Source organism: uncultured Cohaesibacter sp. (assembly GCF_963556055.3).
GTDB lineage: Bacteria > Pseudomonadota > Alphaproteobacteria > Rhizobiales > Cohaesibacteraceae > Cohaesibacter.
Genome location: NZ_CAUVYE020000007.1, coordinates 1 through 57,244, shown reverse-complemented (window position 1 = coordinate 57,244; position 57,244 = coordinate 1). Strand labels below are relative to the sequence as shown.

Annotated in this window: 52 protein-coding genes, 2 pseudogenes and 1 other annotated feature (1 of these 55 cut by a window edge); of the genes and pseudogenes, 22 read left to right on the top strand and 32 right to left on the bottom strand. The window is 53.3% G+C overall.

What is annotated here, in order from left to right; translation table 11 throughout:
- The 6 genes from ACHZB8_RS01755 to ACHZB8_RS01730 form a co-directional block, all read right to left on the bottom strand.
- Nucleotides 1–2,692 carry the 5' portion of a transglutaminase family protein gene (locus ACHZB8_RS01755; protein ID WP_316858304.1) on the bottom strand. It extends 689 nt beyond the left edge of the window, so 2,692 of the gene's 3,381 nt are visible here — the first part of the coding sequence; its start codon is at nt 2,690–2,692; its stop codon lies off the left edge, out of view.
- Between the two features lie 87 nt (nt 2,693–2,779).
- Nucleotides 2,780–3,790: an alpha-E domain-containing protein gene (locus ACHZB8_RS01750; protein WP_316858303.1), complete on the bottom strand. Its 1,011-nt coding sequence runs from the start codon at nt 3,788–3,790 to the stop codon at nt 2,780–2,782.
- Nucleotides 3,787–5,208, bottom strand: coding sequence for a circularly permuted type 2 ATP-grasp protein (locus ACHZB8_RS01745; protein ID WP_316858302.1), 1,422 nt, complete (start codon nt 5,206–5,208; stop codon nt 3,787–3,789). Before ACHZB8_RS01745 ends, ACHZB8_RS01750 begins: the two co-directional genes overlap by 4 nt.
- Nucleotides 5,209–5,675: 467 nt before the next feature.
- The gene (gtfA, locus tag ACHZB8_RS01740) at nt 5,676–7,139 is read right to left on the bottom strand and encodes a sucrose phosphorylase (protein WP_316858300.1); all 1,464 of its coding nucleotides are present in this window, start codon (nt 7,137–7,139) and stop codon (nt 5,676–5,678) included.
- Nucleotides 7,140–7,378: 239 nt separating this feature from the next.
- Nucleotides 7,379–8,194 (bottom strand): response regulator, encoded by an 816-nt coding sequence (locus ACHZB8_RS01735; protein ID WP_316858299.1) that lies wholly within the window; start codon nt 8,192–8,194, stop codon nt 7,379–7,381.
- A gap of 14 nt (nt 8,195–8,208) precedes the next feature.
- Nucleotides 8,209–9,813 (bottom strand): PAS-domain containing protein, encoded by a 1,605-nt coding sequence (locus ACHZB8_RS01730; protein ID WP_316858297.1) that lies wholly within the window; start codon nt 9,811–9,813, stop codon nt 8,209–8,211.
- A 365-nt stretch (nt 9,814–10,178) separates the two neighbouring features.
- Between ACHZB8_RS01730 and ACHZB8_RS01725 the strand changes: the two genes are divergently transcribed.
- Nucleotides 10,179–10,664, top strand: a complete 486-nt coding sequence (locus ACHZB8_RS01725) for a low molecular weight protein-tyrosine-phosphatase (protein ID WP_316858295.1) — start codon at nt 10,179–10,181, stop codon at nt 10,662–10,664.
- 89 nt (nt 10,665–10,753) lie between these two features.
- Nucleotides 10,754–11,467, top strand: coding sequence for a hypothetical protein (locus ACHZB8_RS01720; RefSeq protein ID WP_316858294.1), 714 nt, complete (start codon nt 10,754–10,756; stop codon nt 11,465–11,467).
- A gap of 58 nt (nt 11,468–11,525) precedes the next feature.
- On the opposite strand, the gene thpR is transcribed toward ACHZB8_RS01720, so the two are convergent.
- From thpR to ACHZB8_RS01705, 3 genes are all read right to left on the bottom strand, one after another.
- Nucleotides 11,526–12,062, bottom strand: coding sequence for an RNA 2',3'-cyclic phosphodiesterase (thpR, locus tag ACHZB8_RS01715; protein WP_316858293.1), 537 nt, complete (start codon nt 12,060–12,062; stop codon nt 11,526–11,528).
- 334 nt (nt 12,063–12,396) lie between these two features.
- Nucleotides 12,397–13,452 carry an aldo/keto reductase gene (locus tag ACHZB8_RS01710; RefSeq protein WP_316858292.1) on the bottom strand — a complete coding sequence of 352 codons (1,056 nt, stop codon included), beginning with the start codon at nt 13,450–13,452 and terminating at the stop codon, nt 12,397–12,399.
- Between the two features lie 91 nt (nt 13,453–13,543).
- Complete coding sequence (locus ACHZB8_RS01705) at nt 13,544–14,119, bottom strand: arylesterase (protein WP_316858290.1); 576 nt, start codon at nt 14,117–14,119, stop codon at nt 13,544–13,546.
- Nucleotides 14,120–14,463: 344 nt separating this feature from the next.
- Between ACHZB8_RS01705 and ACHZB8_RS01700 the strand changes: the two genes are divergently transcribed.
- The 4 genes from ACHZB8_RS01700 (at nt 14,464) to ACHZB8_RS01685 (ending at nt 19,379) form a co-directional block, all read left to right on the top strand.
- Entirely contained in the window at nt 14,464–15,168 is a 705-nt protein-coding gene (locus ACHZB8_RS01700) for an ABC transporter ATP-binding protein (RefSeq protein ID WP_316858429.1), read from the top strand.
- 11 nt (nt 15,169–15,179) lie between these two features.
- A complete protein-coding gene (locus ACHZB8_RS01695) occupies nt 15,180–17,786 on the top strand; it encodes an FtsX-like permease family protein (RefSeq protein WP_316858289.1) in 2,607 nt (868 codons plus the stop codon).
- A 253-nt stretch (nt 17,787–18,039) separates the two neighbouring features.
- Complete coding sequence (locus ACHZB8_RS01690) at nt 18,040–18,765, top strand: Bax inhibitor-1/YccA family protein (protein WP_316858428.1); 726 nt, start codon at nt 18,040–18,042, stop codon at nt 18,763–18,765.
- 197 nt (nt 18,766–18,962) lie between these two features.
- Entirely contained in the window at nt 18,963–19,379 is a 417-nt protein-coding gene (locus ACHZB8_RS01685; RefSeq protein ID WP_316858288.1) for a hypothetical protein, read from the top strand.
- A 94-nt stretch (nt 19,380–19,473) separates the two neighbouring features.
- Here ACHZB8_RS01685 and ACHZB8_RS01680 read toward each other — a convergent pair whose 3' ends face one another.
- Both ACHZB8_RS01680 and ACHZB8_RS01675 read right to left on the bottom strand, forming a co-directional pair.
- Nucleotides 19,474–19,812 carry a DUF2794 domain-containing protein gene (locus ACHZB8_RS01680; protein ID WP_316858427.1) on the bottom strand — a complete coding sequence of 113 codons (339 nt, stop codon included), beginning with the start codon at nt 19,810–19,812 and terminating at the stop codon, nt 19,474–19,476.
- A 230-nt stretch (nt 19,813–20,042) separates the two neighbouring features.
- Nucleotides 20,043–20,348: a hypothetical protein gene (locus tag ACHZB8_RS01675; protein ID WP_316858287.1), complete on the bottom strand. Its 306-nt coding sequence runs from the start codon at nt 20,346–20,348 to the stop codon at nt 20,043–20,045.
- A 786-nt stretch (nt 20,349–21,134) separates the two neighbouring features.
- On the opposite strand from ACHZB8_RS01675, the gene htpG reads away from it, so the two are divergent.
- The 5 genes from htpG to ACHZB8_RS01650 all read left to right on the top strand — a co-directional run bounded on the left by htpG (nt 21,135) and on the right by ACHZB8_RS01650 (nt 27,505).
- Entirely contained in the window at nt 21,135–23,063 is a 1,929-nt protein-coding gene (htpG, locus tag ACHZB8_RS01670) for a molecular chaperone HtpG (RefSeq protein WP_316858286.1), read from the top strand.
- A 223-nt stretch (nt 23,064–23,286) separates the two neighbouring features.
- Nucleotides 23,287–24,165 (top strand): diaminopimelate epimerase, encoded by an 879-nt coding sequence (dapF, locus tag ACHZB8_RS01665; RefSeq protein WP_316858284.1) that lies wholly within the window; start codon nt 23,287–23,289, stop codon nt 24,163–24,165.
- A gap of 5 nt (nt 24,166–24,170) precedes the next feature.
- Nucleotides 24,171–25,427: a tRNA (N(6)-L-threonylcarbamoyladenosine(37)-C(2))-methylthiotransferase MtaB gene (mtaB, locus tag ACHZB8_RS01660; protein ID WP_316858282.1), complete on the top strand. Its 1,257-nt coding sequence runs from the start codon at nt 24,171–24,173 to the stop codon at nt 25,425–25,427.
- Between the two features lie 81 nt (nt 25,428–25,508).
- Nucleotides 25,509–26,813, top strand: a complete 1,305-nt coding sequence (gene ftsY / locus ACHZB8_RS01655; RefSeq protein WP_394706067.1) for a signal recognition particle-docking protein FtsY — start codon at nt 25,509–25,511, stop codon at nt 26,811–26,813.
- Between the two features lie 47 nt (nt 26,814–26,860).
- On the top strand, nt 26,861–27,505 hold the full coding sequence (locus ACHZB8_RS01650; RefSeq protein WP_316858425.1) for a septation protein A: 645 nt from the start codon (nt 26,861–26,863) through the stop codon (nt 27,503–27,505).
- Nucleotides 27,506–27,559: 54 nt separating this feature from the next.
- On the opposite strand, the gene ACHZB8_RS01645 is transcribed toward ACHZB8_RS01650, so the two are convergent.
- The 5 genes from ACHZB8_RS01645 to ccmA all read right to left on the bottom strand — a co-directional run bounded on the left by ACHZB8_RS01645 (nt 27,560) and on the right by ccmA (nt 30,761).
- Nucleotides 27,560–28,165, bottom strand: a complete 606-nt coding sequence (locus tag ACHZB8_RS01645; protein ID WP_316858281.1) for a DsbE family thiol:disulfide interchange protein — start codon at nt 28,163–28,165, stop codon at nt 27,560–27,562.
- Nucleotides 28,166–28,241: 76 nt separating this feature from the next.
- Entirely contained in the window at nt 28,242–28,418 is a 177-nt protein-coding gene (gene ccmD / locus ACHZB8_RS01640; protein ID WP_316858280.1) for a heme exporter protein CcmD, read from the bottom strand.
- Between the two features lie 57 nt (nt 28,419–28,475).
- Nucleotides 28,476–29,258, bottom strand: coding sequence for a heme ABC transporter permease (locus ACHZB8_RS01635; RefSeq protein ID WP_316858279.1), 783 nt, complete (start codon nt 29,256–29,258; stop codon nt 28,476–28,478).
- Nucleotides 29,259–29,436: 178 nt separating this feature from the next.
- Nucleotides 29,437–30,096: a heme exporter protein CcmB gene (gene ccmB / locus ACHZB8_RS01630; RefSeq protein ID WP_316858424.1), complete on the bottom strand. Its 660-nt coding sequence runs from the start codon at nt 30,094–30,096 to the stop codon at nt 29,437–29,439.
- Nucleotides 30,097–30,107: 11 nt separating this feature from the next.
- Nucleotides 30,108–30,761 (bottom strand): heme ABC exporter ATP-binding protein CcmA, encoded by a 654-nt coding sequence (gene ccmA, locus ACHZB8_RS01625; protein WP_316858278.1) that lies wholly within the window; start codon nt 30,759–30,761, stop codon nt 30,108–30,110.
- Nucleotides 30,762–31,248: 487 nt separating this feature from the next.
- Between ccmA and ACHZB8_RS01620 the strand changes: the two genes are divergently transcribed.
- The 4 genes from ACHZB8_RS01620 to ACHZB8_RS01605 all read left to right on the top strand — a co-directional run bounded on the left by ACHZB8_RS01620 (nt 31,249) and on the right by ACHZB8_RS01605 (nt 37,462).
- Complete coding sequence (locus ACHZB8_RS01620; RefSeq protein ID WP_316858277.1) at nt 31,249–34,041, top strand: bifunctional aconitate hydratase 2/2-methylisocitrate dehydratase; 2,793 nt, start codon at nt 31,249–31,251, stop codon at nt 34,039–34,041.
- 737 nt (nt 34,042–34,778) lie between these two features.
- Nucleotides 34,779–35,711, top strand: a complete 933-nt coding sequence (locus tag ACHZB8_RS01615) for a cyclase family protein (RefSeq protein ID WP_316858276.1) — start codon at nt 34,779–34,781, stop codon at nt 35,709–35,711.
- A 340-nt stretch (nt 35,712–36,051) separates the two neighbouring features.
- Entirely contained in the window at nt 36,052–36,489 is a 438-nt protein-coding gene (locus tag ACHZB8_RS01610) for a GNAT family N-acetyltransferase (protein ID WP_316858275.1), read from the top strand.
- Between the two features lie 112 nt (nt 36,490–36,601).
- On the top strand, nt 36,602–37,462 hold the full coding sequence (locus ACHZB8_RS01605) for a DUF1989 domain-containing protein (protein WP_316858273.1): 861 nt from the start codon (nt 36,602–36,604) through the stop codon (nt 37,460–37,462).
- 13 nt (nt 37,463–37,475) lie between these two features.
- Here ACHZB8_RS01605 and ACHZB8_RS01600 read toward each other — a convergent pair whose 3' ends face one another.
- Nucleotides 37,476–37,910: an EamA family transporter gene (locus tag ACHZB8_RS01600; RefSeq protein WP_316858271.1), complete on the bottom strand. Its 435-nt coding sequence runs from the start codon at nt 37,908–37,910 to the stop codon at nt 37,476–37,478.
- A gap of 41 nt (nt 37,911–37,951) precedes the next feature.
- Between ACHZB8_RS01600 and mgrA the strand changes: the two genes are divergently transcribed.
- Nucleotides 37,952–38,980, top strand: a complete 1,029-nt coding sequence (gene mgrA / locus ACHZB8_RS01595; RefSeq protein ID WP_316858269.1) for an L-glyceraldehyde 3-phosphate reductase — start codon at nt 37,952–37,954, stop codon at nt 38,978–38,980.
- A 57-nt stretch (nt 38,981–39,037) separates the two neighbouring features.
- Here the strand turns inward: mgrA and ACHZB8_RS01590 are convergent, their stop codons facing one another.
- Nucleotides 39,038–39,331: a DUF1674 domain-containing protein gene (locus tag ACHZB8_RS01590; RefSeq protein WP_316858268.1), complete on the bottom strand. Its 294-nt coding sequence runs from the start codon at nt 39,329–39,331 to the stop codon at nt 39,038–39,040.
- A 110-nt stretch (nt 39,332–39,441) separates the two neighbouring features.
- Here ACHZB8_RS01590 and htpX point away from each other — a divergent pair, with 110 nt between their 5' ends.
- Nucleotides 39,442–40,449: a zinc metalloprotease HtpX gene (gene htpX / locus ACHZB8_RS01585; protein WP_316858267.1), complete on the top strand. Its 1,008-nt coding sequence runs from the start codon at nt 39,442–39,444 to the stop codon at nt 40,447–40,449.
- Here the strand turns inward: htpX and ACHZB8_RS01580 are convergent.
- The 8 genes from ACHZB8_RS01580 to ACHZB8_RS01545 form a co-directional block, all read right to left on the bottom strand.
- Nucleotides 40,428–40,964, bottom strand: a complete 537-nt coding sequence (locus ACHZB8_RS01580; RefSeq protein WP_316858265.1) for a hypothetical protein — start codon at nt 40,962–40,964, stop codon at nt 40,428–40,430. The genes htpX and ACHZB8_RS01580 overlap by 22 nt on opposite strands.
- A complete protein-coding gene (locus ACHZB8_RS01575) occupies nt 40,961–41,476 on the bottom strand; it encodes a hypothetical protein (protein WP_316858263.1) in 516 nt (171 codons plus the stop codon). The genes ACHZB8_RS01580 and ACHZB8_RS01575 overlap by 4 nt, the downstream gene beginning before the upstream one ends.
- Nucleotides 41,477–41,606: 130 nt before the next feature.
- Entirely contained in the window at nt 41,607–43,427 is a 1,821-nt protein-coding gene (gene typA / locus ACHZB8_RS01570; protein ID WP_316858262.1) for a translational GTPase TypA, read from the bottom strand.
- Between the two features lie 229 nt (nt 43,428–43,656).
- Complete coding sequence (locus ACHZB8_RS01565; protein ID WP_316858261.1) at nt 43,657–44,388, bottom strand: helix-turn-helix transcriptional regulator; 732 nt, start codon at nt 44,386–44,388, stop codon at nt 43,657–43,659.
- 363 nt (nt 44,389–44,751) lie between these two features.
- A complete protein-coding gene (locus ACHZB8_RS01560) occupies nt 44,752–45,273 on the bottom strand; it encodes a DUF1643 domain-containing protein (protein WP_316858260.1) in 522 nt (173 codons plus the stop codon).
- A gap of 101 nt (nt 45,274–45,374) precedes the next feature.
- Entirely contained in the window at nt 45,375–45,818 is a 444-nt protein-coding gene (locus ACHZB8_RS01555; protein ID WP_316858259.1) for an RbsD/FucU domain-containing protein, read from the bottom strand.
- Between the two features lie 153 nt (nt 45,819–45,971).
- A complete protein-coding gene (locus ACHZB8_RS01550; RefSeq protein WP_316858258.1) occupies nt 45,972–47,201 on the bottom strand; it encodes an argininosuccinate synthase in 1,230 nt (409 codons plus the stop codon).
- A 206-nt stretch (nt 47,202–47,407) separates the two neighbouring features.
- The gene (locus ACHZB8_RS01545; protein ID WP_316858256.1) at nt 47,408–48,244 is read right to left on the bottom strand and encodes a phosphatase PAP2 family protein; all 837 of its coding nucleotides are present in this window, start codon (nt 48,242–48,244) and stop codon (nt 47,408–47,410) included.
- 127 nt (nt 48,245–48,371) lie between these two features.
- Here ACHZB8_RS01545 and ACHZB8_RS01540 point away from each other — a divergent pair, with 127 nt between their 5' ends.
- Nucleotides 48,372–48,740 (top strand): hypothetical protein, encoded by a 369-nt coding sequence (locus ACHZB8_RS01540; protein ID WP_316858254.1) that lies wholly within the window; start codon nt 48,372–48,374, stop codon nt 48,738–48,740.
- A 101-nt stretch (nt 48,741–48,841) separates the two neighbouring features.
- Here the strand turns inward: ACHZB8_RS01540 and ACHZB8_RS01535 are convergent, their stop codons facing one another.
- Nucleotides 48,842–48,994, bottom strand: a complete 153-nt coding sequence (locus ACHZB8_RS01535; protein ID WP_316858252.1) for a hypothetical protein — start codon at nt 48,992–48,994, stop codon at nt 48,842–48,844.
- Between the two features lie 184 nt (nt 48,995–49,178).
- Between ACHZB8_RS01535 and ACHZB8_RS01530 the strand changes: the two genes are divergently transcribed.
- Both ACHZB8_RS01530 and ACHZB8_RS01525 read left to right on the top strand, forming a co-directional pair.
- Nucleotides 49,179–50,108 carry a LysR family transcriptional regulator gene (locus ACHZB8_RS01530; protein ID WP_316858251.1) on the top strand — a complete coding sequence of 310 codons (930 nt, stop codon included), beginning with the start codon at nt 49,179–49,181 and terminating at the stop codon, nt 50,106–50,108.
- A gap of 141 nt (nt 50,109–50,249) precedes the next feature.
- Nucleotides 50,250–50,738, top strand: a complete 489-nt coding sequence (locus tag ACHZB8_RS01525) for a hypothetical protein (RefSeq protein ID WP_316858250.1) — start codon at nt 50,250–50,252, stop codon at nt 50,736–50,738.
- A 3-nt stretch (nt 50,739–50,741) separates the two neighbouring features.
- On the opposite strand, the gene ACHZB8_RS01520 is transcribed toward ACHZB8_RS01525, so the two are convergent.
- The 4 genes from ACHZB8_RS01520 to ACHZB8_RS01505 all read right to left on the bottom strand — a co-directional run bounded on the left by ACHZB8_RS01520 (nt 50,742) and on the right by ACHZB8_RS01505 (nt 54,236).
- Nucleotides 50,742–51,194 (bottom strand): hypothetical protein, encoded by a 453-nt coding sequence (locus ACHZB8_RS01520; protein ID WP_316858249.1) that lies wholly within the window; start codon nt 51,192–51,194, stop codon nt 50,742–50,744.
- Nucleotides 51,195–51,249: 55 nt separating this feature from the next.
- Nucleotides 51,250–52,572, bottom strand: coding sequence for a 23S rRNA (adenine(2503)-C(2))-methyltransferase RlmN (gene rlmN, locus ACHZB8_RS01515; RefSeq protein ID WP_316858248.1), 1,323 nt, complete (start codon nt 52,570–52,572; stop codon nt 51,250–51,252).
- 309 nt (nt 52,573–52,881) lie between these two features.
- Nucleotides 52,882–53,394 carry an invasion associated locus B family protein gene (locus ACHZB8_RS01510; RefSeq protein ID WP_316858246.1) on the bottom strand — a complete coding sequence of 171 codons (513 nt, stop codon included), beginning with the start codon at nt 53,392–53,394 and terminating at the stop codon, nt 52,882–52,884.
- 299 nt (nt 53,395–53,693) lie between these two features.
- Nucleotides 53,694–54,236, bottom strand: a complete 543-nt coding sequence (locus tag ACHZB8_RS01505) for an RNA methyltransferase (protein ID WP_316858245.1) — start codon at nt 54,234–54,236, stop codon at nt 53,694–53,696.
- Between the two features lie 265 nt (nt 54,237–54,501).
- On the opposite strand from ACHZB8_RS01505, the gene ACHZB8_RS01500 reads away from it, so the two are divergent.
- Nucleotides 54,502–55,476, top strand: coding sequence for an NADPH:quinone oxidoreductase family protein (locus ACHZB8_RS01500; RefSeq protein ID WP_316858244.1), 975 nt, complete (start codon nt 54,502–54,504; stop codon nt 55,474–55,476).
- Nucleotides 55,477–55,482: 6 nt separating this feature from the next.
- Here ACHZB8_RS01500 and ACHZB8_RS01495 read toward each other — a convergent pair.
- Nucleotides 55,483–55,819 (bottom strand): annotated as a pseudogene (locus ACHZB8_RS01495) (YkvA family protein).
- A gap of 239 nt (nt 55,820–56,058) precedes the next feature.
- Nucleotides 56,059–56,114 (top strand) — a sequence feature (sul1 is cis-regulatory element that is thought to sense ions involved in sulfur or methionine metabolism; They are found in Alphaproteobacteria).
- 73 nt (nt 56,115–56,187) lie between these two features.
- Between ACHZB8_RS01495 and ACHZB8_RS01490 the strand changes: the two are divergent.
- Nucleotides 56,188–57,244, top strand: a pseudogene (locus ACHZB8_RS01490) (SulP family inorganic anion transporter); the annotation flags it as partial.

The window sequence follows — 57,244 nt, the reverse complement described above, 5'->3', positions numbered from 1 at the left end:
GGATCAACTTGTTGCGGTATGGATTTTCCCAGAGCCGGACGATGATGGCTCGGAGCAGCAATTGCTGGGCCAGCGACATACGGGCATGGGGAGGCATCTCGAAAGAGCGGAATTCGACCAGACCAAGGCGGCCGCTTGAACTGTCCGGCGAGAAGAGCTTGTCGATGCAGATTTCCGCGCGGTGGGTGTTGCCGGTGACATCGATCAGCAAATTGCGGAACAGACGGTCGACCTGCCAGTTCGGGATGAACCCCTCTCCCGGCAGAGGAACCTGTTTGAGCGCAATCTCCAATTCATAAAGGCTTTCATGGCGGCCTTCGTCAACACGCGGTGCCTGCGAGGTCGGACCGATGAAGGTGCCGGAGAAGAGATAGGAGAGGCTCGGATGGTTTTGCCAATAGGTGATGAGGCTGCCAACCAGATCAGGCCGACGCAGGAAGGGGCTGTCCGATGGCGTCACACCACCAAGGACAATATGGTTGCCACCTCCGGTTCCCGTGTGGCGACCGTCCAGCATGAATTTCTCTGTACCAAGGCGGGCAAGGCGCGCTTCTTCATACAGAATTTGCGTGATCTTGCTGGCTTCCTTCCAGTTTGATGCGGGCTGAATATTGACTTCGATAACGCCCGGATCCGGTGTGACCTTGATGACATTGATGCGCGGATCAAAGGGAGGCTCATAGCCCTCGATATGGACCGGATGGCCGATTGCCTTGGCCGATTCCTCAATTGCAGCAACGAGCGCCGCATAATCCTCGGCGTTGTGAAGCGGTGGCATGAAGATGCAAAGATGGCCATTACGCGGTTCGACCGAAAGAGCGGTGCGCACATGGCCGGAGACTTCATTGAGCGGCACGAAGGTCTGATGCTCGGTCTCATGCCATTGTGTTTCCGGTGCTTCGAGCAGTTTGGCCGGTTCGATCTTTTTCAGTTTGGCGCGCGGCGTGAAGGGTTTGCGACGGTCACGCAGCAGGGCTTCACGGGCTGGCAAAGCTGCATGGGCGGCATGAGGGTCCATCGGGATGACATGGGGGAACTGGGTTTCCGGAATATAGCTCAGAGAGCCCAGAGGCAGGCGGAAGCCGACCGGACTGTCACCGGGAATGAGATAGAGCTTGTTGCGGCGGAATTTCCAGATTTCCGACATCCAGGTGCGGCCGAAGCTCTGCGAATTCCAGGCCTGGACAGGCAGCACGAAACCAGCCGGAGTTGACAGTCCCTGTTCGAACACCTTGACGACGCGGGCGCGTTCTGCCGGGTCGTCAATCTTGTTGTTGGCGGGATCAAGCTCAACGGGAAGCTTCTGTTCCACGAGAGCAAAATGGGCCGGATCCTCAAAGGCTGGCAAAACGCATTTCTTGTCGATCTTGAGATTTTCCGCCAGCTTGTAGATGAAGCATTCTGCGATTTTGGCGTCAGAGGGTTGTTGCGGTGTTTCTTCGTCGATCAGCGCGGGATCTTCCCATAGGGGTTCTTCATCGGAGCGCCAGTAAAGGGCAAAGGCCCAACGGGGAAGCTGCTCGCCGGGATACCATTTGCCCTGACCGAAATGAAGCAACCCACCGGGGGCAAACCGGTCACGCAGCCGACGAATGAGATTTTCTGCGTAGTAACGCTTGCTTGGACCAACCGCAGCGGTGTTCCATTCATCGCCTTCATAATCGTCAATGGAGACAAAGGTCGGCTCGCCACCCATGGTCAGGCGCACATCACCGGCCTCAAGGCGTTCGTCGACGACGTCGCCCATTGCGTTGATGTCTTTCCATTGCTCATCGGTGTAGGGTTTGGTGACACGCGGACGCTCATAGATGCGCTTGACATCCATTTCGAACTCGAACTCCACCTCGGCCTTGTCGTGGGCGCCAGTGATGGGAGCGGCTGAAATCGGATGTGGTGTTGCGGCAAGGGGAATGTGGCTCTCGCCGGTTAAAAGACCGGAGGTCGGGTCGAGGCCAACCCAGCCGGCACCGGGAATGAAGACTTCCGTCCAGGCATGCAGGTCGGTGAAGTCATAGTCGGTGCCTTCCGGGCCTTCCAGCGGTTTGACATCGGGTTTGAGCTGGATGAGGTAGCCCGAGGTGAAACGGGCAGCCAGCCCCAGATGACGCAGAACATGGACCAGCAGCCAGGCGCTGTCACGGCAGGAGCCGGAACATTTTGTCAGGGTCTCTTCAGGGGCCTGCACGCCCGCTTCCATCCGGATGAGATAGTCGACTTTCTGTTCGATCAAATGGTTGATCTGGACCAAAAGATCGATGGTCTTGATCTCCTTGCCCTTGTGGATCGGCTCGATTTCCTCAAGCAGCTTTGCAAGAAGCGGAGTTTTTTCACCAAGCTCCAGATAGGGCTGAAGATCCTTTTTCTCCCCCTTCTCATAGATGAAGGGATAGTTTTCGGCGCTTTCCTCGATGAAGAAGTCAAACGGGTTGATGACCGACATTTCGGTGACCAGATCGACGGTGACCTCGAAGAAATCGACCTTTTCCGGGAACACGATCCGCGCCATGAAGTTGCCGAAGGGGTCCTGCTGCCAGTTGATCCAGTGGTCGGAGGGCTCAACCTTCAGAGAGTAGGACAGGATCTGATTGCGTGTATGAGGCGCAGGACGCAGACGGATGACTTGCGGACCCATGCCGGTCGGACGGTCATAGCTATATTTGGTCTTGTGGGTCAGAGCTGCATGAATTGACATATACTAAACGCCTTTGTTTCGAGCCAACCGCAGTTGGTCTTCGCTAACCTTGCCAATGTAAAACCAGATCGTTGCAACAAGGAAATGTCATTCCGTTGCAGATTGACTTTGGGTTTGAGTTTGTTCGGTATCCTGAGACAGGGTTTCATGTCCAAAGAATGACTTGCCCAGACTGTTCGTGATCGCGAACAGACGATTTTGCACCTTGTCGTTGAAACCGTGGAACCGCAGGTGCAGATGGGGATCATTGGAGGCTGCTTCAAGCTCATAGAGCAACATTTCGACCTGCTCATAACAGGAGGCGACATGGCGCAGCTGGAAGCCCATATAGAGATCGTTTAGCATGTCCTGAATTTCACCGATGCAATGGGTCAGAGAACGGGGAAAACTCTGGTTGAACATCAGGAAATTGGCGACTTTTCTGGGATCCATACGGCCGGACTTCGAGCGCTGGAAGGCATGGTAGGCCTCGAAGGAATGCAGCAGCAATTTCCAGAATTCGGCGTCGGCAATGGTGTCCGACTGATCAAGGCCATTATGGGAGGCTACCTGTGCGACCTTGACGTCAAGAAGACGGCTTGTCTGGTCTGCGCGCTCGATCCACAGACCCAGCTGGTAAAAGCGCCAACCGGCATCACGATAGTAGGTGCCTTCGGTGACGCCCATGATGGCGTCGCAGGTTCTGGCGATGGATTCACACGTGCGCGACAGGCGAGCGGCATCCAGATCCCGTTCGCTTAGCCGTTTCATTTCATTATAGGAGACGTTGATATAGGACCACATGGAGACCGAAATCAGTGGCCTCAGCAGACGGGCATTTTCGCGGGCAGCCCACAGGCAGGACAGGATCGAGCCGGGATTTTCCCTGTCTGTGATGTAGAATTTGGCCACCTTCTGTGCGGTAATCGTGCCGTGGGCTTCATTGAAGCGATCGGTGTCCGCATAAAGTGACAGGATTGATGCCCAGTTTTCCTGATTGGAATGATCCTGCCAGAAGCTGGCCTGAACATTGAGAATACGGGCAAGGCTGGCAGAGCGTTCGATATAACGCGCGAACCAGAAAAGGGCCTCGGCGTAGCGACTTAACAGCATGCTCATGCGTCAGCTCCTTCGTTCTTGAGGCTCATTTCTTCCGCGAGCACCCAGGTATCCTTTGTTCCCCCGCCTTGCGAGGAGTTGACGATAAGCGATCCTTCTTTGAGGGCAACGCGGGTGAGGCCGCCAGGCAGGACCCAGGTTCCGCGACCGGTTATCGCAAAGGGCCTGAGGTCAACATGGCGCGGTACCAGACCCGTTTCACCAAGGGTCGGGCAGACCGAAAGCGATATCATCGGCTGGGCGATGAAATTGCTCGGATTGGCCAGAAGTGCAGCACGGGCCTCGTCCAGTTCTTCCTTTGTGGCCTTTGGCCCGATGGTGATGCCATATCCGCCCGATTCGCCAACCGGTTTGACAACGAGTTCGTCCATATGGGCCAGAGTATAGAGAAGGGCATCCTTCTCGCGGCAGATATAGGTCTTCACATTGTCCAGAATCGGCTCCTCATCGAGATAATATTTGATGATGCGCGGCATGTAGGCATAAACCGCCTTGTCGTCGGCAACCCCCGTTCCCAATGCGTTGGCTATGGTAACATTGCCTTTGAGCATGGCATTGACCAGACCCTTGACCCCCAGAGTGGAATCCGGCCTGAAGACATCGGGATCGAGAAAATCGTCATCGATGCGCCGGTAGATGACATCCACGCGGCGCGGGCCGCCGATGGTTTTCATGAAGACCTTGTCATCGTCACAGAAAAGGTCCTGCCCCTCAACAACAGGTACCCCCATTTCCCGGGCAAGGAAGATATGCTCGAAATAGGCAGAATTGAACATGCCTGGCGACATGACAACCACTTGCGGATTGTCCTTGTCAGCGCATCCGTTCGGGGCTGATTCGCACAATTTGATGAAAAGGTTGGTGCCATAGTCGGAGACCTTGCGCAATTTGAGATTGGCCAGAAGATCGGGGAATGACCGTTCCATCAAATGGCGGTTCTCGACCACGTAGGACACGCCGGAGGGCGAGCGCACATTGTCTTCCAGCACCATGAACTTGCCGTCGTCATCGCGAATGATGTCAGTCCCCGAAATATGCGTATAGGTTTTACCCGCAGGCTCAAAGCCAATCATCGTTTCGCGATAATTCGAGTTTTCCAGTACCAGCTCGGGCGGAATGATGCCGTCATTCAGAATATGACGCTGATTATAGATGTCGTGCAAAAAGGCGTTGATCGCGGCAACCCGCTGTACGACTCCCCGGTCGAGAGTTTCCCACTCGGTGGCCGTGATGACACGGGGAATGATGTCGAACGGCAAGACGCGGTCAATCACATTCTTGTCGCTATAAACGGTGAAGGTGACCCCAAGATTGAAGAGCTCGAGATCCGCTTCCTTGGACCGCATTTTCAGCGTGTCAAAGTCTGCCTGATCAAATCGCTCCCAGATATCTTCCAGTTGCGAGCTGCGTGCCGACATATTACTCGACATTTCGCAAAAAAATGCGCAGGGATCATAATTACTCACGCGATGCACCTTTTTGTTGGCGCTTCAATCGCTCGCGTTGCCTGCTTTTTCCGCAGTTGCTCTTTTGTCTATTCTTTTTCTTAAGATTTGATTTTTCTTATCGAGCTGTCTGAGTGCAAAAAAAACTGTCCTGTTGAGCTTGAAACGGTACTGAACAATGTTTGGAACAAATAAAAAGCAAGTTCCGGACCAAGAGTCATAATTCATTCAAAAATTCATTATTTCAGTATGTTATGCTTGTTCAAGCTTATGCTCATGATAATGCACCGGTTATCCTGCCTAAATTTTACTCAATACTATGGTCCAAAATTAGACTATTTCTGCCGATATTTTCATCCGTTGCAAAAAGATGCTCCAATTTTACCCTTTTAGAGAGCGGGTTTGGCTATTGGCGGCCTGGCTTTGCCGTGTCGAAGTCCTTATCCGGGCGTGAGTGTGAGGGTACCCGTTTCACCCGAATGCGTGATTTCAGCAGATGGTGCCGAGAAATTGACCATCAGTTTTGCCCAGTGCTCTCCGGCTGTCCATGTCAGGCAAAGCTCATTGGACGAGGGGGTTTCAATATCAAAATGACCTTCAAAGGCCGGATGCGTGTTGCGGAAATGGATAAGCTTGGCAAGAGACTTGACCATTGGTGTGGCAAGGGCTCGGGTGACTTCATCCGCGGCGAAATAGTGACGATTGATGTCACGGCCGACATTGGTCTTTGCCAGCAATTCCATGTCATTTTCGGCCCCCAGAAGGCCGACATAATAAACCTGCGGAATGCCGGGGGCGAAGAATTGCAGGGCCCGGGCAATCAGATATTCATCATCGCGACGACCCAGTGCGTCGAAATAGGTCGAGTTGACCTGATAGAGATCAAGGTTCGAGGCTGCCGCTCCGGTTGCCTGTCGGGACTTGCCATTGGTTCTTTCATGCATGGTTTCAATGAGCGCGTCGATGGCCTCGGGCTTGAGCAGACCGGGGCGGCCATCTGCATGGGCCCCCACATCAATGACACCTATGCCGTCATGGGTATCAAGCACCGTGAGCGCGTTGCGGGGTGCAATCGCGAGCCATTGGGCGAGCGGTGCGGCATCTGTGGTGAAAAGCGCATGCATGATCAGGGGCGGCAGAGCAAAATCATAGACGCGATCCACTTTTTTCGAAATTTCGATTTGGTCCTGATAGTAGCTGTGGATCTCGACCAGCACCTCCATGCCATAGGCTTTTGCCTTGTTGGTCAGCTGTTCCAGAAAATCGAATGTCTCGGGAAGCATGAAGCAACTGGTACCCGGCTTCTTGATTGCATACCCGGCCGCATCAAGGCGGATGCTGCGGATTCCAGCCTCGGAAAAGCTTTTGAGGATCTGATCGAGATAGGCGGCGCCCTTCTGGCTATGAACGTCGATATCGATTTGCTTCTCGGTGAATGTGGTCCAGATGAGCCGTTTTGAACCATCGGCGAGGGTTACATAGGTGAAAGGCAGGCCGGGGCGCGGGCGGTAGATTGCCATCAGGTCGGATTCCCTGGCCCCCTGAGGGAAGACGGACTCAAAGCTCAAAAACATCGATGCATAATCCGATGCCGTGCCATGCTTGAGAAAATCCTGAAAGGCGGGACTGTCAGCCGAGACATGGTTGACGATCAGATCCGCCATGACGTCGACGCTTTCGGACAAGGCGCGCACGTCATCCCAATTTCCCAGTCTTGGATCGACGATCGTGTGATCCTTGGGGTCAAAACCGGCATCGGCGCCGTCGAAGGGATCGAAAAAGGGGAGGGCATGAACGGTTCCGAACAGGCTCTTGAATGGTCCATCGATCAGCTTTTTCAAATCCTTGAAATTGCCCTGCGACAGGCGATCGACATAGGTTATAAGCTGGACTTTGTTTTTCATGACGGGTCTTTCAATGTGTCGGACTGTGTTCAGGCCAATGCGCGCTAATGTGCTCGATCAGGATCTCACGGACAAAGGCAATTGAGCATCTGTCTGAGAGCGGATCGGTCGGCTGTTCGTCTGACTGTCTTTGTAGCAGGGCAAGCCTCTTGCCAAAAGATGCCAATAGGAAGAAGACGGAGACAAGCGAACCCGTTTCCTTGTCGAACGGGTTCGTATCTTCCCTTCTGGCTCCCGGATCAGGACTTGTTTTGTGTCGCTTCGAGGATCGCCTTGAAAATGGCAACGGGTGGGTAGGGATAATCAATGATCTGGCCAATGCCGAGGTCGACAAATGCGTCCCGTAACGTTTTCTCGATATTTCCCTTGTTCAACAGGACCATTTTTCCGCGTCCGTGCGTGGTCTGTGTGTTGATCAAGCCGGTCAGATAATAGTGAACGATCTTGCTGTAGACGAGGAAAACCAGATCGTTTTTCTCTACCGCATCTCTTCGAACGGACAAATGCTCTTCCTGAATGAACTCGACCAGACAGCCAAGATCCATTAGAGCCTGTTCGATTGGTTTGACATATTTGTAGGATGGAGCGACGAGCGCGATGGAAAGAGGTTCTTTTGCGTGATTTTCCTTGAGCGCATTGTAGATGCGTTTCAGCCGTGCTTCATTGGTTTCCTTGATGCGATGGACCTGACTCAGGCGGGCCTTGATGGTTGCCAGCAAAAGGTCATAGTCGATGGGCTTTGTGAGATAGTCATCAACGCCCATCTTTTTGCCGACAAGAATGTCTTCCCGGGTTGATTTTGCGGTGAGAAAAATGAACGGCACTTCATCATGCTGAGGCAGTCTTTCGCGAACAAGCTTGAGCGTCGTTGGCCCATCAACAAGCGGCATCATGATATCGCACAGGATGAGATCAACCGTTTCATATTTCAGTGTCTCGATGGCTTCCTTGCCATTGGCGGCCTTGAGGGTCTGGTAGCCTGCATCCTGCAACTCCTCGACAATGTCTTCGAGCAGGAGGGCTTCATCCTCGATGCATAGAATTTTTTCAGGCATGGATTTTTCTCCGATCAGGATGCGATTTTGCCAGAGATGGTTTCATCTGTTACTGCGCTCGACTGTTTGGGGGCCTTTTCTTCTGTGATGGAAAGAGGCAGGAAGATGGTAAAGCAGGACCCTTTACCCAATGTGCTTTCAACTTCAAGATGTCCACCCTGTTCCTTGAGCGCCATTTGCGTGAAATTCAATCCGATCCCGGTGCCTGCCTTGCCGCTTGAGTTCGAGGCACGATAGTATTTATTGAAGATCTTGCCCAATTCTTCTTTCGGAATTCCTATGCCCTCGTCGCAAATCTCGATTTTTATGTTGCGATCATCCCTTATCCCCATGATATGGATGGGGGCGCCCTCGTCCGAGTATTTAACGGCGTTGGACAGAATGTTGCTGACACATTGGTCGAGAAGATTCTGATCGAAGTTGGCAAATTCAGGCAAGGCTTGCAAGTCCCAGTGTATGTTGAAATTGCCCGTCATTTCCTGATGTGTCATGCATAGGCGCTCGATTGTGGAGCGGAAATTCTGTTTCTTGGCCTCCATTTTCAGACCGGCAATTTCCTCGCTGGAAAAATCCATGAAACGGTTGATCAGATATTGCATGCGTTCCACCGATTCCCGGATATTGGAAATTCTCTGAAGCAGGCGATCCTGAGACAATTCGCCCGCCTTTCGTTCGATGCGCTGGGCATTGCTGTCGATGATGGCCAGTGGCGTCTTGAATTCATGCGAGGCCATCGTGACAAATTCGCGTTGAGTCTCGGACAGGGAAATCTCTTTTTGCAGCAGTTTGACCAGCTCGTTCGTATGTTGCTGGAGTTTGGTGGTCTGCTCTTTATAGGTGCTGATATCGGAGAAGATGGCGATCTTCCCACCATTGACGGTTGCTGATTGTTCGATGCGATACCAGTGATCATTCTTGAGCTTGACTTCGTTGCGCCGGCTCCCCCTGACCAATGCTTCCTCCAGGGATTCTGCGGGTTTGGGCAACTCAAACCCTTCGATCTTGTCGATGTGAGACTTCTGGATCAGGTGGCGCTTGAGGCTGGGATAGAGGTCCTGCATTCTGGTGTTGGCAAGGACCAGACAATCATATTCGTCAAACAGGATAATGCCGTCATCGATCGCGTTGATCGCGTTGACCAGCAAGTCGCGATTGTAGCTTACTTCCTTCAGACTGTTTTCGAGTTTCAGTTCCAATTCATATTGAATCGCTTCGAGCCGCGCCTCATAGGCGCGCTGTTCGGTGACGTCCGTATAGATCGCGACGAAGATGTCATCGTTGACCTTGCTTTCCTGAATCTGCACGATCCGGCCATTTTGCGCTTCATGTTCAACGAGAAGATTTGTTGTCTTCTTTACCTGGGTCAGGCGTTGATCGACGAGTTCCTCAATATCTCCGGGCCCGTAATCTCCCCGTTCGGCAAAATGGCGGAAGAGGTTTTCCAGAGAACTGTCCTTTTGCAGAAGACTGAGCGGAATATCCATCATTTTGCAGGCGGAGCGATTCATGAACAGGATGTTGAGTTCCTTGTTCATGACGGAGATGCCTTGCTCTACCGACTCCATCAGAAACGAAATCAGGTTAATTTCGAATTTTTTATCATCTACGAAGTAAGGCATGTTTCCTCCGGGTTTAGTTTTTTGTAATTTATAATAAATTTGTTAATGAACCTAGAATTGCTCAATGCTGCAAAGGTCAATATTCGGCTTTTTTAGTGTTCATTTTCTGTTTACTATCCTTTGTTTGAAAAATATTGTTTTTTCCACCATATTTAGAACGGAAACACCTTCTTGCACTTGCGATGATTTTAGTATTGTTTGACTAGAAACAGCTTATGTGTGCATTGGCATGGTGCCGGCAAGACTAGTGTCCTCAATCGGGAAACAGAGGTGTTTTGGGCCGAAAAAGGCTTGCGACTAAGCCTTTTGGCGAATAGGTTGAAGCTGAACGGTCGGTTCTAATGATACGCCGCGAGACATATGAAATGATAGCCACTCGTCCCACCTCAGTTCTGTTTGTTTGTCTTGGCAATATTTGCCGTTCGCCATTGGCTGAAGGTGTCTTGAGGCACAAGGCTGAAGAGAATGGCCTTGCAGAACAGTTTCTGCTTGATAGCGCAGGTATCGGTGCGTGGCATGTGGGAAATCCACCTGATCGGCGTATGGTGGCGACTGCACATTCGCACGGTACCGATCTTTCCAGACTGCGGGCCCGCCAAATCGGGCTCGAAGATTATTATGCCTTCGATCTGATCCTTGCTCTTGATCGGAACAATCTTGCCGATTTGCGCAAGTCGCAGCCGCGTGACGGAACCGCTGAGTTGGCACTCTATCTTGATTATTGCGGGCTCAGCCAGCGCTTGGGATTCAATGAGGTTCCTGATCCCTATTATGGCGGGCGTGATGCTTTTGAAGATGTCTATCAGATGGTCGATGAGGCAAGCGACATTCTGTTACAAAAACTTCGTTGATAATTTTTACGAGGCACCGGGTTGGGACAGCAATAGTCTGCAATCTATGTTTTTATATTTCCGAATATACCTAACTATGGAGATGTAAAATGGACCGACTCGTTTCTTGTCTTTTAGGGGGTGTTCTGCTGATCGGGTCAAGCTCGATTTCCTTTGCCGATTTCGATGGCGATGTGGACAAGGCCTATGCAGCTTATCGCGTTGCGCTTTTCAAGAGCAATCAGAAGGACGAGGAGGCGACAAAGAAGGCCATCGCCAAATTCCAGTCTGTCTGGACCGGAACCATCCTTTCCAATTACACATCGGCGCCAGCGAAATATGCGGGCGAGAAAAACTGGACTGCGACCCTTGAGAAGATTGGTGCCATTGCCGACGAGGCGGCAAATGTGACCATGCAGGGCAAGATATTGGAAGCCCATGAAGTGCTTGAAGAGATCCGTGATCAGCTTGATGGCCTGAGAGATCGCAATGGCGTGCGTGTCTTCAGCAACTTCGTCAATGCCTATCATACGGAAATGGAACATGTGATGGGGACGGAGATCACCGCAGACAACTGGAATGATGCGTTGCGTGGCGATCTTCGTGAGAAGCTTGGCATTCTGACCTATCTGGCGAAAGATCTTGCCGCTCATGCGCCCGAGGCCCTGCGTGAAAATGAGGAGTTTGGCAGCCTGTTGAAAGGTCTTGAAGGCTCCATCGATCAGTTGCGCAATGCGCTTGAAGCCAATGATCCGGAGGCTGTCAAAAAGGCCGTTGGCGGGTTGAAGCCAGCTTATGCCAAACTGTTCGTTAAGTTTGGTTAGTTTGCAAAAAGCCGATTAACGCAAGTAGGGAAAGGGCTCTTCGAGAGCCCTTTTCGCTTCAGAGAAGGTCGAAGGTTTCCTCAATCACGTAAGGCCCACCACCCACGCTGTCACGCGATGAAAAAAGCACGAAACGGGGAACTCTGAAATTGCCGCTCTGGAAATTGCCTCGCATTGCCAGATAATTGGCAACGTCAATCGGCTCGGCAGTTTTCTTGAGACGCGCCAGAGTTACGTGTGGCGTGTAGTCATGTTTGTCGGAGCGAAGGCCCAGCTTGCGCATTCGCCGTTCAATTTCCTGATGGAGCAGATACAGCTCCTGGCTATTCTGAACCGCTGCGAAAACCGAATGGGGCTTTTTCGAACCGAAAGAGCCGAAACCTCTCAAGGAGAGATCGAACTCGGGATACTGGATCTGAGACATCTGGAAGACGATCTCGTTGGCCAGACCGTAGTCAACATCGCCCATGAATCGCAAGGTAATGTGATAGTTGGATTCATCCACCCACCGGGCGCCATAAAGGCCGCCTTTCTGAAGGGACAATAGTGTGGTGATATCCTTGGGGATCTCCAGACCGGCAAATAAGCGTGGCATCATTTCGCTCCCGTAAATGGATGTGGGGGCAGAATAAAGTCTGTCTCGTCAAATCCAGAAGCTTGTTTGCAGACATTTGCTTCTGGTACTTGTTGCAGTCGAAATGATTTCGTTCAAAGCTCTTGATAGTCCCGGTCGAATCACTTCAGAACTGTCACTTTGACACAATAGCCGAAAAAATATGACGTTGCTTTGAAAGCTTTGCCCCAAGCAAATTTGCGTGCATTTTCAAAGCCTTGTTTGTGGATAGCCCCGCCCTTCAGAACAGGGCGGGACGCGCTGACATATCAATTGCCAGAATTGGATCTGGTGGCGGTGCTGTTCCTTCCCAGGCTTATGGGCAAGGGTTGGAATGCAGCATATGGACCGCGTCGAGTTCCTTTTTCATTTCGTCGGTCAGTTTGAACTCATGGGATGCGATGTCGGTTTTCAGCTGTTCCATCTTGGTCGCCCCCAGAATGACGGAGGTGGTGAATGGACGGCTGAGAACGAAAGCGAGCGCCATTTGGGCGACGTCGACTTCGAATTTCTCAGCAATCTCGAGATACCGTCTGACAGCTGGCTCTGCCCCGATGGTCTGGTAGCGGCCACCAAAATTCTTGAACAGGGTCATGCGGGCCCCGGCCGGTTGTTTGCCGTCGAGATATTTGCCCGTGATGACACCTTGTCCCAGTGATGAATAGGCAAGCAGGCCGACTTGTTCGCGCATGGCGATTTCCGCGAGATTGATTTCGAATGTGCGGTTGAGCAGGCTATAGGCATTCTGAATGGAGACAACGCGCGGGCCTGTCCCTGTTTCCGCTTCATTGAGATAGTTCATCATGCCCCAGGCGCTTTCGTTGGAAAGGCCGACATGGCGCACTTTGCCGGCTTTTACCAATTCCTGCATGGCTGCAATGGTTTCGGCAATCGGGGTTTCGTCTTCTGTTGCACCCGGATGGGAATAGATCAGCGGGTTTGAGCCAAACTGGGTGACTTTACGATCTGGCCAATGAATCTGGTAAAGGTCGATATAGTCGGTTTTCAGGCGTTTCAGGTTCTTGTCAACCGCTTCGAGCACTTGCGCACGATTGAGACGTGGTGCAACACCGCCGTCACGATACCAGTCATTCTCGGAACGGCCGATGATTTTTGTCGCCAGAATGATGTCGCTGCGATTGCCACGGTCTTTCATCCAGTCGCCGATGATTTCCTCGGTACGACCTTGGGTCTGGGCCCGACTTGGAACCGGATATAGCTCGGCCGTGTCAATGAAGTTGATGCCCTGATCGACGGCATAGTCAAGCTGCTCATAGGCTTCGGCTTTGGTGTTTTGTTCACCCCAGGTCATTGTTCCGAGGCACAGGCTGCTCACTTCAAGGTCTGTACGACCCAGTTTTCTTTTTTCCATAACGGGATCCGTTCCTGTATTGGGCCAGTGGGCGGGAATAAATCTGGCCGGACGACAAGTCATTCATGTGCAATACATGCAGACGTTCAAACTATTGCAATATATCCATGACGAAGGGTGTCATCTTCCTGACGATGATTTCTATCCCTTCTGAAGTTGGATGGATGCCGTCTTCCAGATTGAGGTGTGGTTGGGCTGCGACATCTTCCAGAAAAAAAGGATATAGCGGAATATCGTATCTTTTAGCAAGAGTTGGATAGATGCTGTTGAAGGCCTTGACATAATTCTCCCCCATATTGGGTGGGGATTGCATGCCCAGAAGGGCAACAGCAAGCCCCTTTTTCTGGAATGCCTCGATCATGGCAGAGAGATTCTCCTGTGCCTTATCAACTGGCAGACCCTGCAACGCATCATTTGCCCCAAGTTCGAGAAGAACGAGGTCGATATCTTCCGGCGTCGACCAATCGAGCCGCGCAAGGCCCGAAGCGGTGGTGTCGCCAGAAACGGCGGCATTGATGACGTCCACCTTCAGACCATGTTGCCTGAGGCTCTGTTGCAACTGACTGGTGAAACCCTTGTCGGGGGGAAGCTGATAACCGGCCGAAAGCGAATCACCAAAGGCAAGAATACGCACCGTTTCAGCAGCATGAGCGGGGTCGGGGGACATGGCAAACCCTGTGAGAAGAAGGATAAAAGAGACGAATAATTTCAAGAAAGAAAAGATCTGATAGTGTCCCGAACTGTGCCTTGTGGTGGCATGACAAGCTGCAATTGGGGGCAAATTCTGACGTTGGATGGTGATCATGGGCGTCTCGCGCAAATAACTTTTTGGGTTTTGTCTGGCTCGTCCCTATATCTGGGAAATCGCCTTTTCACTTTAAAGCGACAAGCTTGAATTCGGATTTCAATGCATTCTCGATACCATAGGTAAGGTTCGCTGTGACTTCATCTCTCAATACTGCATCTCCCTCTTTCTCTTCGTCAAGCGGCGAGCCCGTTGCCAGAGATGCCATCATTTCACTGAAAGATGTCTATTTGAGTCTCGGTTTGGGGCAATCGCGTGTCGATATCCTGCGTGGTATCGATCTTGATATCGAGAGAGGCCAGTCCGTTGGTCTTGTGGGACCTTCCGGATCGGGCAAATCGACTCTGTTGATGGTCATGGCCGGGCTTGAGCGGGCGGACCGCGGTCAGGTTCTGGTCGAAAGAAATGATCTGTTGGGAATGAATGAAGATGATCTGGCCCGTTTCAGGGGGGCCAGAATTGGAATCATTTTCCAGTCTTTCCATCTGGTGCCAACCATGACAGCGCTCGAGAATACCGCCATTCCTTTGGAGCTTGCCGGTCAGAGAGATGCCTTCGAAATAGCAAAAGGCGAGCTTGAAGCGGTTGGCCTTGGCCATCGCACGCATCATTATCCGGCGGAATTGTCCGGTGGCGAGCAACAGAGAGTGGCAATCGCGCGGGCACTGGCACCCCGTCCCTCCATCCTGATCGCCGATGAACCCACGGGAAATCTGGACAGTGACACCGGCCGGGAAATATCCGATCTGATGTTCCGCCTGCATAAGGAAAGAGCGATGACGCTGATGCTTGTGACCCATGATGCCAATCTGGCTGACCGGTGTGAACGTGTTGTCCGGCTTCGTTCCGGGCAGCTCGTTGAATCACCTCATGAGGTGCCGGCATCCGAGCCGACCTCCCGGTCTTCTTAGGGAGTGAAAGCATGGACCAGAGCGTTTCAAACAAGGGACTGGCTTCAGGGCCCGAACTTTCCCCTATCGCAAGACAGGGTTTGTGGGCGTCGCTTCGTCTGGCCTTCGTCTTCGCCATGCGCGAGATGCGCGGTGGATTGCGAGGCTTTTACATCTTTCTTGCCTGCATTGCCCTTGGGGTTGCCGCGATTGGAGGGGTGGGCTCGGCGTCCAAGGCCCTCACGGGGGGGCTTGATGAACGGGGACGCGAAATTCTCGGTGGCGACCTCTCCCTTTCGGCCATTCATACCCGCGTGAGCGATGAACAGCGCACTTTTCTGGAGCGTTTCGGGCAAGTCTCGGAGGTGGCCAGCTTGCGAGCCATGGCACGCAAAGCCGATGGGTCCGATCAGTTGCTTATTGATCTCAAGGCGGTCGATGGTGTCTATCCGATGGTTGGGACGCTCGAAACCCTCAACGGCAAGGGCTTGTTCGAGGGTGGGTTGGTTGTCGATCCCCTGCTGCTTGAGCGTCTTGGTCTTGAGGTGGGTGATCCCCTGATAATCGGGGTGAAACAGTTCATTATCAGCGACGTGATCAGTTCGGAGCCCGATGCGCTTGCCTCGGGAATGGCCTTCGGGCCTCGTGTTCTCATGACGCTGAAGGGGCTGGATGAAACCAATCTGCTACAGCCCGGTGTCATTGTGCGCTGGATCACGCGCCTCAAGATGACAGGTGCCGCAAGCCTTGACGATATCGACAAGGCAATCGCCGAGATCAGGGAGGCATTCCCCGATGCGGGTTGGCGGGTTCGCTCCCGTGCCAATGCGGCCGAAGGGCTGTCGCGCAGCATTGACCGCTTTGCGGCCTTTCTGGTGCTGGTCGGTCTTGCTTCTCTCATCACGGGTGGGGTTGGGATTGCCAATGCCGTGCAAGCCTTTGTCACTTCCCGGCAGGCAACGATTGCCAGCTACAAGTGTCTGGGTGCGCCCAGCTGGTTGATCGTCGGCATATATCTGGCGCAAATCGTGATTATCGCGCTCATCGGCATTGCAATCGGTCTTGTCTTTGCCGCCAGTGTGCCCTTCCTGCTGAAGGTCGTGATCCCCGAAAGCCTGCCGCTGTCCTCTGCGATGGTCCACCCATTGCAACTGGGCAAGGCAGCGCTGTTTGGCATGCTTGCCGCATTGCTTTTCTCGATGCGCCCGCTTCTGCGTGCCCGCGCCATTCCTGCGACTGCACTGTTTCGCGACCAGATTGCTCCGGTTTCTTATCATGCCAGCAAGATCGACTGGGCGATTACCGCCTTTCTTGCGGTCTTGCTGGTCGGGCTTGTGCTTGCGAGTGCCGAAGTGCTTGTCGTGGCTGCCGGTTTTCTTGCCGGGATGGTGGTTGTCTTTGCATTGTTGCGTTTCATTGCCTTTCTCATCATGCGGGCAGCGGCGCACATGCCGAGGTTTCGCCATGTGGTGCCTCGTCTTGCTATCGCCAATTTGCATCGGCCCGGAGCGCTCACGCCCTCGGTGGCACTGTCTCTCGGTCTTGGTCTGAGCCTGCTGGTCACGCTGGTCTTGATTGATCTCAATCTGCAACAACAGTTGACCGGGAATTTGCAGGCAAAGGCGCCGAATTTCTTTTTCCTCAATATCCAGAATTCGGAAGTGGAACAGTTTGAAGCAGATCTCGATACACTGGTGCCCGGTGGTGAGCATCAACGGGTACCAATGCTGCGTGGACGTCTTGTTTCCCTCAAGGGTATCGAGGCCGGTGACTATGATGCGCCTGAAGAGGCTCAATGGGTATTGCGAGGCGATCGCGGCATAACCTATTCGGACCTGCCACCGGAAAACTCAACTCTTGTTGAAGGGACATGGTGGCAGCCGGACTATTCGGGATTTCCTCTTGTTTCCTTTGATGCGGAGCTGGCTGAAGAGCTGGGGCTTGCGATTGGTGACAGGATCGAAGTGAATGTCCTGGGTAGAACCATCGAGGCCGAGATTTTCAATCTGCGGCAGGTCGAGTGGCAATCGCTTGCGATCAACTTTGTCATGGTCTTTTCTCCCAACACCTTTGCCGGAGCACCTCATGCACATCTCGCAACCTTGACCATCGACCCGGACGGAAAAGCAGACAAAGCGATCTCCACAAAAAGAGAGTCGGAGGTGATGAAAAGCATAACCGCGGCTTTTCCGACAGTGACGACAGTGCGGGTGGGCGATGCACTGGATCGTGTCAATGATCTGGTCCGTCAGCTGGCCTGGGGCATGCGGGCGGCTTCTTCACTGGCGATCATCGCATCCATTCTCGTGCTGGCCGGGGCCCTTGCGGCCGGACAGCGCGAGCGGATCTATGATGCCGTCATTTTGAAGACACTCGGGGCAAGTCGGATGCAGGTTCTGACGGCCTACGGGTTGGAATATTGCCTTCTGGGGTTTGTCACTGCCATTTTCGCCCTGTTGATTGGTCATGTTTCGGCCTATCTGGTTCTGACGCGTGTCATGCAGATGCCGTTTGCCTGGCAGCCGGGCGTTTCCTTTCTGGTCGTCATTCTGGCCATGATGGTGACAATTTCTCTCGGTTTGCTTGGTACATGGTCGAGCTTAAGTCGAAAACCGGCGCAAATCTTACGCAATGGTTAAGGTATAAATTCGTATAGTTAGGCTGTTGTTATGATTACAATGACGTAATATTGATCGAAGAAAGCGGTTTGAACGAGAAAAAAGGCTTGAGCTTGCTGGTCAAGCTCCCCATATATTTGTTCGAACGTCGATTTGATGAACTGCGTCTGTGACGGCTCGCTTCTGTTTCGCCCGAAAAATGGGCCGCCGAACCAGTTCGCGTAAAGTATCGTGAGGAGAAACCATAGTGAACGACTTTCGTCAGAGTGCACATATGAGCGGCCGCGCCGCAGAAATGGCGCGCATTGATCAAGGCCTGCGCAGCTATATGCTCAAGGTCTATAACTATATGGCCATCGCGCTGGCAGTCACTGGCGTGTTTGCCTATGGCATGTTCCAGCTGTCTTTTGTTCGTGAAGGCGGCGATGTGGTCGGCGTGACCCAGCTTGGAGCGACGTTGTTCAACAGCCCGCTTAAATGGGTCGTGATGTTTGCGCCCTTTGCTCTGGTCATGTATCTGAGCTTCCGCATTCACAAAATGAGTGCAAGCACCGCGCAGATGGTCTTCTGGATCTACTCGGCCCTGATGGGCGCCTCGCTGACCTGGATCTTTGCGGTCTATACCATGACCTCGGTTACGCAGGTCTTCTTCATCACAGCCGCTTCCTTTGCAGCGCTGAGCCTTTACGGCTACACCACGCCGAAAAGCTTGTCGGGCTGGGGCAGCTTCCTGTTCATGGGTCTGATCGGCCTTGTGATCGCATCCATCGTCAATATTTTCCTTGCGTCCAGCGCAATGGCCTTTGCGATTTCCGCGATCGGGGTTCTGGTCTTTGCCGGTCTTACCGCCTATGACACGCAGAAGATCAAGGAAATGTATTTTGAAGGCGATAGCTCTGAAACAGCAGGCAAGAAAGCCATCATGGGCGCTTTGACGCTCTATCTGGACTTCATCAACCTGTTCCTGATGCTGCTGCGCCTGCTCGGCAATCGCGAATAGTCTTTTGGTCTATCGAAAAAGGAAAAGCCTCTCCATACGGGGCGGCTTTTTTGTTTTCACCCCTTATATATGGGAGCGGTTCCGGACTGTTTCAATTGGGGCGATGACTGACAAAATTGGTCACATTGACGCCGAGGCAAAGGCTCGGTAGCTAGGCATTCCTGTCGCAATATTGCTCAATGCTCAAGGAGTGTGCCATGCTTCGTGTGATCGCCGGTGTCAATCTTTTCGCCGCTATTGTTCATCTCGTTTTCTGGGGAATGGCCTTTATTCATTTCAGGGATGGCCTGACGCTGTCTTCCCCTGTTCCTGCGGCGCTTGCCACAACCTTCGGGATCGGTGTGGCCGATCTGGTCTGGTCGGTGCCTCTGCTTGTTGTCGGATCAATCGGCGTGATGCAGAGGCGAGCCGCAGGCTGGCTTTCGGCACAGCTTGCCAATGGTCTCTATTTCTATTCCATGACCTTCATTCTGGTGAGGGACACTCTCACGGGTGATTTCAAACCCGGAAGCTACCTGTTCATGCCATTTACGCTGTTTGCCTTCTGGGCCTTGTGGGGCTTATGGAAACGGCGGGATGAGTTTCCCGGGCTTTGCGGCGCGTCTCAGGCTTGATTGCATGCGCAGCCAAGGGGCTCGGCTCCGAAGGGCCAAACACCATCCTGCCTTCGGCTGCGCGTATCCCTGTTCTTGCTGGTTGGCAGATGCTCTAGTTTTCAACCACTTTGATCAGTTTCTGATTGAGAAATCGCAGGATATGGTCCAGCTCATGTCCGCGCTTGAGAATTTGCCCCTGTTGCGAGATGAGGCAAAAGGCCCCCTGTCGCCGTGCCAGTTTGGGGTTTTTCTCGATGCGGTAAACCGGCATTTCACTTGTTCGTCTGAAAATGGAAAAGACGGCTCGATCCTTCAAGGTATCAAGTGCATAGTCTCGCCATTCACCGGCCGCCACCATACGTCCATAGACGTTCAGGATATTCATCAGTTCCATTCGGTTGAAACAGATTTGCTGAGGTGGCTTTGGTTGGTTGGTGGAATGGTTGACCATGGGGGCTGGGCGTAAACTCGCCAGCGACGTCACACTTTCATCAGAATTATCGAGCAAGCGATCCTCCTTTTGTTTCCGGCAATGGTGAAAACCGACACTTTGCTCTGTGTCAGAATGTTCGCCGTGCCTTCATGATCGTCGCAAAATTTGCGCTTGGCAAGTCCGGATGGGGCGCTTTTGAGAAAACGGCGCGAATTCGCGCCGTATCTGTTCATTTGATCCAGGCTGGATCAGGATTTCTTGCCCGACAAAAGCATCCCGGCCAGTCCAGTCAGCACACCACCACCGGCAACACCGCCAACAACCGAGCCAACAATCGCACCGACATCCAGACCACCTGCCGCGTCACCGGTTGCAGCTGCGATGAGAGAGCCGATGACCGGGCCAAGGGCCTGACCACCTGCAAGGCCGCCAATGCCGCCAGCCAGAAGTTTCGGCAGCAATTGCATGGCAGCCTGCTTGACGATGGTGCCGACCACGCCACCACCAACGACGCCGGAAATAACTTGAATGATAATGGGAATGAGAGTTTCCATGGGACTGTCTCCTGAAATGCCTATTCTTAAAGTCTAAAAGCAAATTGCTTTTTTCATTTCGTCACAGCCCAAAAACCCGGTCCTATCAATACAGGATACAAAGCTGATAGCAATCGGATTTGTCCGTTTTGGCAAGGCTTTATCCAATTGTTAACGATTTGCATCTTGAAACAGATCTTACTCATGATGAAATCACTTTGGATTAAGTGAATTTGCTTGGCGTGGGCCGGTTGCCATACCGGACATCCGATGTCAGGGCCTTGTTCCCACTTTTTAAAATGTCACGGAATTGCCTTATTTCAGCCCTTGGAAAGTCACAGCCGGGCGCCAATATAATTGATGTTGTCCCGTTGTCCGGTTTGATTTGTTGTCTGGCTCTGCCCCCTTTGACAGATGTTCAAACAGACCGGATTGCCTGAATATCCCGCGGTTGTGCCTATTGGTTTTCAACCGTCCGCGATGCTCCGGCGATTGTTCGCCCAAACCTGGTTAGGCGGCGAACAACCCATTGCGTGTCAACATCCCAACAGCTCCTTAACGGGATGGCATCCGCGCATCCCGTTTTTTTTTGGCCTTTTGGCAAGGTTCTCCATCTTGAAAGTCGCTGGCTGCATTGCTAGATCGTGGGACAGTTATTCGACCTGATTGTTGGCGATGTTTTTCTTGAGCGTGCTTTCGAGGCGCTTTGGGGGGAAGGGGCGACAATCAGAACAAGAGCGATGGTCACCGGACGGGGGTCCGTTGTGAGGACAATGTCTGGTGATGCAAAAATGGAAGGACCGATCAATGTCAGAACAGACCACGGATACGGCAGTTGGAACCGAAACCCATTCTTTTGAAGCCGAGGTTTCCCGCCTGCTCCACTTGATGGTGCATGCCGTTTATTCCAACAAGGAAATTTTTCTGCGCGAGCTCATTTCCAACGCTGCGGATGCGTGCGAAAAGCTGCGCCATGAAGCTTTGACCAATTCGGAGCTTGTCAAGGATGATGCGAGTTACAAGATTACGCTCTCCTCCGACGGAACCGCAGGTACCCTGACCGTTGCTGACAATGGTATCGGCATGGGCAAGGAAGAGCTTATCGACAATCTGGGCACGATTGCGCGCTCCGGTACGCGCGCTTTTCTCGATCAGCTTGCTGCCAATAACGGGACTGACGGATCGGCCCTGATCGGGCAATTCGGTATCGGTTTCTATTCTGCTTTCATGGTTGCGGATCAGGTTGAAGTTGTGTCTCGCCGCGCTGGAAGTTCCGAAGCATGGCGTTGGTCCTCCGATGGCATGGGCTCCTATGAGATTGCCCCGGCGAGTGATGAAGATGCCTTGCCGCGCGGCACCAAGATCGTTTTGCATTTGAAAGAAGATGAAAAGGCTTTCGCCGATTCCCAGACGATCCGCCGCGTGGTCCGCGAATATTCGGCCCATGTTCCGGTGCCGATTCGCCTGATGAGCTTTAATGAAGAAGCCAACGCGATTGATGAAGAGGACCTGACCGATGGTTCCGCGCTCTGGACCAAATCGAAGTCTGACATCACGGAAGAACAATATAAGGAATTCTATCAGTATAATGCCGGGCAGTTTGATGATCCGGCGCTGACGATTCATTATCGCGCCGAAGGTCGTACCGAATATAATGTGTTGGCGTTCGTGCCCGAACACAAACCCTTTGATCTGTTCGATCCAAATCGCAAGGGTCGTCTCAAGCTTTATGTCCGGCGTGTTTTCATCACCGATGACGCCAATATCGTTCCGGCCTATTTGCGCTTTGTGCGCGGGGTGGTCGACAGCGAGGACATTCCGCTCAACATTTCCCGTGAGATGTTGCAGGACAATCCGATTCTTAACGCCATCGGCAAGGGTGTGACCAACCGTATTCTGTCCGAACTTGAAAAATTCGCCAAGAATGACGAAGAAAAATTCTCATCCGTCTGGGACGCCTTTGGTCCGGTCATCAAGGAAGGGCTCTATGAGGATCCTGAACGGCGCGACCAACTGTTCAAGCTGGTTCGTTTCAATACCACCAAGGGCGATAACCGCACCCTGGCCGATTATGTTGCGGATCTGAAGGAAAACCAGACTGCGATCTATTATGCACTTGGCGATAGCAAAGACGGCATTCTTGCAAGTCCGCAGCTTGAAGGCTATCAGGCGCGGGAGGTGGAAGTGTTGCTGCTCAGTGACGCGGTTGATGCCTTCTGGGTTCAGACGGCACTTGGTTATGATGGCAAGAGCTTCAAATCCATCAGTCAGGGCGCTGCCGATCTCGATACGATTGAAAAGCCGAAATCCGAAGATGACGCCGCCAAGGACGAAGAGGAAAAGGCCAAGGAACAGGGTGCTGTTGCCGAGTTGGTGACCTTCGTGAAAGAAACACTCGGTGATGCGGTCTCCGATGTGCGAATTTCTTCGCGCCTTGCCACGAGCCCGGTTTGTATCGTTGCTCCGGATTACGGGCCGGACCGGCAGTTTGAAAAGTTGATGCGGTCCCAGAAGGGCACTGACGCGGCGCTGAAACCGATCCTTGAGGTCAATCCTGACCACTCCCTGATTCTGATGCTGGCCGAGCAGCTCAAGGCAGCCAGTGACAAGGCCGCAATTGAGGATGGGGCTCATCTGTTGCTCGATCAGGCGCTCATTCTGGATGGCGAACATCCTGCCAACCCGGCGGTTTTTGCTTCTCGCCTGTCCAAGGTGATGATGAGTGGCCTCAAGTAACCATCTTTACCGGTGATTTCGACAAAGCCGCGAAGGACAGTTTCTTTCGCGGCTTTTTTGTTGTAAGACAGCCTGCCTTATTTCGGCGAAGGCTGTTCATCCGTCTCAAGGGGTGGTAAATGCACCCAACTTGCGCCATGTGGTGATGAGTGGAAACGCTTTCGGCGATACTCGCCCTTTTCTTGAACCAAAAGCAGGATTGGCTTCTTCGATGGCCTCGCATGTGCAATTTTTGAAAATGAATGGTCTTGGCAACGAGTTTATCGTGATCGATGCCCGAAAGACCATGCCCCCGCTCGGGGCCGATGCCGTGCGCCTGCTTGCCGATCACAAGACCGGGCCGGGATGCGATCAGTTCATCACGCTCGAAACATCGCCAAACGGCGCCGACATCTTCATGCGCATTCACAACGCCGATGGCGGAGAGGTGGAAGCCTGTGGCAATGCCACTCGCTGTGTCGCGCGTCTGGTGATGGCCGAGACGGGCCGGGACCGGGCTGTCGTTGAAACCGTTGTGGGCCATCTCATCGGCGCTCGCGGCGCGGATGATACAATGGTCACGGTTGATATGGGCGTGCCGAAATTTGGCTGGAAGGATATTCCGCTGTCAGAGCCTTTTGAGGATACCCGTGCAATCGAATTGCAGATCGGGCCGATTGATGCGCCGATTTTGCATACACCTTCGGTGGTCAATGTGGGCAATCCGCATGCAATTTTCTGGGTCAAGAATGATGTCGAGAGCTATGGCTTGGAAAGCAACGGGCCTTTGCTTGAAAATCACATGATCTTTCCGCAAAGAGCCAATATCTCGCTGGCGCAGATCCTGTCTCGCAGTGAAATGGTACTCAAGGTCTGGGAGCGCGGTGTGGGGCTGACCCGTGCTTGCGGCACGGCGGCCTGTGCGGCGACGGTTGCGGCCATTCGCAACAATCTGACCGATCGTAAGGTGCTGGTGCATCTGCCGGGCGGGGATCTCAGCATTTACTGGCGCGAGACGGACGACCATATCATGATGTCCGGCGCGACCGAATTGGAATATGCCGGTGAGATTGATCTGGATGATCTCTCCTGGCGCAAGCTGCCGACGGGCGGCGCGGAGTAGCCTTTATGACAATCAAGGTTCTAACCTTCGGATGTCGGCTCAATACCTATGAATCCGAAGTCATGAAACAACAGGCCGCAGAAGCCGGTCTTGAGAATACCATTCTGGTCAATACCTGTGCGGTGACGAGCGAAGCTGTCCGGCAAGCGCGTCAGCAGATCAGAAAGGCCAAGCGCGACAATCCGGGAAGCCGGATTATCGTCACGGGATGCGCAGCCCAGACGGAAGCAAACCGCTTCGCCGAGATGGACGAGGTCGATCTCGTGCTTGGCAACGAGGACAAGTTGAAAGCCGACAGCTATCGCTCGGTTCCTGATTTTGGCGTGCCAATGGCCGAGAAAATCCGGGTTAACGATATCATGAGCGTGCGCGAGACGGCGCTGCATCTCATCGAAGGCTTCGAAGGTCACACCCGCGCCTTCGTGCAGATCCAGAATGGCTGCGATCATCGTTGCACCTTCTGTATTATCCCCTTTGGGCGTGGCAACAGTCGATCAGTGGCAATGGGCCCTGTGGTTGATCAGATTACCAGACTTGTTGACAATGGCTATCGGGAAGTGGTTCTGACCGGGGTCGACATCACGTCCTACGGAGCAGACTTGCCAGGACAGCCCAAGCTGGGAACGCTGGTGAAGGCCATCCTCAAACATGTGCCACAGCTCGAGCGTTTGCGTATTTCCTCCATCGATTCGGTCGAGGCGGATCCGGACCTGATGGACTGCATTGCCAATGAGCAGCGTTTGATGCCGCATATGCATCTGTCCTTGCAGGCGGGCGACAATCTGATTCTGAAGCGGATGAAGCGGCGACACAGTCGAGAGCACAGCATCGAGTTTTGTCGTCAGGTGCGCGTCCTGCGGCCCGATATGGTGTTTGGAGCGGACATTATCGTCGGGTTTCCGACCGAGACCGAAGAGATGTTCCAGCGCAGTCTTGCAATTGTCGAGGAATGCGACCTCACCCATTTGCACGTCTTTCCCTTCTCGCCAAGGCCGGGCACACCAGCGGCGCGGATGCCGCAAGTGAGAGGACCTGTCATTCGTGAGCGCGCAGCGCGGTTGCGCGACGTGGGAGAAGCTGCTCTCAAGCGTCATCTAGACGGACAGATCGGGCGGAATGTGCGGTTGCTTGTCGAGGGAAAAGGCCTTGCACGAACCGAACAATTTACTTTGACAGAGATTGCGGATGGCGTTCCAGGTGATATTGTGGCAGCACGTATCGTAGATGCCAGCCATCGCCATTTGATGGCCATTGGAATTTAGATTTGTAGCGTCTTTTGTTTTCGCTTTTGCCGGTTCGGCTGGCAGTGTTCTGGCGCGCTTCATGGATGAGGGAGTAGGCTTTTGGCCAAAAAGGGAATTTTCTCTCGATTGTTCGGCTCGGCAGACGAGAGCGTGGTAACGGACGATCAAAAGACGGCGGTCGATCAGCCAGAGGAAGAGCAAGGTCCGGCCTCGGAGGCGGGTACCCAGACCGAGATGGAAGACGTCACTTCAGAGCCCGTTGAAGAGAGGGAGGCTGAAGCAGAGGAACCTGTCGCTGACGATGATGTGGGCGAGGACACGGAGGATCGGCAAGGGGACCTTTCTGAAGAGTCCGAAGATGCAGATTTAACTGAGGAACCGGCTGATACAGTCCTCAATGCGCAGACTGAGAATGCCGAGGCGCACAGCAGTGAGGCACCTGTTGAGGCAATGGAGCCCGAAAAGCAGCATGAGAAGAAGCTCTCCTGGTTTGAGCGGCTGAGGCGCGGGTTGGCGCGCTCTTCCGGCGCACTTGGCGAAGGGATCAGCTCGATCTTTACCAAGCGAAAGCTGGACGATGACAGCTTGCAGGATCTTGAAGATATTCTCATTCAGGCCGATCTTGGTGTTGAAACAGCAATGATGATCACCGACCGCCTGTCGGAAGGGCGGTTCAACAAGGAGATTTCCGGCAAGGAAGTGCAGGAAATCCTGGCAGATGAAGTTGACAAGGTGCTCGAACCGGTTGCCAAGCCGCTTCAGATTACGCGCCCTGAAAGCGGACCGCATGTGATCCTGATGATCGGCGTGAATGGGGCAGGCAAGACCACGACCATTGGCAAGCTGGCGCAGAAATTCCAGATGGAAGGCAAGAAGGTGATGCTTGCAGCAGGCGACACCTTCCGCGCGGCCGCGATTGATCAGCTGAAAATCTGGGGTGAACGAACCGGAGCGCCGGTCATTGTGCGTGATGTGGGTGCCGATGCGGCCGGACTGGCATTTGATGCCATGTCTGAAGCCAGGGAAAGCGGCATGGACATCCTGCTGATCGACACGGCAGGGCGACTGCAAAACCGGACCGAATTGATGGCTGAGTTGGAAAAGATTGTGCGTGTCATCAAGAAACAGGATGCAACAGCCCCCCATTCGGTGCTGTTGGTGCTGGATGCTACCACGGGACAGAATGCCATGAATCAGGTTGAGGTCTTCTCAAAGATGGCCGGTGTGACTGGTCTGGTCATGACCAAACTGGACGGTACGGCACGAGGTGGCATTTTGGTGGCGATTTCTGCCAAGCATAAAGTGCCGGTGCATTTTATTGGCGTCGGCGAAGGCGTTGATGATCTTGAAGCCTTCCAATCGCGGGATTTTGCAAGGGCGATAGCCGGTTTGGCAAATGACTGACATCAATCAATAAATGCTCCCATCGGGATCTGTGAGTGATTTTCAATATGGATGATACCAACAATCAGAGTGGACAACCGGCCGAGCCGCAACTGGATCAGGCGCAATTGCTCAAACTGGCACTGGAGCTGGGGCCGCTTGCCATCTTCTTTCTTGCCAATGCCAAGGGCGATTTGCTGGCCAAATGGATCCCGGCATTTGCGGACATGAAGCCGATCTTCATTGCGACTGCGGCCTTCATGATCGCGACCATCATTGCGCTGGTGATTTCGCGCGTCAAACTGGGCAAGCTGCCGGTGATGCCGATGGTGTCCGGGGTGGTGGTGTTCGTGTTTGGCGGGTTGACGCTTTACTTGCAGGATGAAACCTTCATCAAGATGAAGCCGACCATCATCAATTTCCTGTTCGGATCGGTGCTGCTTGGCGGACTGTTTTTTGGCAAAACACTGCTTGGCTATGTGTTTGATTCCGTTTTCCAGCTGACCAGAGAAGGCTGGCGCATTCTGACGCTGCGCTGGGGTCTTTTCTTTCTGTTTCTGGCAGTGGTCAATGAAGTGATATGGCGAAATTTCTCGACCGACATGTGGGTCAATTTCAAGGTCTTCGGGGTGATGCCGATCACGATGATCTTCGGAGCCTTCCAGATGCCGCTTCTTACCCGACATGCACCCTCGGTCGATGAGGAAAAATAGGTGCAAGCCCAGGCGCTAGTCGTGAGGAGCCAATCTCGTATGGCTCTTTGCGGGCTATTTGCCTTCTGCGAGAATCTCTTCCAGTTTCGGCATGAAACTGCTGGCAAGGCTGCTTCTGGTCAGTGCGCCGATATGCTTGTAGCGAATGGTGCCCTGGCGATCGACAATGAAGGTCTCGGGTGCGCCATAGACTCCCCAGTCAATGCCGACACGACCTGATACATCCATGGCAATGATATCAAACGGGTTGCCATGGTTTTTGAGAAACCGTGCCGAGTTCGCCGGCTCGTCCTTGTAGGCAAAGCCAACCAGCTCAAAACGGTTGTCCTTGGTCATTTCAAGCAGCAAGGGATGTTCGTCGCGACAGGTCGGGCACCAGGAGGCCCAGACATTGACCACCGAAACCTTGCCCTTGAAGTCAGACGTTTTCAATCCTGGAATGGGACCATTGTCCGGTGTCTTGATACCGAATGATGCATCAAGGGCCGGCAAGTCAAAGTCCGGTGCGGGTTTGTTGATCAAGACGCTGGGCACCTCGTTCGGGTTGCGGCCAAACTCCATCTGGTAAATGAATAGGGCTGCCAGACCAACAAATGCGATCAAAGGCAACAGAACAAAGAAGTTGAAACGGCTCTTCTGGCTTTCTTCGGTCGGTTTCACGCTGGAGAATTCCTTGTTGTTGTTAGTCAGCTTGTTTGGGCTTATTCAATGCGTCTTTGCTGGGCGATGAACAGGATCATTTATTAGCATGATCGGAGCGCCGCCGGATGCCCCTTTCGTTAAGCTCGGATAATGTTTTGTTTAGGATCCGTCCATCCTGATACACCCAAATGATGAGAAGAAGAATGGTGACAGCGGAAATTCCATAGGATGCGAGGATATATCCCGAGTATTTTCCAAAGATTTCAATCATGGCCTGAAGTCATCCGTTGGCTGTTCGACTGGTTCGTCTTGATCATTCTCTTGCGGTTCATGGTGTGGAAGGCGTGGCGACAGAGGTTGCTCCCGAGCCGGCTTTGCGGGCGGCTCTCATTTGCATGGAGCGGATCCGGCGACGCAGGATTTCGTTTTTCATTGCCTTCAAATGCAGAACGGTGAAAAGCAGGGTGGAAGCGACGGCCATGATCAACAGCGGCACCAACATGGAGCTTGCCATTTTGGGGCCGTCCATGGTGAACACGGTGGCTGGCTGATGGAGCGTGCTCCACCAGTCGACAGAGAATTTGATGATGGGGATGATCACAAATCCCACAAGGGTCAGAATGGCAACCGCCTTGCCGGCCCTGATCGGGTCTTCGATTGCACGCCAGAGAGACATCAGGCCCAGATAGATGATGAACAGGATCAGCATCGAGGTGAGACGTGCGTCCCATACCCACCAGGTGCCCCACATGGGTTTGCCCCAGAAACTGCCGGTCGTCAGGCAGATGAAGGAAAAGGCAGCGCCAAGAGGGGCTGCGGACTTGGCGGAGACGTCAGCCAGGGGATGTTTCCAGACCAATGTGCCAAGAGAGGCAATCGTCATCACGGTATAGGCGAACATGGCAAGCCAGGCGGCTGGTACATGAATATACATGATCCGCACTGTGGCCCCCTGCTGATAGTCTTCGGGCGAAGCAAAAAGCGAGAAATAAAGTCCGACAGCAATTGAAAGAATGGTCAGAATCAAGAGCGGTTTCATGATCCGATCAAGGATAATCAAAAAGCGTGTGGGATTGGCCAGCTCCCAAATATGGAATGATTTTTTTCCCATCCTAGTCACCTTCGTTCACTCGGTATCGACTTCGCTTGGCTTGTGATCGGTTTGTCGTTGCGACTTCATTTCAAATTGGTGTCAGTCACCATGACAAATATCATGAGATGTGGCTTCGGCGAATTACGATTTGGTAACAAAGCCAATTGTTGCCAAACCAATTCCGTGTTTTTGCGTGTTATTCCTGAGCTGATCGCAGGGCGGCGGCCGCGGCTACAGGTCCGACGACCAGATAGAGCAGGGATAAACCGCAAAGAATATAGAAAGGCGTGTCAAACGGGGCCGGGTCGGTGACCGCTCCCAAAGAGGCGCTAACCCCGAAAATCAGGATCGGGATGGTGAGGGGCAGGATGAGGATGGAGAGCAAAAGCCCACCCCTGCGCAGGATGACGGTCAATGCAGCACCTACCGCCCCGATGAGCGTGAGGGCGGGGGTGCCTATCAGCAAAGTGGCGGTGACTGCGGCAATGCCGATGGGTTCGACATTCAGAAACAGCGAGAGAAGTGGCGTGGCAATGACGAGGGGCAGGCCGGTCGATACCCATTGAGCGATGCATTTGATCAGAATGATCAGCTCGAGAGGGTGCTCGCTGAGCAACAGAAGATCAAGCGAGCCGTCCTCCTGATCTGCCTGAAACAGCCGGTCGAGCCCCAACAATGTTGCAAGCAGGGCTCCGATCCAGAGAATGGCCGGACCAATGCGGGCCAGAAGGTTCAGATCCGGGCCGACGGCAAAGGGAAAGATTGTGACCACGATGAGGAAAAACAGGACGCCCATCATGGCTCCGCCACCTATGCGGACAGAGAGTTTCAATTCGCGGGAAAAGAGTGCGCCCATGGCAGACATGATCAATCCTCCAACTCGGACGTTGATGCGTGATGGTGATGCTGAAGATGCAGGCGCTCTGGGTCTATCAGGCCCAAAGGTGCGTGGGTCGCCGCGATGATCATTCCTCCACTTGCGAGATGTTCGGCCATCAGAATTTCCAAACGGTGTTCGGATGCCTTGTCGAGTGCCGATGTCGGCTCGTCGAGCAACCATATGGGGCGATGGCTCACCAGCAGGCGGGCCAGTGACAGGCGCCGCCGTTGGCCTGCGGACAAGTAGGCGGTGGGGAGATCGATAAGGTCTTCGAGCTCCACTTCTTGCAAGGCTTCATAGGGGCTTCTGGTGGGATGGCCAAAGAATGTCTGCCAGAAATGCAGGTTTTCCTTGCAGGTGAAGGCTGCCTTGATGGGTTCGGCATGGCCGAAATAGTGGACTTGCTGGCCAACGGTCAATTCTTCGTCACCACCTTCCAGTTTGATCGTTCCCTTATGGGAGCGAACAAGGCCGGCCAGCGTGCGCAGAAGCGATGACTTGCCGATACCGTTCGGTCCGGTAATGACCAGAGCATTGCCACTTTTTAATGTAAAAGTCACATTTTCAAGAACCAGTCTGCCTCCACGGACACATCCCAGTTGGTTCACATTGAGGATCAGGTTTGAATTTTGAGGTGTCACAGGGTGGATACTCACTGTTTGGACTGAAAATCGCAACAAATCTTGACATGAATTTCATTCTTTTTACTGGATTTTCCTTGTTGGCGGTATTCCAGCTCATGCCAATATATTCGGGTTATAAAAAACCGCAGTCAAGACCATCGGTTATCTAGCCATTGAAATGAAAAGGCCCTAAAACAGGCCCATTCAATGCCTACGGTTTTTTACGGGAACCAAATCGGTTTCGAGTTTTGGATGGCGTATCTGGTTGCTTGTAGACTCTCGTATGCGACTTATCTCAATAGGTGCACGGCTCGGCGCTTCTCGTTTGGCGAGCTGCTCCTGTTTTGCAAAACCGAGTGATGATCGACGACGGAGCAATGTTCGACGGTCGAATGCATTGCGAGTTGATCTCATTCCATTCAGGACGGCACGGTTAAATCGCCTTCTTTCTTGCAAGTGACGGAAAGGGGCAGGCAGAGCTTAAAACGGATATACTGGGACCACTATGACCTTATATACAAACTATCTCGACGAAATCGAAACCCGTAAAATTCAAGGTTTGAACCCCAAGCCGATCGAGGATGCTGCTCTATTGAATGAAATCATCGAGCAGATCAAGGATGCCGGAAGCGAGCACAGGGCGGAATCCCTAAACTTCTTCATCTATAACACGCTGCCCGGTACGACCAGTGCTGCTGGCGCGAAAGCTGCCTTTCTGAAAGAGATCATCCTTGGCGAGGCGAACCTTGAAGAGATTACTCAAGCCTTTGCCTTCGAGCTTCTGTCTCACATGAAGGGTGGTCCATCGGTCGAGGTTCTTCTCGATCTGGCTCTTGGTGAAGATGCCTCCATTGCGGGTCAGGCTGCGGACGTCCTTAAAACCCAGGTCTTCCTTTATGATGCCGATACCGATCGCCTTCAGGCTGCCTACAAACAAGGGAATGCTTTTGCCAAGGATATCCTTGAAAGCTATGCCAATGCCGAATTCTTCACCAAACTGCCGGATATCGAGGAAGAAATCGAGGTCGTGACTTATGTTGCGGCCGAGGGTGACATTTCCACCGACCTTCTCTCTCCGGGCAATCAGGCCCATTCTCGTGCGGACCGGGAGTTGCACGGCAAATGCCTGATCTCGGAGCAGGCACAGAAGGAAATTCAGGCGCTGAAATTGCAGCATCCCGGCAAGCGTGTGATGCTGATCGCGGAAAAAGGCACCATGGGTGTCGGCTCTTCGCGCATGTCCGGCGTCAACAATGTGGCGCTCTGGACCGGCAAGCCGGCCAGTCCCTATGTGCCTTTCGTCAACATCGCTCCGGTCGTGGCGGGCACCAATGGCATTTCTCCGATTTTCCTTACCACCGTCGGTGTGACAGGCGGCATCGGGCTTGATCTCAAGAACTGGGTCAAGAAGGTTGATCAGGACGGCAAGCCAATCCTCAACAATGATGGCAATCCGGTTCTCGAGCAGAAATATTCGGTCGATACCGGGACTGTCCTGAAGATCAATTCGAAAAACAAAAAGCTTCTGAATGAAGATGGCAGTGAAGAGCTGGCCGATGTGGCGTCTGCCTTCACACCGCAAAAGGTCGAGTTCATGAAGGCTGGCGGGTCTTATGCCATCGTCTTCGGCAAGAAATTGCAGACATTTGCCGCTGAAACCCTCGGCATCGAAGCGCCAGCTGTGTTTGCTCCGGCCAAGGAAGTCACTTCTGAAGGTCAGGGTCTGACTGCGGTTGAGAAAATTTTCAACAAGAATGCCGTGGGTGTCTCTTCCACATTGCCGCTGCTCGCGGGCTCTGACGTTCGCGTCAAGGTCAATATTGTTGGTTCGCAGGACACGACCGGTCTGATGACCGCACAGGAGCTGGAATCCATGGCGGCAACCATCATTTCTCCTACTCTTGATGGAGCCTATCAGTCCGGTTGTCACACGGCTTCGGTATGGGATCTGAAGGCTCAGGCCAACACGCCGAAACTCATGGCCTTCATGAACAAGTTCGGGCTGATCACCGGTCGCGATCCGAAGGACGTCTATCATCCGATGACGGATGTGATCCACAAGGTGCTGAACGACATTACAGTGGATGACTGGGACATCATTATCGGTGGCGACAGCCATACGCGCATGTCCAAGGGCGTCGCTTTCGGGGCTGACTCCGGGACCGTTGCTCTTGCATTGGCAACCGGTGAAGCAACCATGCCGATTCCTGAATCGGTCAAGGTGACCTTCAAGGGCAAGATGGCCGATTACATGGACTTCCGTGATGTGGTTCATGCGACCCAGGCCCAGATGCTCAAGCAGCATGGTGACAACGTCTTCCAGGGTCGTGTGATCGAAGTGCATATTGGTACGCTGCTGGCTGACCAGGCCTTTACCTTCACGGACTGGACCGCCGAGATGAAAGCCAAGGCGTCCATCTGTATTTCCAATGATGAAACCCTGATCGGGTCGCTGGAACTGGCCAAGAGCCGTATTCAGGTGATGATCGACAAGGGCATGGATAATGACAAGAAAGTGCTTCAGGGTCTTATCGACAAGGCCGACAAGCGCATTTCCGAGATCAAATCCGGCGAGAAGCCAGCGTTGATCCCTGATGGCAATGCGAAATATTTCGCCGAGGTGGTTGTTGATCTCGATGAAATCAACGAGCCGATGATTGCCGATCCGGATGTCAACAATGCTGATGTTTCCAAGCGCTATACCCACGACACGATCCGTCCCGTCTCCTACTATGGCGGCGACAAGAAAGTGGACCTTGGGTTTGTGGGCTCATGCATGGTGCACAAAGGCGATATGAAGATCGTTGCCCAGATGCTCAAGAATCTTGAAAAGGCAACGGGCAAGGTGGAGTTTAAGGCTCCGCTCGTGGTCGCTGCTCCGACCTACAACATCATTGACGAGTTGAAGGAAGAGGGAGACTGGAGTGTTCTTGAAAAATACTCCGGCTTCGAATTTGACGACAGCGCACCCAAGACAACTGCTCGTACCGAATATGAAAATATTCTTTATCTGGAACGTCCGGGCTGCAACCTTTGCATGGGCAACCAGGAAAAGGCTGCCAAAGGCGACACCGTTCTGGCGACCTCGACCCGTCTTTTCCAGGGCCGCGTAGTGGCTGACAGTGCCGAGAAGAAAGGGGAGTCCCTGTTGGCATCAACCCCGGTTGTTGTTCTGTCGGCGATCCTTGGCCGTACGCCAACGCTGGAGGAATATCAAACTGCGGTGGAAGGTATCAATCTGACGAAATTTGCACCGCCTCTGGAAGTTCCGGGCACAGCAAGGTCCGTTCACTATTAAGCGAGCGGACAAGGATCTGATCAGGGGGCTGGTGCGGTTATGGTTGTCCGCTCCCTGACTGACTCTTTGCGGCTCGGGATTGTTCCAATATTGGCTTGCTGAAGAAAGAAGCGGAACCGGCGATGGCGATGCGGGCTTCGTCAACATTTCATTTCACGCGCCAATGAGGGCCTTGCGGCCCATCCTGTTGCCAGCTTTCACGATTCGACCCGAGGCATGACATGTGCCTCGGGTTTTTTGATGTCTGAAGCCTCGTCTTTGCCAAAAGAGCGAAAACCAACGGGTACGCCTTTGTGTTGATCACATTGTGGGCAACATTTCATTTTTTTGCCCGTCAATCATTTGATTTCAACAATTGTATCACGATGTGGGTGGATGGGGAGATTCCGCATTGTACTAATGTCCATATTGCGATACACATATCCCGTAAGGCGGAACAGGTGAGGAAACAAAAAGTTGGCCGAAGTGGAGGACCCACGAAGACTAAGCCGATCATGAAACGGTTTGTTCTTTCCGACCAAACCACATCATGACAGAGGCAATCTTAAAGGTCGCTGATCACCGGCGTCCGTAGAAACGGTAAGGTTTGCCGGTGCTGCGGACAGTCAATGGGAGTGATGCAAACACTCTGTTGGCTTTTGCCTGCGTCCCTGTCGAGGAACAGGCCCTTCAGGGTTTGAGGGATGCGCTTGTGTTGTTTTCAAGCTCTTTTTTGAGCGACAATGATGGAGTCTAAAATGGGAAAAAAAGTTTTCGTCGATCTGAGTCATCCGTTCTTTGGTGATATGCCACTGTGGCCATATTTCTCCAAACCGGAAATCGCTCCAATGCACAGCATGGCCAAAGCAGGTGTTTTGACCCAGTCGATCAAATGCACCATGCATACCGGTACTCACTGCGATGCTCCCCGTCACGTCATGGAAAAAATGTTCGACGGCAGCCGCGCGCTTTATACTCATGAGCTGCCTGTTGACGCCTATTGCGGCGACGCTGTCTGCCTTGACGTTCGCGTAGATCGCTGGAAGCTGATCATGCCGGAAGATCTTGAAGCAGCTGTTGAGCGCGCTGGCATGAAACCGTCTGATCTGGAAGGCATGGTTGTTTGCCTCAATACCGGCATGCACCGCATCTTCGACGACACCAAAGAATATTATCATTATTCTCTGGGTACCGGCATCGACGCTGGTAAATGGTTCGTGGATCACAAAGTCAAAGTGGTTGCTCTTGACCAGCAGGCTCTTGACCATCCGCTGCACACGTCCATGGGCAATAACGGTACTTGCATGAAACTGCCTGGTTACACTGGCCGTGACATCTGTCAGGAATATATCGATGAATTCGGTGAAGAAGCCTATGCCGAATTTGACCGCGAGCTCTATATCAAGATCCATGGCAAAGAAAAATACGACGAAAAATTCGGTGATCTGGAAGCCATCGGTTGCCCTGGCACCTGGGAACCATGCCACAAATATCTGCTGGGTCATGGCATCGTCGGCGTTGAAAACCTTGGCGGTGATCTCGACAAGGTCAAAAACAAGAAATTCCGCTTCTTCGCTCTGCCAATCCGTTGGCACATGGGCGACGGCTCCATGGTTCGCTGCGTTGCTGAGATCGATGAAGACGAGTTGGTTGAAGCAGAACCACGCCTCTATAAATATGGCGCTATGTAAGATCGCATAGGCAATAGGCCGGGCAGCGCGCATTGTCTCGCTTTCCTGCCTGTTGGTTGCCAAGACTGATCAAAGTGGAATCCCGGCCTGTTTGTCAGGTCGGGTTTTTTTGTCACGTTGACTTCGAATGGATCAGTGTGTAATCCCGCCAGTGTCTGTCTTGCAAATGGAGTTTTGATGTCCCGTTGATGGTCAGGAAGCCAAAGGGCTTCCCCTTTTATTTCCGGATCCCGTAAGCATCGTGCGCCATGCCGTGCGAGGGGTTTGTGTAACCATTTGACGACTATCGGCAAGCACATGGAGTGATGTGCAATTGCCCCATTTTCAGGACATAAAGATCATGATCCGTAAATTTGAAACTGACGATACTGAAGCCGTGATGACGGTGTGGCGCAGTGCCAGTGATCTGGCCCATCCCTTTCTTTCCGAGGAATTTCAGCAAAGGGCGGAAAGGCTGACACGTGACATCTATCTCAAGATGGCAGAAACCTGGGTCTGTGAACAGGATGGACAAGTGGTGGGCTTCATCGGGCTGCTTGATGATTTGATCGGCGGGCTGTTCGTTCATCCAGATTGTCATGGTCAAGGCATTGGACGGGCGCTGGTCGACAAGGCCGTGACGCTGAAGGGTGATCTCGTGGTAGAGGTTTTTGTCGACAATCCCATTGGTCGGCGTTTCTATGCTGCCTACGGGTTCGAGGGAGAGAAACAGGTGAATGACCCGCATTCGGGCTTCCCGCTTCTTCGCTTGCGTTTCAGGACACAGAAAACCCAATAGGTCGATGATAAAAAAGTCCCGGCATTTTTCTCAATGTCGGGATTTTTCATTGCATTGGAAGGCGCGGAACTGTCAGAATAGTGCATTGTTCCTTTCTGATTTGAGATTTCCCATGAGTCCTTCATCGATACCTGAGGACGCCGATGAGCGTCGCTCTGTCAAACCCGTCATTTGCTATCCAACCGAGACATTGCCGAAAGCGGATGTTGCGCTTTACCAATCGGCCTTTGAGGGAGCGGAGAAGGTTGACGAGGTCATCGTGCCGCCACGGGATGCTGCCGCTATCGAGGTGCCAGCGGGCCATCTTCTGCGGATTGTCTGCCCGGAAGGGCCACAAGTCGGTGATCTCAATCTTTTTAACAGCACCAATCTCGATGAGCGTTTCTACTCGGGCAAGACGCGGGCCTTGCATGGCTCGCACGTGAGCATCGGTGACCAGCTCTGGTCAAGCTTCCCCCATATGCGTCCGATGGCAACGGTGATCGAGGACTCCCTTGCCTGGTACGGCATCGATGAGTTTGGTGGTTCGGTGCATGATGTGATCGGGACGCGGTGCGATCCCTATACTGCGCGGATCTTAGGTGGAGAGGATTATCACTATTGCTGCCATTCCAATCTGACGCGGGCTCTGAGCCGCGCCCGGAATCTGCCGCTCAAAGAGGCTGAAGGTCATATCCACGATGTGCTTAACGTCTTCATGTGTACCGGTTTTACTCGCGATACCGGGCAGTATTTCATGAAGGCAAGCCCGGTGCGCGCTGGCGATTATCTGGGGCTCTTTGCGGAGATCGATCTTCTGGCGGTGCAAAGCGCTTGTCCGGGCGGCGATTGCTCGGCCGAGCATTCAAGCGATGTCGCCGCCTGCTATCCTCTCTTGATGGAGGTGTATAAGCCGGTTGCGGGTCGCCTCGTTGGCTGGCAAAGCCCACCGGTTAATGCTTATGATGGCAGTCACGGCTGCAATGCTTGCTGATTTGTGCCGTGTTTCAGAACAAGGCGATCAGGGTGGCGCCGGTGGCAATGAAACCAACACCGAGCCAGCCGCCCAAAGAGAGCTGTTCGCCAAGGAAAAGGGCGCCAAATAGGGCTACCAGCACCACGCTCAATTTGTCGATGGGAGCGACCTGAGACGCCTGGCCGATTTTCAGGGCTCTGAAATAGCATATCCAGGATGCGCCGGTCGCAAGACCGGACAGGACGAGGAAAAGAATTGATTTGGCGCTGAGAGAAAATGGGCTTTCCCAGCCGCCGATGATTGTCAGACTGACAGCAAGTGCGATAAGAATGACGATTGTTCGGATGAACGTGGCAAAGTCGGAACCGATGTCTGCCACTCCGATTTTCGCGAAGATTGCCGTCAGGGCCGCAAAGGTTGCTGACAGAATTGCCCAGAATTGCCAGGAAAGCATGAGATTGCGCATTGATGTCCGATCTCGATCGTTTAGTGAATTGGAGGATTTGAATGACTTATTGTCCCGCGAATAACCGATACGATACCATGCCTTATCGTCGGTGTGGAAAGTCGGGGCTGAAATTGCCCGCCATATCGCTTGGCCTGTGGCACAATTTTGGCCATACAACCCCCTTCGAGACAAAGCAGGCGATGTGCCGGACGGCCTTTGATCTGGGCATTACCCATTTTGATCTTGCCAACAATTATGGCCCGCCTCCGGGGTCGGCCGAGGAAGCCTTCGGCGAAATCCTGCGTACTGATTTCAAGGCGCACCGTGACGAGCTGATCGTCTCTTCCAAGGCAGGATACTATATGTGGGAAGGGCCTTATGGCGAGTTCGGCAGTCGAAAGAATCTGATTGCCTCTTGCGACCAGTCCCTCAAGCGCATGGGGCTTGAGTATGTGGATATTTTCTATTCGCACAGATTTGACCCGGAAACACCGCTGGAAGAAACCATGGGTGCGCTTGATAGCATTGTCAGGCAGGGCAAGGCGCTGTATGTGGGCATTTCCTCTTACAATTCAGAGCGCACGCGCGAAGCGGTTCGGATCCTGAAGGATCTCGGCACCGCGTGTCTCATCCATCAGCCTTCCTACAACATGCTCAATCGCTGGCTGGAGCGGGATGGTCTGAAAGATACCCTCAAGGAGCTGGGTGTCGGCTCGATTGCTTTCACGCCACTGGCGCAAGGCATGCTCACCAACAAGTATCTTAATGGTATTCCTGAGGATTCCCGTGTGGTGCGCGGTGGTTTCCTCAAGAGGGAAATGATCACCGAAGCTGCGGTTGAGAAGCTGAAAAAACTCAATGAGATTGCGGCGCGGCGGGGGCAGTCTCTTGCCCAGATGGCGATTGCCTGGGTTCTGCGCGATGAAGGTATTACCACGGCGCTGATCGGCGCGTCCCGCCCTGAGCAGATCATCGATTGCGTCGGTGCGGTGGGTAATCTTGAATTCAGCGCAGAGGAGCTTCAGGAAATCGATCACTACGCTGAGGATGAAGACATCAATATCTGGAAAAAGTCTTCCGATTTGTAAGTCTTCCGCTTGGGAAAAAGAAAGGCGAGTGGTTTAACCGCTCGCCTTTTCGTTTTTTTAAAAATCAATGGCTCTGCCGTTGATTTCATAATCTTCATAGCGGGACGGATCGAGGCCGCCACGACCACTATATTCTTTTGGGCGGTTCTGGCTTATCTTGAGCGCATCTCGTTCCTTGCGACGGTCTTCGGCTTCAAGCAACGCACGTTGAGCAGCAGGCGGCAGATCTTCGAATTTGCGGCGTGGTGCCTTCGGTTTTTCTTCCTCTGTGCTCTGCTCTCTTACCGTTTCTGTCTTGAATTCGGGGGAATTGATGTCAACGAACTGTCTGTTCGGAGTTTCCTCTGTCATTGTTTCCCTCACTTTGAGTTTCTTATCTTGAAAATTGGTCTCGGGTTTCACCATATAAGAAGCCAGGATAGGATCCAATGATCTGAATTGAGAAAAGGGATGAAACCACTATGAATTTTTTCCGGACCACATTGTTGCTGGCTGCCATGACAGGCCTGTTCATGGCCATAGGCTATATGCTCGGTGGCTCGGGCGGCATGGTGATTGCCTTTATCTTTGCGCTGGGGATGAATGTCTTCAGTTACTGGAATTCGGACAAGATGGTGCTGCGGATGCATAATGCCGTTGAGGTGGATGCTCGCACTGCACCGGAATATTACGAGATCGTCCAGAAGCTGGCGCAATCGGCCGGTTTGCCGATGCCGCGCGTCTATCTGATCAACAGCGATCAGCCCAATGCCTTTGCGACGGGGCGTAATCCGCAAAATGCTGCGGTGGCAGCCTCGACCGGATTGCTCAATCGGCTGACTTATGAGGAAGTGGCCGGTGTCATGGCGCATGAACTGGCGCATATCAAGAATTATGACATCCTGACGATGACCGTTACGGCGACGCTTGCCGGTGCCATTTCGATGCTTGCCAACTTCGCCCTCTTCTTTGGTGGCGGGCGAGACCGGGAAGGTGGAGGATTGGGGATTGTCGGCACGATTGCGATCATGATCCTTGCTCCCCTTGCTGCCTCTGTTGTGCAGATGGCCATCAGCAGAACAAGGGAATATGAGGCTGACCGGATCGGTGCAGAGATTTGCGGACAACCGCTCTGGCTTGCATCCGCTTTGGCAAAGATCGCCAATGCAGCGGGCCGGACGGTGAATGTTACCGCCGAGGCGCACCCTGCGACGGCTCACATGTTCATCATAAATCCGCTTTCGGGACAGAAGATGGACAATCTCTTTTCCACCCACCCGGATACGCAGAACCGGATCGATGCGCTGCAAGCTCTGCAAGGGGAATGGTATGGCGGGCAGGCACCATTGAAAGTCAGCAGCGGGGTAACGCTCGGGGCGAGCCAACGCCGGGCGCAGATGCGACAAGACGAGCAGATTGACGGTCCATGGAGCGGCGGGAGCGCTGGTGGTCGCGATGATGAGCCGGATCAGTCGGGTCCCTGGGGTTGAGAGCCGTTCCTGATTGATATGAGGAAGCTTTTGACGCTGCTTCTTCCGGTCAGGCGCACTTTGTGGCCCTCATGCCCATCGTAAAAGGCCTTGAGCTTCGGGCGCTGGGTTTTCGGGAAATTCCAGACATATTTGATAAACTCCCAGTCAAGGCGCTCGGGGCATCCCGGAGCCATGTCCTTGCGCACCCGGCCATAGGTCTTGAGGATCCGCGTCAGGATGCCCCACATGCATAAAAGGCGCGGAGGATCCATGAAAATGAGCAAGTCGCTGCGTTCAAGCCGTTTGGGAAGATCGGCATTGGTGGTGTAATTTCCCTCGATGATCCACTCATCGCTGTCCATGATGGCATGCATATGGGCAAGGAAGGCTGCCTTGTCTTCGGGTTCGGTCCAGTCGGGTTGCCAGAATTCCTGATCGATATGGATGGTTGGCAAACCAAGCTTTTCCGCCAGGGCGAAGGCCAGCGTCGACTTTCCAGACCCTGATGAGCCAATGATGGTGATGCGTTTCATGAGGTCTTTCTCTCATCAACCTTGCCAAGAAAAATCCGAACGTCCGTTGGGCTTGCAAGCTCCTGTTTTCGCCGTTTGAAAGCGTCAAAATGCCCCTGAAGTTTCGGACCGGATTTCTTGTCGAAATTCCAGACCCACTGCAAATAGGACAGACTTATGCCTTCTGGGCATCCTGGTGCGAGATCTTCGCGTTCTTTGCCTCTGTGTTTTAGATGGCGCTTGATGACACGAAGAACACAACGGATTCGGTTTGGCCTGAGATAAATGAAAAAGTCTGCCCGTTTGAGGCACATCGGCAATGTCTGGCTGTAATTGCCTTCGATGATCCAGCTTTCTCGTTCTGCAATGGTTTCTATTTCCGAGAGGAATTGCAGATTGTCCTTTTCTTTCCAGCCGGGAAGCCAGAAATGCCGGTCCAGATGCGTTAAGGGCAGCTGCAAGCGGCTGGCCAAAGCAAGGGCCAGTGTGGTCTTGCCCGAGCCGGCACTACCAATGATCACGATGCGTTTCATCTTGGTTATTCCCCGGGAGCAGGAAGGAAACAGAGCAGGAAGGAAGCACGACTATAGGACGAAAGTTTCAAAAGTAAAGCCGTACTGGTTGCCCAGCACGGCTTTTGTTTTGGTGGCGAATCGAAAAGGGTCAGGCGCTTTTCTTGGCGGCCCGTTCAGCTCTTTTGCGATCATTCGGATCGAGCAGAATCTTACGCAACCGAATCGATTTTGGCGTTACCTCGACGAGTTCATCTTCTGCAATATAGGATAGCGCCGCTTCAAGGCTGAGCTTGATCGGCGTGGTCAGCTTGATGGCGTCGTCCTTGCCGGAAGAGCGGATGTTGGTCAGCTGTTTGCCCTTGAGCACATTGACTTCCAGATCATTGCCGCGTGTATGCTCACCAATGATCATGCCCTCATAGACCTTGGTTCCCGGAGTGATCATCATCGGGCCACGGTCTTCAAGCTGCCAAAGGGCGTAGGCAACCGCATCACCATTGCCATTGGACAGAAGAACACCGGTGTTGCGCGATGCAATATCCCCTTTGTGAGGGGCATATTCATGGAAAATCCGGTTGAGGATGGCCGTGCCACGGGTGTCGGAGAGAAGCTCGGACTGATAGCCAATGAGGCCACGGGTCGGGGCATAGAAAACAAGGCGTGTGCGACCGCCGCCCGATGGGCGCATCTCGATCATTTCAGCTTTGCGTTCCTGCATCTTCTGCACCACGATGCCGGAATATTCGTCATCCACATCGATGATGACTTCCTCGATTGGCTCGAGGCGTGTGCCGTTTTCGTCTTTCTGCATCACCACCTGCGGGCGACCAATGCCAAGTTCGAAGCCTTCACGACGCATATTCTCGATGAGGATCGAGAGCAGCAGTTCGCCACGGCCCGATACGATGAAGGCGTCGGTGCCCTTTGCTTCCGTGACTTTGAGCGCGACATTGCCTTCGGCTTCGGAGAGCAGGCGAGAGCGGATGACACGGCTCTGAACCTTGTCGCCTTCCGTGCCCGCAAGGGGGCTGTCATTGACGCGGAACGTCATGGACAGGGTCGGAGGATCAATCGGCTGGGCCTGAAGGGCTTCGGTCACCGATGGGGCGCAAATGGTGTCCGCAACCGTGGTTTTTTGCAATCCGGCAATGGAAACAATATCGCCCGCTTCGCCCTTTTCAATGGCCTGACGTTCCAGGCCGCGGAAAGCCAGCACTTTCGAAATGCGACCATTCTCGATCAGTTTGCCATCACGGGAGAGACCCTTGACGGCCATGTTCGGGGTGACTTCACCGGCCAGAATGCGTCCGGTCAGAATGCGGCCAAGGAAATTGTCGCTTTCGATTGTGGTTGCCAGCAGGCGGAACTCGCCTTTTTCTACCTTTGGAGCGGGTACATGTTTGACAACCAGATCAAACAGCGGCTCCATGTCGGTCTTCGGGCCGTCCGGTTCATTGGCCATCCAGCCATTTTTGGCAGAACCGTAGAGAACGGGGAAGTCGAGCTGTTCTTCGTTGGCGTCCAGATTGGCAAAAAGGTCAAAGACCTCATCAAGAACTTCTTCGGCCCGTTGTTCGGGCTTGTCGATCTTGTTGATCGCCACAATGGGACGCAGGCCAAGGCCAAGTGCCTTGGAGACAACAAATTTGGTCTGAGGCATGGGGCCTTCGGCAGCGTCCACCAGAACGATGACGCCGTCAACCATATGCAGGATGCGCTCAACCTCGCCGCCGAAGTCGGCATGACCGGGGGTGTCCACGATGTTGATGCGGGTGCCGTTATGCTCAAGGCTCGTCACTTTGGCGAGAATGGTGATACCGCGCTCACGCTCGATATCATTGCTATCCATCATGCGTTCTTCGGTTTTCTGGTTTTCACGAAACATGCCGGAAGATTTGAGCAGTTCGTCAATCAGCGTTGTTTTGCCGTGGTCAACGTGGGCAATAATCGCAATGTTGCGCAGATTCATAAGGTCTGTCTCTAGTTTTTCGGGCATAGCCTGTTGGGCCGGAGACAACCGGCATGGGATATAGCGGCCCGATTATTTGGGAAGTTGGCGCAAGCTCTATACGAATTTTCCCCTGTTGAAAAGCTTTCTTTGAACAGGGAAGCTCCAATATTGGCTGCACTGCAATATCGCATAGCTCCCTAGCCCGTCCTCATGACAGGGAGATGAAGCCCGCTTGCGGTTGCTGCCTCTAGTTGCCACAGATCTCGAAAAGGGCAGAGCGAGAGGAGATTCCGAGCTTCTCATAGGCGCGGCGGCGGTAGGTGACGACAGTGGACGGGGCCACTTCCATATCCGCTGCGATCAGTTCGGCCTTCTTGCCGGACAAAATGCCTAGGCAGACCTGGCGCTCACGATCTGAAAGGCTCGTGAGAACTATCGGAAAATCCTTTGAGGCTGTTTCTTCCGCCATTTCAAAATGCTGCAAGGCAAGATGGCCCAGAATGGGCAGCAAGGGATTGTTTTTATGAGGGGAATTGGTGTGCGTGAAATAAATCTGCACGATCAGTCGCAATTTGTTTCCTACAAGCAGGATCGACATCCGGTCCGCCAATCCGATCTTGGGATTTTTCTCCTTGAACAGAGAATAGAATGCCTGCTTGTAGTCGTCTGGATAGTCATCGGTCATATCTGCAATGTGACGAATGACAAGTGCTCCTTCAGGAAGGAGCCTGATTTCCCTGTTCAATGGGTCCGACTTGTACCAGCCTGACAGATAGATGGCGGTAACCATTTCTCCAACCAGCGACACTTCCAGATTGCGAGATAGCAAACAAACGGGCTTTTCTTCATTGAAGGAAAAAATCGTCGATTGAACCGCACCAATTTTTTTGATCAATGTCAGGAAATGGTCAATAAATTCATTCTGTCCGAGGGTCGAAAGACATAGCTCGACGATTTTTAGATGACGGTTTTCTTCCATGTCACACTTTGATGTCCCCTATTTAAATGGACAGAAATAATTATCTTGCTTTGCTATGACTTCGCGAATCCGGTGTCCCCTACTCCGGAATCAAAAAGCGCTAAGTAAAGCACCCTTGATGCGGTCAAGGGTTACAAATGGAAGTCGGATTCTGTCCCCCATATTGGATTTGGCTTCCATCCCTCGCCAGCTGTCCCCCAAAACATGGCTGGTGAGGGGCTTGGCGGTTGAGTTATTCAATTGGCTTCGCAACCTGCGGGTCGAAACGGGATTATATTGCCTTTTATCGTATAAAATATCAATGTTTGAAATACCTAACACAGGAAAAACGCTGGCCTTGGAGTCGCGTTTTTCAGAATCCGCCTAGTCCTTCCAGACCATCGGTTTAAGCTCGTTCTTCAAATAGAGCGGGTGTCTGGGGTGGCCCTCTTTTGACAAGCCCAGATGACAGAGCAAAAAGCCTTCGGAGCGGAGCAGATTTTTGAGGGCCGGTCCCATACCCATATAGGTGCCATGCGTTCCCCAGGCGCACAGAATGGTGTCTGACCAGCGAGCACCGTTCAGTATCTGGGATAGATTCTCACTGCCCATGGGATCTTTGGCGCACTTCAAGGTTCGCGGATCTGTTGCCCGATAGGCAAATAGATTGCAGGCCCGAAAGGCCCCGAACCCAAGCGCTCTTGCGCGACGTTCGCACCGTTCGATGGTCGGGTCGTTTTTAAGCTCGGTGGCGGTTGAGGGATTGAGCATGATGAAAAGAAGTTTCGGAGCCGAATCGTCCCAGACCCGTGTGAGAGCATAGCGATAGGTTTCGCATGGGGAGTAGAGCGCACAGGAGTGTGTTTGAGCTTCACGGAATTCTCTGAGGATCAAATTGTCTGCCATGGCTCGCTTTGATTTGCATTTGTGAGGTTGCACGCCGAATGACACGTGGTCCGGCGTGCCTGTTTTCCTCTCGCTTGGCTGATTAACAGCCGTTGTGAGGGCTAGAGCCTGATCACGCCCTTCTTGACGATGATATTGCCATAGAGGCGACGTTCGCCGGACTGGATGATGGCATAGGACTGCTTTGACATGTCGTAGAAAGCGAAGCGCTCAACAGCGGCAATGGGCGCGGGATTATCGGCAACCTCGTTGATGATGGTCTGGAATTCGGTCACGACCGGAGGGACCTGAGAGGCATCCCCGACCACTTCCATGACATAGGCCGGGTCCTTGACGAAATCGTCGAGCGGCATCAGTTCAAGCACGGCTGTGAGGATGTCGGTTGCCAGAATGCCATCAAGGCGCACATAGCGGCAGCCATTTGCGCGGGCGATCTGTTCGCCGGGAAAGTTGGCGTCAGCAATGACCAGATTGTCGCCATGGCCCATGGCAGCAAGTATATGAAGGAAATCTGGTGACAAGAGCGGATTGATGTTTCTAAGCATTGGATGGTTCCCAATCACATGACGAATTTATGGATGCAGGACTGCGGTCAGGGCTGGCGGGCGCAAGTCGAAGAAGATGCAATCTGTTTCATCCATAAAAAATGGCGAGGTTGTAACCCCGCCATTTTCTCATTCCGGCAAGCCAGGATCAACTTAGCCTTTGGCCTTGCGATTGCGGTAGCCAATGGTGCGCAGGCGCAGGCCTTGCAATTCGATGAAGCCTGCCGCGTCATTGTGATCATAATCGATCGCACCTTCTTCGAAGGTCACCAGATCTTCGGAATAGAGGCTGTATTCGCTGTCACGGGCGATGACGTTGACATTGCCCTTGTAGAGTTTCAGCTTGACGGTGCCGGTCACATATTCCTGCGACTTGTCGATCAGTGCCTGAAGCATTTCGCGTTCCGGGCTATACCAGAAGCCATTATAGATCAGCTCGGCATAGCGTGGCATGATGCTGTCCTTGAGGTGCGCGGAGCCGCCATCAAGGGTGATGGATTCGATACCGCGGTGGGCTGTGATGAGGATCGTGCCGCCCGGAGTTTCGTAAATGCCGCGAGATTTCATGCCGACAAAACGGTTCTCAACCAGATCGAGACGACCAATGCCGTTGTCGTGACCAAGTTCGTTGAGTTTGGTCAGGATTTCAGCCGGGCTCATCTTGACGCCGTCAATGGAAACCGCATCGCCTTTTTCAAAGCCGATCTCGATGATGGTGGCTTTGTCTGGGGCCGCTTCGGGGCTGATAGTGCGCGAATAGACATATTCCTCGGCAGGGATGGAAGGATCTTCCAGCACGCGGCCTTCAGAGGACGTGTGCAGCAGGTTGGCATCGACCGAGAATGGTGCCTCGCCGCGCTTGTCCTTGGTGATGGGGATCTGGTTCTGTTCGGCAAATTCCAGCAGTTTGGTGCGCGAGGTAAGATCCCATTCACGCCATGGCGCAATGACCTTGATATCCGGGTTGAGCGCACGAGCGGCCAGCTCGAAGCGGACCTGATCGTTGCCCTTGCCGGTGGCGCCATGAGCGACAGCATCGGCGCCGACTTCCTTGGCGATCTCGACCAGGCGTTTGGAAATCAGCGGTCGTGCGATGGAGGTGCCGAGCAGATAGACGCCTTCGTAAAGCGCGTTGGCGCGAAACATCGGGAAGACGAAATCACGCACGAATTCTTCGCGAACATCTTCGATATAGATGTCCTTGATACCGAGCATTTCAGCCTTTTTACGTGCTGGTTCCAGCTCTTCGCCCTGACCGAGGTCTGCGGTGAAGGTCACCACCTCACACTGATATTCGGTCTGGAGCCATTTGAGGATGATTGACGTGTCGAGGCCCCCTGAATAGGCCAAAACGACTTTTTTGATATCGCCTTTTTTTGCCATGCGATTTCACCTGATTTGCTTGCGGCGCCTAACGGGAGGTTGGTGCCTTGTGTCATGGGTATGAGACTGAGCTCGTTTTTTCATCTGGCGGCACTATAGGCACTATAAAATTCTGCGCAAGTGGGTTTGCGAAGAATTTCCTCCTGTTTCAACGTGAAGCTGATGGAGCATTCAGCGCCGACCAAATGTCTTCTCATAGAGATTCTCTAATTGTCCCTATTTAGCAAGCGAGAGAGGAGCATTTTCCCTCTTGTTCGCAGCCAAAGGCCGCTTTTGTCCCAATATTTTTCGATTTTGTCGCTTCTCTCGGAAAATAGCCCCAGTTTGTCGAAAAGAAGCAGCATCAAAGCCATCACAAGGCCAGTGAGGCTCCAGCCAATCAGGATGTCTGAAAGATAGTGGGCTCCAAAGGCGATCCGGTTCAGGGAAACAAGGCTTGTCAAAGAGGCGATAATCCAAAGCCCGACCTTGCGCCAACCCATGGGCAGCAGAATGACGAGGCCGATGAGCCAGAAGGCCATTGACGCTTCGCCGGAAACGAATGAGCAGTTTGATTTGCAATTATTCGCAATGACCCAGACTTCCGAGTAGGGCCAATGTCCGCCGAACAGATCCGTCTGCACCGGGCGTGCGCGTCCCCAATTGGCTTTGAGGATCCCGTTAACCAGAAGGCCCGGACCGATTGTAGCGGTGCCTATAAGGTAGATGATTTTGGTGAGCGGGAAGATGGATCGAAGTTTCGGCCAGAGGAGCCGCGCAAGGGAGAAGAGAAGCAGACAAATGATGATGACACGGGGGAGAAACAAACCCAACGCACGAAGGCGCGTCGGGAAGGTGTCGTCCTTGAGCCAGAATCCGTCTGCCGGGCTATAGAAGAGCCTGCTGAACCAGATATCGATCTCCGGGGCAATCAGAAAGATCGCGGACGTCAAAGAGAGGATCAGTGCTGCTCGGGATAACAGAGTTTTGTTGGCCGTCAGTTTCAGAATGTTGCTCATCGTTACAATCTGGCCGTTCCCATGTTTCTGTTTGGTCTGAACCATGGTTTTAACACCAAAAAGGGCAGTCGGCGATTGCATCATGGTGCGAATGGGTGCAGAACGCATCTGACCGGAATGGGTGTCGGGTCGGCCAAAGGTTTGATTACAAGCTTTTCGGAGACATCAACATATGATGAAAAGTCTATTTTTTAAAAGAAATTTGCAGGTGGTTGCCATTTCTTTGGGCCTGCTTGTGGCTGGTCTTTCTGCCAGCACCCTCGCAGAGGCTGCGGAGTGCAAAGGGTTGCAGAAATACAAATGCACATCAGCCTCTTCCTGTGTCTGGATTGACGGCTACACGACAAAATCGGGCTCCAAGGTTCGGTCCTATTGCCGGGCCAAAAACAAGAAAAAGGCGTCTGTCGTCAACAAGATTGTGAACGGCAAGACGCCCAAGGTCAGCATCACAAAAGTGAGCAGCAAGAAGACAAAACTGACAAAAAGCGGCTCTAAAGCGTCTTCTGTCAAAAATACTCTGACCCAAAAGAAACCCAAATAGGGATGGGTGTGCCTGTTCGCGTCAAAGGATGGCCGACATTGCCAGCCTCGGAACAGGCGCTTCCTCTTGCAGGAGGCAGGGCAAGAGGAAGCGCGTCATTGTCATCCCTTTTTGGAAAGGGAATGAAGCATGTCGATGAGCGGCAGGAACGGGCGCCATTCAGGGCGTTCAAACGGATCTTCAAAAGCGCCTGATCGACGGTGCCCGGTTCGGGTTGCGGATGTCCACATGATCATGTTGTGCAACTGACTCATGGTCTAGCTCCTGAAATTTGCAAATAGAGGGCCTTGCCTGCTCATCTGAGAAGAGGCAGGGCGTCGATTTTCTGATTGCTGTAGAAGTGTTTCAGGCGAGGGCGCATCTGGTTTCCAGCGTTCGCGCCTTTGACCCGAGACCTGGTGTCACTATAACAGCGGCTCTATGGTCTTGTGTAGATTGATGAATGAAAGTCGTTTTTCATCGGTGTATGTTGCAAGAGACGCCGCACTGGTAGAAAGACATCTTATGGAAGCAAGCTGGGACGATCTGAAACTATTCCTCATTGTCGCCGAGACTGGCAGTTTGTCTGCGGCGGCAGCTCGTACGGGTGTGAGCGCTCCAACCGTGGGGCGGCGCATGCTGGCGCTTGAGCGGACCATGAACCGGTTGCTGTTCGAGCGCTCAAGGCGTGGCTATGAACTTGCCAAAGATGGCGAGATCCTGCTGGCGCGGGTCAAGGACATGCAGAAGATTTCAGCCGAGATTACCGATTGGCACGGTGGGGCTTTTCGTGATCCGGTGATCGAGCTTGCCGGTGACAGTTGGCTTTCCTCCTTCTTTGCGTGTCATGCCAATTCTCTTTCCAAGGGACCGGGTGACATTCGTATCGGCGTTACGGATTTTCATGACTTGCATCAGTTGATTCATCGCGACCGTGTTGTTTTGCTGACAACGACTCCTCCGACGACGGGCAACTATGCAATTCTTCCCTCTGTTCTCATGCGGTTTGCCGCTTACAAGCATGTTATGCTGGCTGATAGTGTAAATGCCCCGTGGATCTCTCTGGGCAAGGAAGCGTCCCGCTTGCCATCTGATCGCTGGGTGTATGAGCATTTTGACCGTGACATCTATAGCTGGACCAATCGACCGCAACTGGTTTTGCAACTGATCACATCCGGTCAGGGACGGGGTGTTTTACCTTGTTTTGTGGGGGATGTCGACGAGCGGTTGATGCGCGAAGGGACGCTTCTGGAAGATCTGACGGTCCGTCTTTATGTTGTGGTCAATGATGATGATCGCCGACGCCCCGAAGTGAGGCTCATGATGAACCGGGTGTCAGACCTGTTGAGCGAACACGCGCCTCTCTTTGCCGGTGAAGGGAAAGCCTGAAGCGGTCGTCTCTCTGAGCTCCGGATCTTGGGCCTGGTGAGAGAAAGGCGTGCGGCATAAGATCGATATAAATCGCGATGGGGAATTGCTATGCTACACTGTGAGAGCAATGCGTTTTATGGATATCTGGGGGATTGACGAATGGACCGGCATTGCAAGACATCTTTGGTTTTCGGTGTGATGCTGTTGGCATCGCTTGATGGGACGTTGGCTGTTGCCGGCGGGTTGAGCGCTGATGTGGCGCGGGCGGCCATGTGCAATAGCCACATGGATGATTGCCTTGGTTTTGCGACATCCAAATCCGAGGAAAGCTGGTGCAACAAGGCCTATGACGTTTGCCTTGAGAAGGGCGTTTTCCCGATGCCTGAAGAGAACGTGACAGAGCCGGGCAAGGGCGGACAGGCCAAGCCATGCGCAGATGGTGCAATGGAATGCAGGCTTCCCGATGAGGATGCTGTTTCGACCTATGGTGATGGAACGCCTGTTCAGGGCGATCCGGTATCCGATCAGTCCACCCCTCCTGACGATGACGTGCAAGCGGATCCTCTGGTCGATAACAATGGTGTTCTCATTGATGTTGACCCAAGTTCAGACCCAGGCCTGGATATGCTGGAAACAAAACAGGACTGATGGCTAAAGTGGCTTGGGGCGATTGTCGAGCGTGCGCTTGACGATGCCTGCTCCCCTGCCTGCGACCAGCCAATAGACAAATCCTGCAATCAGGCCCGATGCCATGACGCGCGTATCAAGCGCAAAGGCAAGGGTGTCCATGGTTTCGCCCTCCGGGTGGGTGGCGAACAGCGACAGAGCCAGTCCGAAGAACAGGTAGAACCAGATGCTGCGCCAGGAAAAGATCTCGGCGACAATAAGGCCGATTATGGCGGGGAAAAAGGCGAGTGAGCCGACAATCCCGGTAATCAGAATGCTGGAATAGAGCATGAAAAAGCCATGGATTGTCGGATCAACACCGGGTGCCGGTTCGATATAGTCAATAGCAAAACTGAGGAAGATACCCGCAGCAATGATTGCCAGAACAAAGCCGATGGGTACCATGAAAATGCGGGCAATCAGACGGGAAAAACTCACGCTTGAACTCCATTCTGTGATGCGACCAAAATGAGGGGAATGGCGTCACGCCCCTCTATTCATCCTCTTGCATATCGTCATCATGCCCATCGCCTGCAAGGTTGGCAATGCGCATTCTTTCAAGGGCAGCAAGCTCGGCTTCCAGTTTTTCCCGATCCGCTTTGCGCAGGCGCTCCGACTCGGATTTGAGCTGACCGCAGGCGGCATAAATGTCGCGTCCTCTCGGGGTGCGAACCGGAGAGGCATATCCGGCCCGGTTGATGAAATCGGCAAATTCCTCGATCTGGTCCCAGTCCGAACATTCATAGTTGCTTCCCGGCCATGGATTGAAAGGGATGAGATTGATCTTGGCCGGAATGCCGCGCAACAGCTTTACAAGATTGCGGGCATCGTCGATCGAGTCGTTAACGCCTTTGAGCATGACATATTCGAAGGTGATGCGTTTGGCGTTGGAGACGCCGGGATAGGTGCGACAGGCATGCAGAAGTTCTTCAAGGTTCCACTTCTTGTTGATTGGTACCAGCTCGTTGCGCAGCTCGTCATTGGTGGCGTGCAACGAAATCGCCAGCATGCAGCCAACTTCCGCACCAGCGCGCTCGATATTGGGAACGTGACCCGATGTTGACAGCGTAATACGGCGCTTTGAAATGGACAGGCCTTCGCCGTCGCCCATGATCAGCATTGCCGTTTTGACATGGTCATAGTTGAACAGAGGCTCTCCCATGCCCATCATCACCACGTTGGAAACAAACCGTCCGACCTTGGGCACTATAGCGCCTGTTTCAGGTTCGCGCTCGGGGAAGTCGTTGAGCATTTCGCGGGCGACGCGCAACTGGGCCACGATCTCCTCGGCGGTGAGATTGCGCACCAGCTTTTGCGTGCCAGTGTGGCAGAAAGTGCAGTTGAGGGTGCAGCCAACCTGGGAAGAGACACAGAGCGTGCCGCGGTTTTCGTCAGGAATATAAACCGTTTCCACCTCGACCGGGCGTCCCGCCCCGCGTGGCGGAAAACGCAGAAGCCATTTGCGGGTGCCGTCGACAGAGATCTGCTCGGCAACCAGTTCGGGATGGGTCACCGTATAGACCAGATCCATCTTGGCGCGCAGATCTTTCGAGACATTGGTCATCTGATCGAACGATGTGGCTCCGCGTACATAGATCCAGTGCCAAAGCTGGGCAACACGCATCCGGATCTGTTTGTCTGCCACACCGACCCGGCGCATGGCTTCAGCCAGATCATCACGATCCATGCCGACAAGATTGAGCTTGTCCGGATCAAGTTCGGGCCAGCTATAGGCGTGCTCGGTGAGAATGTCAGCCGGTACCGGAGAGACTGCGAGCGTTTGCTCAGTTGTTTCGATGCCATTGCTATTGGTCATGCATTGGTTCCGCAACGGGGTGCGGCTCCTCTTTTCAAGGCCGATTGCGCGTCAAAGGCCTTCAGAGCCATGCAAGCCATTTTCGGGGCTGTGGCGGAAGGGCGAGGCGCAATCCTTTTGAGTACCATTCCGGATCGACAAAAGAGAGGCGCAAATTGGGGAGGTCTCTTGCCATGATCTTTGCCCTTTAGCCAAATAGACATGACCATCAGGGGGCACCCGAGGTTTCAGGATGCTGCTATATAAAGTAAAAAAGCGGCCCTGTCAGCCGCTTTTTTGAAGTGCTTTTGCCGTCTGCCTGTTGATCGCTTACTGGCAGATCTCCAAGGCTTTTTTCGTCGCTGCCGTCACTCCAGACAAGGAGTAAGTGTCAACTGTCAGGGTGCCACGGCTTGAAGTGCCACGAACGACCATGGTCGAACCACGACGCATTGCGTTTACAAGGCGCGCTTCTTCGGCGGCATTTTCAAGCCACGCTCCGTCGCCGGAGGTATAAAGATTGAAGGTATCCGAACCAACCTGAATCGTGGTTTTGGATCCTTCCTTGTAAGGGTAACCGGTGATCACATTGACTTCCTCACGCACGCCTTCCTGAGGGCGGGTGGTGACGAAGAAATAAACCGGATCACGATTCACATTTTTCGGCTCGGTGTCTTTTGGTTGGCTAACCGCGAAACACATCTTGCCGCGCTGTGGATCATTGAACTGATAAGCACCCCAATCCTTAAATTGTTCGACGCGAGTGGCCGCGCCCTGAGCAACAGCTGCAGTGGCGGTAAGTGCGAGAAGGGTGGCTGCTCCGAGGATTTTTACGCTTTTCATCTCTACCTGTCGCTTTTGACTGGATGCCAACAGGAGCCACGGGCTCCAATTCATTCATTTCACATTTACCAAGGTCAGGGTTACTAAACTGTGAAATTGAGACGATTTATGCAAATTTTCAGGGACTTTTGCCAAATCGAAACTCTGTTCAACCAGAATCTGCCTTGTTTTTCAGAACAATTAATCGCAAATGCGGCAACAGATGGGCAGATTTCCAATCTGATGGAGATTGCCGTCATTTCTTCTGTCATTTCGCCAGAGCCGCATTTTCTGTTTGGCTCCTGGTGCTTGAAAGCCTGTCAGCCCTTGAGGGCGTCCGGCATTCCGGCGCGGAATTTTGGCAGACCATGCTGATGTTGCCGGGGATCTTTGGGTCCGCCTGCCCTTACCGGACGTTCCGAGAAGCCGCCCATCGATTGTACACGATCATACATGATGATGGCACCGGCGGTTGCCACATTCAGGCAGAAAAGGGTCGGGATCTTGACAATGAAATCACACTTGTCCTGCACCGCCTGAGAGAGATTGCCGCGTTCGGGTCCCAGAATGTAGGCAGCCTTGGCCGGATGCCGGAAAGAGGGAAGCGCAATTGCCTCGTCGGTGAGTTCAACTCCAATGAGGCGACAGTCTTTTGGCAGAATCATCTCCTCTTCGTTGGCCCAGGGATAATAGGGAATATGATCAGAAGAGTGCGAGGTATCCGTTCCGGGCTTGGCGAATGACTTTTTCGAAGCGAGGGTAAAAAAGAAGCTGGCTCCGAATGCGTGGGCTGTTCTCAAAAGATTGCCAAAATTGCCTTCCTTGGACAGTCCCTGAACACCGATTGCGAAATATCCACGCATAGCTTTTCTTTTTCCTTTTACTTAGTCTGCGCTCCGAATATGCGCTTTTTAGAGGTCTAATGCCGAATGTGGGCCTTTCTAGTCCAGAATTGCAGAAAAGGAAACCGCCCGGCTGAGGAAACCGGGAGCGATGTTCAACTAAGGAATGACCTAAAAAACACGGTCGATTGGTCCTTCGTCTCTTCTTGGTTTCAGGAGCCTGTGTTAGCAGATTTGCAAGGCGGCAAACGGTTCTGAGGGCAGAACCGCAAAAGGAGGCAGGGGAATGCGAGCAGTTTTGTGCGAGGCTTTTGGCAAGGCGGATGGTCTTGTTCTCAAGGATATTGCAAAACCTATGGCCGGGCCCGGTCAGCTTCTCATAAGGGTCAGGGCGGCCGCGCTCAATTTCTTTGATACGCTGATCATTGAGGATCGCTATCAATATACTCCCGATTTGCCCTTTTCTCCCTCAGGCGAGATTTCGGGTGAGATCGAGGCGGTCGGAGAGGGTGTCGACCCTGCCCGCATCGGGGAGCGGGTTCTTTGCTATCTTCGTTGGGGCGGTGCGCGGGACTATGTGGTTGTCCGCGAGGATGAGGCCATTGGCATGCCCGATGGTTTGTCATTCGAGCATGCTGCGGGATTGATGATCACCTATGGAACAACGATTTATGCCTTGCGTAGCCGGGCCCGATTACAGAGGGGGGAAAGTCTGGCTGTAATGGGTGCGTCCGGCGGGGTCGGGCTTGCGGCGGTCGAAATCGGCAAGCTGATGGGCGCGCGCGTCATTGCCTGTGCCTCTTCGGACGAAAAACTGGAGCTATGCAGGCAGCATGGCGCCGATGACCTTGTCAACTATTCTAGCCAGAATCTCAAGATGGATCTCAAGCGCCTGACGAGTGGCAAGGGCGTGGATGTGGTTTATGATCCGGTTGGTGGCGACTTTTCTGAAGCAGCCTTGAGGGCAACCGGCTGGTATGGTCGTTTTTTGGTCGTCGGTTTTGCATCTGGCACGATCCCCAAGATGCCGCTCAATCTGGTGATGTTGAAATCGGTGGATTTGCTTGGTGTCTTCTGGGGAGAGGCGATTGTCCGCGACCCGGTGGAGCATGCCAGAAACATGTCCCTGATTCTGGGCTGGGTCGCGAGCGGCCAGCTCAAGCCACATTTGCACCAGACTTATCCGCTTGAGAAGACGGCAGAGGCGATATCAGCCATTGCCAATCGCGAGGTGAGGGGCAAGGTCGTGATCACGCTCTAGCCGGTGTCATCGCTCGACATGAACGTCATGTTCAGCCAGAGCCTGCTTGGCCCTGAGGCGATGCTCTGCGGTGATGCTGTCATGCACGGTTTTAAGCACATAGGTCAGAAGCGCAAGATCATCGGCAAAGCCGATCCCGAGCAGGGCATCTGGTATCACATCGATTGGCAATACGAAGTAGGCGAGGGCTCCGATCAGCGTCAGGCGCACCTTGAAGGGCGTATTGGAATCAAAGGCGCAATAATAGCCCGCGACGACCTCTTCCATGATCGGGATTTGCCCGCGCGGCTTTCTTGACCACGGCCCAGAATTTCTTGCGCACATTGGCGGCCTTTCTTGCCAAGGAGGCGTCGCGATGGCCCGTCTCATCCTCGGCTGCCTTTTACGGGTGGCAGCAGTTCGATCTCGTCTTCGTTATAATGCTTGTGTGAGCTTTGCATGGGCCTGACCTTGACAATTATCCCTGCTGAATATGGGGTGTGTGGCTGCAAACTCAAGCTCTTTGCTGTCCTTCACATTTTTAGAATTGCTCCAGAAGACTTGCAATCTGGCGAGAAATCGCGTTTATACGTATCAAGAACTGAAGGACCCGGTGAAAGCCCGGGTGGCTCTTCTGGCAGCTGACCCGCCGGATCCTCTCACACATTAGCCCAAGCTGAACTGCCGGGCCGTCTCGAAAAAGACGTCTCGATGCTGGGCGCTGGACTTTTCATGATTTCAATTTCCGACTTAAAACAGCAATGGTTTGGGAATGTGCGTGGTGACTTGCTGGCGGGCCTCGTGGTCGCACTGGCGCTCATCCCCGAGGCCATCGCATTTTCCATTATTGCCGGTGTGGATCCCAAAGTGGGTCTTTATGCCTCTTTCTCAATTGCCGTTCTGGTGGCTATTACGGGAGGGCGGCCCGGCATGATCTCGGCCGCTACCCGCTGCCACTGCCGTCTTGATGGTGACGCTCGTCAAGGATTATGGACTTCAGTATTTGCTTGCGGCGACCGTGCTGGCGGGCCTGATCCAGATCGGAGCTGGCCTCCTGAAGCTTGGACGTTTCATGCGCTATGTCTCGAAATCGGTCATGACCGGCTTTGTGAATGCGCTGGCGATCCTGATTTTCATGGCGCAATTGCCCGAGCTGAACCCGGTAACTCCGGGTGTTACCTGGCTCACCTATGCGCTTGTCGCGGCGGGGCTTGCGATCATCTATCTGTTTCCCAGACTGACAACGGCACTTCCGTCTCCGCTCGTTACCATCATCGTGTTGACCGGACTGGTGGTTGCGTTCGGTTGGGATGTGAGGACCGTGGGCGATATGGGCGAATTACCCGATACCTTGCCCGTTTTTCTCATTCCCGATATTCCGTTCACGTTCGAAACGCTGATGATCATCTTTCCCTATTCAGTTGCTGTGGCCATTGTCGGATTGCTTGAAAGCCTGATGACGCAGAATATCGTTGATGATCTCACCGATACCAGATCCAATCGCAATCAGGAATGTATCGGGCAGGGCATTGCCAACAGCTTGACCGGCTTTATCGGAGGCATGGCGGGTTGTGCAATGATCGGCCAGTCGATCATCAATGTGAAATCCGGCGGGCGGGGGCGGCTATCAACCTTTACAGCGGGTATCGTACTGCTGATTCTTGTCGTTGGCCTTGGTGATCTTGTTGCCCGCATTCCGATGCCTGCGCTGGTTTCGATCATGATCATGGTCTCCATCGGGACATTCTCGTGGTCCTCGATCAAGGCGCTCAAGGTTCATCCACGCTCG

Coding starts and splice junctions, on each gene's coding strand:
- ACHZB8_RS01555 (WP_316858259.1), bottom strand. CDS start 45,818: ATGCTTAGAAACATCAATCCGCTCTTGTCACCAGATTTCCTTCATATA.
- ACHZB8_RS01530 (WP_316858251.1), top strand. CDS start 49,179: ATGAATGAAAGTCGTTTTTCATCGGTGTATGTTGCAAGAGACGCCGCA.
- ACHZB8_RS01580 (WP_316858265.1), bottom strand. CDS start 40,964: ATGAAACGCATCACCATCATTGGCTCATCAGGGTCTGGAAAGTCGACG.
- gtfA (WP_316858300.1), bottom strand. CDS start 7,139: ATGAAAAACAAAGTCCAGCTTATAACCTATGTCGATCGCCTGTCGCAG.
- ACHZB8_RS01550 (WP_316858258.1), bottom strand. CDS start 47,201: ATGGCAAAAAAAGGCGATATCAAAAAAGTCGTTTTGGCCTATTCAGGG.
- ACHZB8_RS01560 (WP_316858260.1), bottom strand. CDS start 45,273: ATGGCAGACAATTTGATCCTCAGAGAATTCCGTGAAGCTCAAACACAC.
- ACHZB8_RS01620 (WP_316858277.1), top strand. CDS start 31,249: ATGACCTTATATACAAACTATCTCGACGAAATCGAAACCCGTAAAATT.
- htpX (WP_316858267.1), top strand. CDS start 39,442: ATGAATTTTTTCCGGACCACATTGTTGCTGGCTGCCATGACAGGCCTG.
- ACHZB8_RS01610 (WP_316858275.1), top strand. CDS start 36,052: ATGATCCGTAAATTTGAAACTGACGATACTGAAGCCGTGATGACGGTG.
- ACHZB8_RS01500 (WP_316858244.1), top strand. CDS start 54,502: ATGCGAGCAGTTTTGTGCGAGGCTTTTGGCAAGGCGGATGGTCTTGTT.
- ACHZB8_RS01545 (WP_316858256.1), bottom strand. CDS start 48,244: ATGGTTCAGACCAAACAGAAACATGGGAACGGCCAGATTGTAACGATG.
- ACHZB8_RS01695 (WP_316858289.1), top strand. CDS start 15,180: ATGGACCAGAGCGTTTCAAACAAGGGACTGGCTTCAGGGCCCGAACTT.
- ACHZB8_RS01535 (WP_316858252.1), bottom strand. CDS start 48,994: ATGAGTCAGTTGCACAACATGATCATGTGGACATCCGCAACCCGAACC.
- rlmN (WP_316858248.1), bottom strand. CDS start 52,572: ATGACCAATAGCAATGGCATCGAAACAACTGAGCAAACGCTCGCAGTC.
- ACHZB8_RS01565 (WP_316858261.1), bottom strand. CDS start 44,388: ATGGAAGAAAACCGTCATCTAAAAATCGTCGAGCTATGTCTTTCGACC.
- thpR (WP_316858293.1), bottom strand. CDS start 12,062: ATGCCACGCTTATTTGCCGGTCTGGAGATCCCCAAGGATATCACCACA.
- ACHZB8_RS01510 (WP_316858246.1), bottom strand. CDS start 53,394: ATGAAAAGCGTAAAAATCCTCGGAGCAGCCACCCTTCTCGCACTTACC.
- ccmB (WP_316858424.1), bottom strand. CDS start 30,096: ATGGGCGCACTCTTTTCCCGCGAATTGAAACTCTCTGTCCGCATAGGT.
- ACHZB8_RS01540 (WP_316858254.1), top strand. CDS start 48,372: ATGATGAAAAGTCTATTTTTTAAAAGAAATTTGCAGGTGGTTGCCATT.
- ACHZB8_RS01605 (WP_316858273.1), top strand. CDS start 36,602: ATGAGTCCTTCATCGATACCTGAGGACGCCGATGAGCGTCGCTCTGTC.
- ACHZB8_RS01635 (WP_316858279.1), bottom strand. CDS start 29,258: ATGGGAAAAAAATCATTCCATATTTGGGAGCTGGCCAATCCCACACGC.
- ACHZB8_RS01575 (WP_316858263.1), bottom strand. CDS start 41,476: ATGAAACGCATCGTGATCATTGGTAGTGCCGGCTCGGGCAAGACCACA.
- ACHZB8_RS01650 (WP_316858425.1), top strand. CDS start 26,861: ATGGATGATACCAACAATCAGAGTGGACAACCGGCCGAGCCGCAACTG.
- ACHZB8_RS01690 (WP_316858428.1), top strand. CDS start 18,040: ATGAGCGGCCGCGCCGCAGAAATGGCGCGCATTGATCAAGGCCTGCGC.
- mgrA (WP_316858269.1), top strand. CDS start 37,952: ATGACTTATTGTCCCGCGAATAACCGATACGATACCATGCCTTATCGT.
- ACHZB8_RS01505 (WP_316858245.1), bottom strand. CDS start 54,236: ATGCGTGGATATTTCGCAATCGGTGTTCAGGGACTGTCCAAGGAAGGC.
- ACHZB8_RS01720 (WP_316858294.1), top strand. CDS start 10,754: ATGGACCGACTCGTTTCTTGTCTTTTAGGGGGTGTTCTGCTGATCGGG.
- ACHZB8_RS01745 (WP_316858302.1), bottom strand. CDS start 5,208: ATGTCGGCACGCAGCTCGCAACTGGAAGATATCTGGGAGCGATTTGAT.
- mtaB (WP_316858282.1), top strand. CDS start 24,171: ATGACAATCAAGGTTCTAACCTTCGGATGTCGGCTCAATACCTATGAA.
- typA (WP_316858262.1), bottom strand. CDS start 43,427: ATGAATCTGCGCAACATTGCGATTATTGCCCACGTTGACCACGGCAAA.
- ACHZB8_RS01685 (WP_316858288.1), top strand. CDS start 18,963: ATGCTTCGTGTGATCGCCGGTGTCAATCTTTTCGCCGCTATTGTTCAT.
- ACHZB8_RS01735 (WP_316858299.1), bottom strand. CDS start 8,194: ATGCCTGAAAAAATTCTATGCATCGAGGATGAAGCCCTCCTGCTCGAA.
- ACHZB8_RS01730 (WP_316858297.1), bottom strand. CDS start 9,813: ATGCCTTACTTCGTAGATGATAAAAAATTCGAAATTAACCTGATTTCG.
- ACHZB8_RS01725 (WP_316858295.1), top strand. CDS start 10,179: ATGATAGCCACTCGTCCCACCTCAGTTCTGTTTGTTTGTCTTGGCAAT.
- ACHZB8_RS01590 (WP_316858268.1), bottom strand. CDS start 39,331: ATGACAGAGGAAACTCCGAACAGACAGTTCGTTGACATCAATTCCCCC.
- ACHZB8_RS01600 (WP_316858271.1), bottom strand. CDS start 37,910: ATGCGCAATCTCATGCTTTCCTGGCAATTCTGGGCAATTCTGTCAGCA.
- ACHZB8_RS01675 (WP_316858287.1), bottom strand. CDS start 20,348: ATGGAAACTCTCATTCCCATTATCATTCAAGTTATTTCCGGCGTCGTT.
- ACHZB8_RS01750 (WP_316858303.1), bottom strand. CDS start 3,790: ATGAGCATGCTGTTAAGTCGCTACGCCGAGGCCCTTTTCTGGTTCGCG.
- ACHZB8_RS01710 (WP_316858292.1), bottom strand. CDS start 13,452: ATGGAAAAAAGAAAACTGGGTCGTACAGACCTTGAAGTGAGCAGCCTG.
- ACHZB8_RS01705 (WP_316858290.1), bottom strand. CDS start 14,119: ATGTCCCCCGACCCCGCTCATGCTGCTGAAACGGTGCGTATTCTTGCC.
- ACHZB8_RS01680 (WP_316858427.1), bottom strand. CDS start 19,812: ATGGTCAACCATTCCACCAACCAACCAAAGCCACCTCAGCAAATCTGT.
- htpG (WP_316858286.1), top strand. CDS start 21,135: ATGTCAGAACAGACCACGGATACGGCAGTTGGAACCGAAACCCATTCT.
- ACHZB8_RS01525 (WP_316858250.1), top strand. CDS start 50,250: ATGGACCGGCATTGCAAGACATCTTTGGTTTTCGGTGTGATGCTGTTG.
- ccmD (WP_316858280.1), bottom strand. CDS start 28,418: ATGATTGAAATCTTTGGAAAATACTCGGGATATATCCTCGCATCCTAT.
- ACHZB8_RS01615 (WP_316858276.1), top strand. CDS start 34,779: ATGGGAAAAAAAGTTTTCGTCGATCTGAGTCATCCGTTCTTTGGTGAT.